The organism is Enterococcus columbae DSM 7374 = ATCC 51263 (genome assembly GCF_000406925.1).
GTDB lineage: Bacteria > Bacillota > Bacilli > Lactobacillales > Enterococcaceae > Enterococcus_E > Enterococcus_E columbae.
The window spans coordinates 115,343-161,734 of record NZ_KE136347.1; the positions used below are offsets into that span (position 1 = coordinate 115,343).

Consider the following 46,392-nt stretch of genomic DNA (forward strand, 5'->3'; position numbering starts at 1 on the left):
TATTAGCGATTTTGTGTAGCGAAGCAGTAGTGCAGCTTTTTTCTGTACAGTCGATTATCGTTCGCTTAGCAATTTTTATCATAGTTGGCTATATCGTTTTGACGATTCCGCTAACTGTGTTAACCTTGTTGAAAAATAAGAAATAATCAGTAAGCCTATTAGTTTTAAGGAACATAGTCTTTAGAACTAATCGATTTGTTTTTATTAATAAAGAAAGTGGGGATACTATTGTTATTAAAAAAAATACATGAAAATTTAACTGTATGTAAGTTGGCGGATTTTTCACAAATTGAATTAGATAAGGAATTATATTTTCTAAGCAAAACAGACGAAGAAATCTCATTGGTATGTAAAACAGAAGATACACCTAGTCAAACAATTGAAAGAGAAGATGATTGGCGTGCTTTTCGGATTCAAGGAGTATTGGATTTTTCTTTAATAGGTATTTTGTCTAAACTTTCTAGTATTTTGGCAGAAAATAAGATTGGCATTTTTGCTATATCTACTTTCAATACAGACTATATTCTGGTTAAAGCTAAGGATTATGAACGTGCATTAATTATCTTGGCAGAGGCTGGCTATACGATTATTGATTAAAACAGCTAAAAAACAGCAAGTGATTATAGAGCGATAGCCTTTAATCACTTGCTGTTTTTTTATTTTGAAATGCGATCGAATGTTTCTTTTTTAGTATAGTATTTATAGGCAATATGAAAAACACCAAACAGCATTAAGCCAAAACCAAAATAGATATTGCCCTGCCAAATAAGTGTCATATTGCATAAGGTAATGATTAATAAAACGGCAAAGAAAAAGCCGATTTGCAGCCGAAGAATCATTTTTTGAGAAATCTTACTTAAAAAAATAGTCGGATTCTTTTGCATTCTTGCCCAAATATTGACTGTAAGGATGACTAAACCAATACTAACGAATAATCCAAAGTAAACGGACAGCCAGAAAGTAAATGCTAGATTCAAAATACTAAGAATCATGAGTGTTTAAAACCAACTTTCCATTTTCAGCTTCATAGGCCTTAATATATTCTTTGGCTTCTTCATTGACTTCTTTTAAATTGACCCCTTGTTGTTTAGCAGCAAAAATACAGCCACAATAGCATTGGCGAAAAACATCATACTCTCGACACATTTCAATCGAACGTTGATAGCCTTGATTTTTCTTAAAGTCACTTGGTAGGTAATTGGTATTATAGATTTTTTGGATATCCATACCAATTTGATTAATTAATTGACTATTTTTTTTCGGTGAGATGGTTAAAGCACTACCGAAATAGTCATAGCCTAATTCTTGTGCTTTTTCAGCAACTAAATCTAAACGCAGATTGAAACAAGCTTCACAACGCTTGCCGCCTTCAGGTTCTTTATGTAAATCTTGCTTGACCATTAATTGGATAAATTCATTTGGTTTATATTCATCAACAATTAAATCCACGTGATTGCCTGTATTGGCATTAAAGTCTTCGATGAATTTCTTTTGGACTAGCATTCGACGAATATATTCACTTTCTGGATGAATGTTAGAATTTGCAAAGAAAATGGTCACATCAGCGTGCTGACATAAAAATTCTAAAGTATAAGTTGAACACGGTGCACAACAAGAATGAAGTAAAATTCGTGGGCGCTCATCGTTTTTTTGCCATTCAATAATCATTTTTTGAAGTACACGATCATAGTTGATTTTTTGATTTTTCATCTTTTCTAAGATGACATCAGCATTTAACATTCGGTTTTCCCCCTTCGTTCTTTCATTATACTAATAAAATGGCAAAGTAAAAGTAGTTTGCAAAGAAAACATCAAAAATTTTATGAAAATGATAAAAAAAGTAGTTGACAGTTAGAAAGACTACTTGTATACTGTGCTTAAATTAAAAATAAATGAGTACTTTGATGAGAAGAGTAGCTTGATGAAATAGTTAAAGAGAATCCGGTTGGTGAGAAAGGATGCTAGGCAGTTAAGTGAAGATGAGCTCTGAGTTTCCAAATTGTTCACGCAGTTTGGACGGGAATGACCGTTATATCATCGGGTTTCAATAGGAACCTTTTGAGGTATAGTCTGTGAAGGCTATATAAATTAGGGTGGTAACACGATTTTTCAGTCGTCCCTTTACTAATCTTTAGGTTAGTAAAGGGCGGCTTTTTTATTTACTTAAACAAAAGGAGAAAATCATGATTGAATTAAAAAATGTAACCAAAACATTTATTCCTCAGTCTTCAGGTAAAGAAGTCACAGCCGTAAAAAATGTTTCTCTAAAGATTGAAAAAGGAGAAATTTTTGGCATTGTCGGTGCATCTGGGGCAGGTAAATCGACCTTGGTTAGATGTATGAATCTATTAGAAGTGCCTACCTCAGGAGAAGTGTTGTTTGAAGGCACTGATTTGATCAAGCTTAGTCAAAAAGAGCTACTAAAAAAACGTCAATCTATTTCAATGATTTTTCAAGGCTTTAACTTATTTAGCCAGCGTAGTGTCTTAAAAAATATTTGCTATCCATTAGAAATTGCCGGTGTGAAAAAAGCTGAGGCGATTCAAAAGGCTGAAACCTTACTTGAATTAGTTGGCTTGGCAGATAAAGCGCAGGCCTATCCTTCACAGCTATCTGGTGGACAAAAGCAAAGAGTGGCCATTGCTAGAGCTTTAGCAACAGATCCGAAAGTGCTATTATGTGATGAAGCAACTAGTGCGTTGGATCCAAATACGACCTTGTCCATCTTGAAATTATTACAAGAAGTTCGCGAAAAATTGGGTGTAACGGTGATTATTATCACGCATGAAATGGAAGTTGTTCAAAGAATCTGTGATAAAGTTGCGGTAATGAATCATGGGGAAGTTGTAGAAACAGGAACAACTGAACAGATTTTCTTAAATCCGCAATCACCGATTACACGTAAGATGCTATTAACTGAGGAAGCAACCGAACTCATTCCAAGCGATGGACCAATTTTGAGAATCAGCTTTGATGGCCAAGCCGCCTCATTACCATTAATTTCTAAATTGATTTTAGAATCGCAAGCGCCAATCAATATTTTAAAAGCTAATACAGAAGAAATTAAAGGCAAGGCATTTGGTCAAATGATTGTTCAATTGCCGGATAAAGAAGCGTTGGTTGAAAAAATCAAAGAAATTCTAGTTCGCGAAGGATTAGATTTTGAGGAAGGAAGTGCTTATCTTGGACGCAACGATGCTTAATACGATTTGGACTGGGATTTGGGAAACAATTTATATGGTATTTTTCTCAATGTTAGTCACTTATATATTTGGTCTACCACTTGGCGTGATATTATTTGTCACAGATAAAGGTTCGCTCTATCCGAATCGTGTGATTAATCTCATTCTTGGCTTTTTAGTGAATGTATTTCGCTCAATTCCATTTTTGATTTTGTTGGTTTTACTTTTACCATTTACGCGTTTGGTCGTAGGAACTACACTTGGTTCTACTGCAACTATTGTACCGTTAGTGGTTTCGGCTATTCCTTTTGTAGCAAGAATGGTTGAGTCTTCATTAAAAGAAGTGGATGAAGGAGTAATTGAAGCTGCGCTATCTATGGGGTCAAACTGGTGGCAATTAATTACTAAAGTATTGTTACCAGAAGCTAAACCGTCACTTTCAGTTGGAGCGGTGATTACCTCAGTAACTGTTTTAGGTTACTCAGCGATGGCTGGTTTTGTTGGTGGTGGCGGTCTTGGTACGATCGCAATTAATTATGGTTATTATCGTTATGATAACAATATAATGCTAATAACGGTGGCAGTCATTGTCATCATTGTCCAATTGATTCAAGTCGTTGGGATGAAACTTGTTGAAAAAATTGATAAAAGATAAGGGGAGAATAAAATGAAAAAAAGTTTCAAAAAAATTACACAAATTGTAACACTTGGTTTAGTAGTTGTTGGTTTGGCTGCTTGTGGAGCTGGAAAGAGCGATGATGCAGCAAGTAAAGGTGCAGATAGCAAAACAATCACGGTGGGGGCCAATCCAACTCCTCACGCTGAGATTTTAGAGCAAGCCAAAGCTGCCTTGAAAAAAGAAGGCTATACTTTAAAAGTGAAGGTCTTTAATGACTATATTATGCCAAATACAGCTTTAGAAGATAAGCAATTAGATGCCAACTATTTCCAAACACAACCATATTTAGATAAGTTTAATGAAGAAAAGGGCACACATATTGTTGGTGTAGGGAATGTTCACTTCGAACCACTAGGTATTTATCCTGGTAAAACTAAAACGTTAGAAGCCTTAAAAGATGGTGCAACAGTGGCTATCCCAAATGATCCATCAAATGAAGCGCGGGCTTTATTATTATTAGAAGATGCTGGCTTGATTCAATTAAAAGATGGCGCTGGTATTACGGCAACAGTGAAAGATGTTAAAGAAAATCCTAAGAATTTAAATATTAAAGAAGTTGAAGCTGCGCAAACCGCTCGTTCTTTACAAGACGTGGATATTGCAGTTGTTAATGGTAACTATGCCGTAGAAGCAAAATTAGATGTAAATAAAGATGCTTTACACGTTGAGTCTGCTGATTCAGATGCCGCTAAAACCTATGCTAATATGATTTGTGTACGTGAAGGCGATGAAAACAATAAAGCAGTTAAAGCTTTAGTGAAGGTTTTACAAAGCGATGAAATTAAGCAATTCATTGATAAAAAATATAACGGGGCAGTTGTAGCTGTTAAATAATCAAATAATTTAAGACCTAGCCAAGGCCACTTAAAAAATTTTTTAAGCGGTCGGCTAAGTCTTTTTTTATTTTCTAGTATTTTTAGCTAATTTGAAGCTAGGCAGGGTGGATTTTTTCTTTGCTTGTATTTTTGTGTTAAAATAATCGAAGGGAACTATTTTACATTTACAAGTTTTCTATTATAATAGGAAGCGAATTTGTAAACGTCGATGTTGATTGTCACTCGATTGTTTTTAGGGGGAACTGATGTTAATGTCTGATCAAAAGACAAGATATAAAGCTACAATTGATGGTCAAAACTATACGATTATTGGCCATGAATCAAAGATACATATGGATTTGGTTGTTCGTCTAGTCAATGAGCAGCTAAATGAAATCAAGGCACTCTCACCACAGATTGATAGTGAACAAGCGGCAATTTTAGCTTGTGTGAATGCAATTTCTGATCAGGTGAAAAAACAAGAACGCCTTTTAGACCTTGAAGCTGAAAATCGCGAATTACACCAAAAAACAATAAAACTAGTTGAATTGGAAAATCGGATCAAACGTATTGAAGCAATCGAAAAAGAGGCTAAGGATATTTTAGAACGTACGGGACGTAGCGATGTAAAAATTGCCAATCATGTTGAAGCACAGCAAATCTTAAATGAAGAAAGAAAGCGAACCATTCAGGAAAAGGCCAACCAACAGGTGCAGGAAGGATAAGTAATGATTAATGTCTTATTATTTTTCATGTTGATTTTTTCTTTTTATACGGGAGGAAGAAGAGGCTTAGCCTACCAATTGATTTATAGTGTGGGGTTTTTATGCTCCTTTTTATTAGCGATTGCTTTTTACCAACCTTTAGGAAAAAAGCTTGAATTATTTATTCCTTATATGTCGGTGACAGCGGATAGTAAATTAGCTTTTTACAGTCAAGAGACAGCCTTGGATTTAGATAAGGCCTATTATGCGGCTGTTTCATTTCTCATCGTTTTATTTATTGGTTGGTTATTAACCAAATTTATTGCTATTTTTTTCGTTCGTTTACGAATTGTTCGTTTAATTCAAGATTTGGATTGGCTACCAGCAGGATTGTTAAATATGGGCATTAGCTATACTTTTATTTGTTTAGTTTTGTTTATTCTAAGTATGATTCCTTTGGCAACAATTCAAAACTTGTTTTTTGAGCCCGATTTTGTTCGGCTAGTCGTTAAACACTCACCAATCCTATCATCGTTATTTCATTATTTATTGTTAAAACCATTAGGATAGGACTAGGACAAAGCTGTGCTGGATTTTGTCGTTACGTTAGAGGACAAATTCAAGTGTAGCTTTTTTTGTGCAAGGCAAGTAATCTAAAGAGAGAAAGTAGGAGAAGCGTTTGAATAAAAGAATATTACAGACTTTAGAATATGAACAAGTCAAAGCACAATTAGCTGCTTTTATCGTGACTGCACAGGGCAATGATATTTTAGCGAATTTAAGGCCGATTGATAAGGTAGAAAAATTAAAAAATTGGTTAGCTGAAACGCAAGATGCCATCAAAGTATTACGGTTACGCGGGGGCATTCCGATTCCTCAGTTGGCTAATATTGCCCCACATATGAAACGTATCGAAATTGGGGCCGATTTAAACGGCATAGAATTAGCCCAAGTAACTAAGGTTTTGACGACCACTCAAGAATTGGTGCGTTTTTTTGCTGATTTAGCGGATGCCGATATTGAATTTGAACGTCTGTATCATTGGTCTGAACAATTGCAACATCTTCCGGAAGTTACGAAAGAATTGAAACGTTCGATCGATGAAGACGGTTCTATTTTAGATGAGGCTTCAGAAGCCTTGAAAAGCATTCGTCTACAAATTCGTAAGAGTGAGCAAGCTATTCGTGAAACATTAGATAGCTTAATTCGTGGCAATAATGCGCGCTACCTAAGTGATACACTAGTAACCATGCGTAATGATCGCTATGTTATCCCAGTAAAACAAGAGTATCGGACGATTTTCGGTGGGGTAGTCCACGATCAGAGTGCTTCTGGTCAAACCCTTTTTATTGAACCAAGGCAGGTAGTGGAGTTAAATAATCGATTACGTCAACAGCAAATTGCCGAACGAACGGAAATAGAACGTATTTTAGCCGCTTTATCTGCTAGTTTGGCTCCCTTTAGACGTGAAATTAGTCATAATGCAACCGTTATTGGCTTTTTTGATTTTATGAATGCGAAGGCTAGCTATGCTAAGCAAATGAAAGCAACGGTTCCAATAATTAATGCGCAGCAGTATGTAGCCTTAAAAGCTGCCCGTCATCCATTGATTTCTCAAGAAAAAGTGGTGGCCAATGATATTATGATTGGAGAAAATTATCAAACGGTAGTAATTACCGGCCCAAATACTGGGGGAAAAACCATCACCTTAAAAACCTTGGGAATTTTACAATTAATGGCGCAATCCGGCTTACCAATTTTAGCCGATGATGAAAGTCAAGTCGGTGTATTTAAGGAAATTTTTGCTGATATTGGTGACGAGCAGTCGATTGAGCAAAATCTATCAACTTTTTCTTCACATATGACCAATATTGTCGATATTTTAAGAAGAGCCGATCATCAAAGCTTAGTATTATTTGATGAATTAGGTGCTGGAACAGATCCTCAAGAAGGTGCCGCTTTGGCGATTGCTATTTTAGATGAGATGCATCAACGCCAGTGCTATGTGATGGCGACTACCCATTATCCAGAATTAAAGGCTTATGGTTATAATCGTAAAGGAACGATTAATGCTTCAATGGAATTTGATGTGGATACATTAAGTCCGACTTATCGCCTATTAATTGGTGTCCCTGGTCGTAGTAATGCCTTTGAAATTTCTAAACGTTTAGGCTTAGCTGCACCGATTATTCAACAAGCGCGTCAAATTATGGATGGTGAGAGTCAGGACTTAAATGAAATGATTGCTGATTTAGAAAATCGTCGTAAAATGACGGAGACAGAGTACCTGGAATTACGCCATCATGTAGCTGAAGCTGAAAAATTACATCATGATTTAAAAGAAGCGTACAGCTATTTCTTTGAAGAAAGAGAAAACGAGTTGGCCAAAGCGAGAAAGCAAGCCAATGAATTGGTTGAAAAGGCGCAAGAAGAAGCAGAGGGCATTATTGCGGATATTCGTAAGCTCCAATTGTTGCAAGGACAAGGAAACGTCAAAGAGCATCAATTAATTGAAGCCAAGAGTAAATTAGCTGACTTGCAGCATCCAGAGGAACATTTAAAGAAAAATAAGGTCTTACAAAAGGCTAAACGTGCCAAAACGTTAAAAGCAGGCGATGAAGTGTTAGTTGAATCATATGGGCAAAGAGGGACCTTATTACAAAAGGTGGGCAATCATCAATGGCAAGTTCAAATGGGCATTTTAAAAATGACCATTGCAGAAGATGAATTACAGGTAGTCACACCGATTGAAGAACCAGCCAAACGAGTCATTCATACGGTTCGTTCTGCTCAAGTTTCACATGTTGCCACTCAATTAGACTTACGTGGAAAACGTTATGAAGAAGCATTAAATGAAGTAGATCAGTACATTGATGCAGCGATATTGGCTGGTTATCCACAAGTGACGATTGTCCATGGTAAAGGAACCGGTGCATTGCGTCAAGGAATTACTCAGTATCTACAAAATCATCGCAGTGTGGCCTCCTTTGCCTTTGCACCAGCTAATCAAGGTGGCAATGGCGCAACAATTGTCAAATTTAAATAAGCAATCAGCTAGTTTGAGCGATTGTTTTTGAAAAAAGTCTGATTCGTGCTATAATGCATTACAGAATTATCGGAGGTGAGAAAATGGCAAAAGAAATTACAGATGCTACATTTTCAGAAGAAATTAGTGAAGGTTTAGTTTTAGTAGATTTTTGGGCACCTTGGTGTGGACCATGTCGGATGCAAGCACCAATTTTAGATCAATTATCACAAAAATACGATGAAACTGAACTAAAAATTACTAAGCTAAATGTTGATGATAATCCAAAAACAGCGCAAGCCTTCCAAGTTATGAGTATTCCAACTTTACTATTCTTTAAAGATGGAGAACTAGTTGAAAAACGTGTTGGTGTTCAACCAAAACCAGCTTTGGAAGCAATCGTTGAACAATTTGCTTAATTTAATAAAATGAGGGGTCGACTGTTTAGCCGGCCTCTTTTTTGGTGAGATAAATGAATGAACATATTAAAGAAAAATTAGCCTTACTCCCTGATCAACCTGGTTGCTATTTAATGAAAAATAGTCAAAATCAGATTATTTATGTAGGCAAGGCAAAAGTTTTAAAAAATCGTGTTCGAAGCTATTTTACAGGTAGCCATAATACGAAAACAGAATTGTTGGTTTCAGAAATTGCTGATTTTGAGTATATTGTGACTGAATCCAATATCGAAGCCTTATTATTGGAAATTAATCTGATTAAGAAAAATCAACCGAAGTATAATATTTTATTAAAAGATGATAAAACCTATCCGTTTATCAAAATTACCAATGAAAAATATCCTAGATTATTAATCACCCGTAAAGTATTAAAAGACAAGGCGTATTATTTTGGCCCTTATCCAAATGTTGGCGCAGCGAATGAAACGAAAAAATTACTGGATCGTCTTTTTCCGTTACGCAAGTGTCAGGTTTTGCCTAAAGAGGTTTGTTTATACTATCATATGCATCAATGTTTAGCACCTTGTGTTTTTAACGTAGATCCAGCTGAATATCAAAAGATGGTCCAAGAGATTCGTCGTTTTTTAAATGGCGATTATCAAGAAATTCGCCAGCAAATCGTGGAAAAAATGCAGGCAGCCTCTGAAGAGCTATTATTTGAAAAAGCAGCAGAATATCGAGACCAAATCAAGGCGATTGATACGATTATGACGCGCCAAAAAATGACCCAAACCGATTTTGTCAATCGCGATGTCTTTGGTTATTATGTCGAACGAGGTTGGCTATGTGTGCAGGTCTTTTTTGTTAGACAAGGCAAACTCATTCAGCGTGATGTGACGAGTTTTCCTATTTATGATGAACCTGAGGAGAGTTTTTTAACCTTTATGGGTCAGTTTTATCAAAAGGATGAGCATTTACTTCCTAATGAAATCTTGGTTCCACCATCGATTGATTTGGAAAGTGCACAAGCCTTAGTTGATTGCAAAGTATTACAACCCCAACGAGGCGAGAAAAAGAAATTAGTCTTTCTAGCCAATAAAAATGCGCAGGTTGCCTTGCAAGAAAAGTTTGCATTAATTGATAAAAAACAAGAAAAAACGCTAGGTGCGATTCAAGCGCTAGGTGATGCGATGGGGATTGTACCACCTACTCGCATTGAGGCTTTTGATAATTCGAATATTTCTGGAACCAATCCAGTTTCGGCGATGGTGGTCTTTATAGATGGTAAACCAGCTAAAAAAGAATATCGCAAATATAAGATTAAAACTGTTCAAGGTCCAGATGATTATGCTTCAATGCGTGAGGTAATCTATCGGCGGTATTCAAGAGTATTAAAAGAAGGCCTGCCGCTACCTGATTTGATTATTATCGATGGAGGAAAAGGGCAGGTCGATGCAGCAAAAGAGGTATTAGAAAATCAACTAGGTTTGGATTTGCCGATTGCGGGACTTGCTAAAAACGATAAGCATAAAACGAGTGAGTTATTATTTGGTCGTGAATTATCTGTTGTTGGTTTACAACATAATTCGCAAGCGTTCTTTTTATTACAAAGAATCCAAGATGAGGTCCATCGATTTGCGATAACCTTTCATCGCAAGCTACGTAGTAAAAATAGTTTCGCTTCTCAATTAGATCAGATCGCTGGCCTTGGACCAAAGCGTAAACAGCAATTACTCAAAGAATTTAAATCATTAAAGAATATTCAACAAGCAACCGTTGAAGAACTGAACCAACATCTACCGAAAAATGTTGCTCAAAGTGTTTGGCAATATTTTCATGAAGAAAATAAAGAATAAAAAAGCCGACTTACATCAGCTAATCTATCTTTGAATAGATCATTCTAATGTAAGTCGGTTTCATTATTATTTTTCACGAATCACTTCGATTTTGTAGCCATCTGGATCAATGATGAAGTAATAAGAAGGTTGTGTGCCAGGTAGGCCTTTAAGATCAGTTACTTCAAAACCAGCTTCTACATGCTTTTTATGTAAGTCTTCTAAGTTATCAACTGCAATAGCAATATGTCCATAGCCGTCACCTAGGTTATAGGCACCGTGGTCATAGTTATACGTTAATTCTAACTCATAGTCATCACCAGGTAAGGTCATATAAACAAGAGTGAATTTGTGATCTGGAAAATCACGACGACGGCTTTCTTCAAAACCGAATGCTTCTTGATAAAATTTTACTGATTCTTCTAAATTTTTTACACGAACACAAGTATGTGCCATTTTCATAGAAAATCATCCTTTCAAGCTATAGTAATTGTATTTTAACATAAAGCCTAATTTGAAAACAATTATTCTGTTTTTGTTTGCTGCTTGGCAAGAAAAGCTATTGCTCAAAGTCTAAATTTACAGTACAATCAAAAAAAGAATAGTAAAAAAGACGAGAAAGTGAATCGTATCGTTGTCTGCATCGCATTTTTTCGTTATTGTTGGTACCCTGGTGAAAAGTAGGGGTTAGTAAGTAGAGGGCATGTGAGTGAGCTGATACTCGGTAAATAAGCCAAGTTGCTGAAAAAATCTTAAAATGTGATGGATTTTTCCATCCACTTGGAACTTATTTACTCGTATCAAAACGCTCGCTTGATAGCCTCTAAAAACGGCATCAATCGAGCTGCTATTCGGTAAATAAGCAACTATCCCCAAAAAGTGTTAACATACACGCACTTTTTGTGGCTAGTTCGACTTATTTACTCATAGCAAACCGCTCGCTTGATAGCCTCTAAAAAGGAGTGGTAAGATGGAAGAGGCAATTTTTGGTGTGAAATTAGCGGGTAAGGATTATCAAGATCGTTTTGGGGCTTATGGAATTGTTAGTAATGAGGAAGGAAAAATCATTCTCGTACAGGCGCCAAACGGAGCTTATTTTTTACCGGGTGGTGGGATTGAAGCTGGGGAAGATCAAAAGCAGGCCATCGCTCGTGAAATGATGGAAGAACTAGGCTATCAGGTGGAAATTGGTACATATTTAGGTGAAGCGACTGAATATTTTTATTCAAGCCATCGAGATATTTATTTTAGACATCCGGGCTATTTTTATGTCATTAGTGCTTGGCAAAGTGTTTGTCAGCCGTTGGAAAAAAACAATCAACTATTTTGGGTAACTGGCGATGATGCGATGCTTTTGTTAAAACGTGGCAGTCATCGTTGGGCTGTACAGAAATGGATGAAATTCAATCAAGTATAGAAAAAAGGGACTGGCTTAAAAAGCTGGTCCCATTTTTTTAAAATTGAAGCAAGGTTATGATATTCAAAGTACGAATGATTATTTTAAGACATACTTTTTCACTGCTTGGGCCACGCCATGTTCTTCATTAGAGGCAGTAATCACATCCGCATGTTTTTTTACATTATCCGTTGCATTTCCCATCGCTACACCGATACCTGCATAGTTAATCATTGGTAAGTCGTTTTCGTTGTCGCCAATCGCCATGACTTCATCTGCAGAGAGGTTTAAAAATTGCGCTAGACTTTCTAGTGCGATTCCCTTATTTACATTTTTATTTAAAATTTCTAGAAAATAAGGAGAACTTTTGACGATGGTAAAGCGTTCAAAATATTCTTGTGGAATTTGTTTAATCCCAGCATCTAAAATTTCTTCATCATCAATCATCATGATTTTAATGATGTTTAATTCTTCTCCCATCTCTGCAGGTGTACGATATTTAACCGGCATGTTGACTAAATAAGCTTCACGAACAGTATGTGGACTAATATCACGATTAGCCGTAAACATCGTGTCTTCAGTTGTAGCATGTAGGTGGACACCGATTTTTCTCGATAGATATTCCAAATCATTGTAATCTGCTAAGGTTAAACCGTGTTGTGAAACAATTTCTTTCGTACTAGTGTTTTGGACTAAAGAACCGTTGTAGCTAATTACATAGTCTTCGCCACTAAAAAGATCCAATTCATTTAAATAATTTAATACACCAGGTAACGGTCTGCCTGTGCATAAGACAACTTTTACACCCTGAGCTTTTGCAGCTTGCAAAGCTTCTTTTACCTCAGGAGTAATTTGGTGTTGATTATTAATGAGTGTTCCATCAATATCAATAGCAATTAGTTTAATCGACATAAGCTCCCCCTTAAATCTGTTTTATTCAACCAATGCGCCATTATGAATATGACGTTTAAATTGATTGTAAGTCTCATAAAATAAATCATAATTGTCTTGTAGCGATTGGTCAACCATTTCTTTAGGAAAATAAAAACGATCGTCCCCCTGACCTTGACCAGCCAAAGCAGCCACTAATGGACTAATGGTGGATAGTTCGACCAAACTACCATCTAACTGTTGTAATTCAATTTGAGTTCTTGGCTTACGTACATCTGGTCGATACAAATCATAGGGTAAATCAAAGCTTGAATGAATCGCTGTATAGTATTTAGCAAAAAAGCCTGCTTTTTCCACGTAATTTTGCATCATAGGAATTTGTGCTTGTTGCTTGTCTGCTTGGAATTTAATTGATTTAAATGGTTTACGATTTAAAAAGCGTTTGGCCAAATCACTTAAAATTTGATCGGGATGGTTGCGCCAATAATGAAAACAAGTGGTTAACACCCCATCATCTAGTTCCAAATAATCCTCTAAATGAAAGTTTTCAGCCAAAAATGGTAATAGTAAGCCAACTTCACGGCTGAAGATGGTTTGATTGTTTTTATATAGTTCACTCGCTCGATTTAATAAATGCTCTAATACGACTTCCATCCCTCGAGAGGTTGGGTGGAAGTAAATTTGCATATACATTTGATAGCGACTAATAATATAGTCCTCAATGGCGTGCATCCCACTAATCGAAAAAATAATGCCTTTTTTATGTGGACGAATATCGCGTAAAATCCTAGTTAAATCAAAGGTACCATATTCAGTTCCGGTATAATAAGCATCGCGTAGCAGATAATCCATCCGATCGGCATCGATTTGGCTAGAGATAATTTGAACGACTTGTGGATTAGGATAAGTTTTTTGAATTACGCTAGCTACCTTTTCTGGAAAGCCTGCTGCCACCCGATTTAAAATTTGATAAATTTCTGTTTTAGGTGAAGTAATTATTTGAACCGTTAATGCTTCGTGATCGGTATGAAAAATATGTTCAAAGGTATGAGAATAAGGACCATGACCAACATCGTGCAATAGTGCAGCACACAAAGTCACTAAGCGCTCTTCATCATTCCAACCATCCTCACCAAATTGTTCGACTGAATAGTTTTTTTGAAAAATATCACAGATTTGTCGAGCAATTTCATAGACACCGAGTGAATGTGAAAAGCGACTATGCTCAGCTCCGTGAAAGGTAAAAGAGGCGGTCCCAAGTTGTTTAATTCGACGTAATCGTTGGAACTCACTTGAATTAATTAGATCCCAAATAACCCGAGATTGGACGTGGATATAAGTATGGATTGGATCACGAAAGACTTTTTCTCTAGGTAAGACTTGATCTTTGTATGGTATAGGCATCACAACCCCTCCTTTAAGGCTATATTTCGCTTCAGCATGGATTGGAAGCGTTGATTTAATAAGCTTTCTAGTTGGTTGCTTTGAATCCATTGGCTCGTTTTGAATTGTTGACTGATAGTTAATTGTTTGGCTAATTGATCAATCGTTTGTTTCAAGGTCCATTCTTGCTGGAGCAGTTCGCTGATTGTAATCATTGATTTGGGATTAACTTTAGGAAAGCTAAAGCTTTGATTTTTTTCACTTTCAGCTAATTGATAGAAAGTTTGAATTAGTTTACCGCGCAACTCTTGATTACCATTGATTGACAGATACATCATCACAGCTACCCCATTTGCGACACGTCGTTGGGCAAGACCAGCGATTTTTTGATGGTTGACACTTAAATCGTAGCTGCCAGGACAATAAGAATCCGCTATTTCACCAGCTTGGATGGTTAATTGCGGGAAGCTTGCTTGTAATAAGTCTAATAGCTTTTGATAACCTTCTTCAATTGAAGTAATCATCTGCTTAGGAAAGGCTAGCGTAAGATTTAATATACCTGGATCACTAACAACTGCTAACCCACCAGCATTACGAATAATCGTTTCGAAACCTTGTTCATGTAAAAAATCCACACCTTTTTTAAATTGGGCTAGTTGTTGATCACGCATACCTAAAATAACTAAAGGATCTGTCGACCAAGTATGGATAAAGCATTGATTCAATTCCCCAGCACATTGTGTAAACGTATCGGTTACGGCAAAAGGTAAGTAGATATTTTCAAATGTATAATGATCATGAGCAAATTGCGTATATTGCATCATGGAACTCACTCCTCATAAAATAAAAAATTAACGCTTATCTATTATTATATACGAGGAATTTGTAAACGAGTATGAAAAATCGCTTTTTCATGGAAAAAAAGTGCGAAATGTGTTACATATATATTGAAAAGAAAATGCAAGGTTGAAAGGAAGCGATCGTTTGCAATTAGTTTCAAATGGAATTCCGATTAATATAAAGCTAGAGACATCCATTGTCCAAAATGAACATCAACAAAATTTTATCTATGAAAGTGTTGGGCAGGCTGTTCAAGTAGGCAATAATTGGTATATTCGATATGAAGAAAAGGCTGAAAATGGCGAGCAGTTTCAAGTGATGGTTAAGTTCTGTCAAGATGGTTCGATTCATTTGACTAGACAAGGTGCATTTAGAACGAAACTTCGCTTTGTGCCAGGGGAGTTAACAGAAACAGCCTATCAAACCCCTTATGGGACGATGTTGTTGGTCACTAAAACAAAGCAACTACAATTGGAATTTTCAGAAACACCATTCAGAGGCCAATTAAAATTGGTATATGAGTTATCAACTGGTGAAGAAATAGTCGGAAATTATCAATTATTTTTAGATTTTAAGGCTTAAGTCAAACAAAAACAGGCTTTTTTTCTAAGAACAATTGCTTTTTTTGTTAGTTTTTTGTATGATTAAGCGTAGACTTTGAAAGGACGTGTCTTGAGTGGAATTGAACGTATTTGATGGAATGAATCGAAATGAGCTTTCAATGATCGAAGTTGCTCATGCTATTTTAGAACAACGCGAAGATGTGATGGACTTTACCGATCTTGTCAACCAGATTCAAGTATTTTTGAATAAATCTGATGTTGAAATTCGTGAGTCTTTAGCACAATTTTATACTGACTTAAATATTGATGGTAGTTTTATTTCTTTAGGAGAAAATCGTTGGGGCTTGCGTTCATGGTATGCAATTGATTCAATCGATGAAGAGTTGAACCATGGCTTAGATGATGAGGATGAAGAAAATCAACCACGTCGTAAACGTAAGAAAGTTAATGCCTTTATTAATGATGATGAAGATGCAATTGACTATAACGATGATGATCCAGAAGATACTGATTTAAGTGATGACGATGATGATGACGATTTATTCGATGATGAAGATGAAGATGAAGAAATCGCTGAATATGACTCTGATCTAAAAGAAATCGGTGCAACTGATGATGACGATGAGGAAGATATTCCTTCTGGGATTGAAGATGATTTAACCATTATCGATGACGAGGAAGAAGAAGACGATTTATACGATGATGAAGAAGAGTTATAATTAAAAAAGTAGCCTCCAATTTTGGAGGCTACTTTTTAATTGTCGTTATGAAAGAATTGATTAGCGATGCGTTTCCCTTGTTCGATTTTGGCCCATTGCTGTTCAGAAGAAAGTTCATTTCCACAGTCACATGAGGCAAATCCACATTGATGAGATAGATATAATCTTTCTTTAGGAATGATGTTGCTTGCTTTAGTTAAAAGCTCAAAAACGCGTTTTTCATCATCCAAATGGGCAGTTTTACTAGATAGTAAGCCTAATACAATCTCGACATTTGCCTTATCCTTTAATACCGCTAAGGCTTCGATATCACCTGCGCGCTCATCATCCCATTCTAAGAAGAAGCGATCGTAGTGTTGGTCTCTTAAGAATTTTTCAGCAATTGCTTGATAACTGCCACCTGCAGCGTGACGACTTTGATAATTTCCACGGCAGTTGTGTGTCCACACTTTTAAGCCTAGCTGATGTGCATAATCGATAATCTCGTTATTAATGGCGATGAATTCATCTGCTAGTGCCTCTAGTCCATCGTTTCCTTGAGCAAAAAAGCTTTTTTTATTGTCTTCAGCAAATAACTCCCATAAGCAATCATCAAATTGTACAATCTCGCCACCAATTTGTTGGTACTCATCTAAAAATTCTTTATAAGCATTGAGTAACCCTTCTTTTAATGCTTCCTTGGTAGCATAAACTTGATTTTCTCCGTATAGTCCTTTAAAGACAGCAAGTTCTGTAAAAGCATGGGCAGCCCCCCAAACCGTAATTTTTACCGGTGTATCTCCAGCTAAGGCTTTAGTTTTTTTATAAAGCGTCAAATAATGATGGTTTTTACCAGAAAGTGGTGCGAAAATTTCAATGCCGATATCTTTACGTGTTTCAAAATGGCCACCATCTAAATCTTCAAATATATAGCCTTGATCTGCAATAAACCTTTTCACACCAGCAAAGCCCCAGATGAAATCAAGATGCCACATTGAACGACCATGTTCGCCATCAGTAATGATTGATAATTCGTGTTCCTTTTGTTTAGCAACGATATCTTCAATTGATTTGGCTTCGGTTTCTTGATAGCCGGGTAATTGGTCATAAAACGGGTATTGAATATCTTCACGATGTTCGATTTCGTTTTTGTAAGTTAGTAAATCAGCTGGTCTTAATAGTGAACCAACAAGTTGAAATTTATCTGTATAAGTCATAGTAGTCCCTCCAAATGCTTGTTGGAGTCATTTTAACAAAAAAATCATTATATAGATAATACTAAAAAGTTTTATCATCATATAGCTAAAAACTATAACGAGAGGAGAATCGCCTGGATTACTAAAAGTCTGTTTGACAATTTGGCTTCTCTAGGCTAAGCTTATTGAAGAAAACGATTACGATAGTTAATAAAAAGAAAAACCTCCTCTAATAACAATTAGAGAAGGCTGAACGAACAATTGATTACGCACCTTAAGGGAATCGAACCCCTGTCTCAAGAACCGGAATCTTGCGTGATATCCACTACACTAAAGGTGCTCAACGTTTATATTTTACATAAAATTCAGTGTTATGACAAGAGGTATCCTATGAAATTTGAACAACATGTTTCACAAAGCCAAAAACAAACGCAATCGCAAAAGCTTGTTTTGACCCAGCAATTACAGCAGTCTTTACAAGTTTTACATTTTTCTATAGAAGAACTCAATCAATTTATTCAAGCAAAATCAATGGAAAATCCCTTAATCGAATTAAAGGAAGCTAGTTATAGTACAGGCTATTCTAAACCTAAAAACGCTAGTGGAAAAGAGCTAGATACATTGATTCAAGTGCCAGATCGCAAAGAATCCTTATTTGAACATCTATTACAACAGATTCATTTAAATTATCGCGATACTTATCTACGCACGCTTGTATTGTTTTTGGTTGAATATATTGATTTAAATGGTTATTTAAAGATTTCTTTAGAGGAAGCACAACAAAAAACCGGTGCTGAGTATATTCAATTATTAGATGCTTTAACCTTGATTCAACGTTTGGATCCTGCAGGTGTAGGAGCGAGAAATCTACAAGAATGTTTGATGCTACAAACTGAGCGCGATCAGTTAGCACCAAATCTTGCTTACCTTGTTTTAGAAGAGTATTTCGAAGCTTTTGCTGAACGAAAATGGGAACAAATTGCTAAAGATATCGACTGTACGCTTGCAGAGATTCAGCAAATTTTTGATTATGTCCAAACCTTAACGCCTACACCTGGGGCTAGCTATGGTTCGACAGAGGGGTTATATATCATCCCGGATTTAACGGTCAGAATTGCTGATGACAAATTAATCGTGACAAATAATCGACAAGGCGTTCCTGAACTGAAATTTCATCAGCAATACTTCGATCGCCTAAAACAAAACAAAGATAGTGAAGTGGAGCATTATTTAAATCAAAAAATGCAAGAATTCGAGACACTGCAAAAAGCGCTTATCCAGCGTGGAGATACAGTCTTAGAGGTTGGAAAATATCTTATTGAGCATCAACAAGCCTTTTTCTTTGATGAAAAGAGACCTCTGCAGCCTCTGACGATGCGTGAAGTAGCTGATGCTTTACAAATTCATGAATCGACTGTCTCGCGCGCAGTGAATGGAAAGTATTTAGAGTGTGACTTTGGAATCTTTGAATTAAAGCAATTTTTTGTGCAGAAATTAGCGATGCAAAGTGGCGGTGAGATTGCCAATACTGCTATTAAAGAGCAATTAAGACAATTGATTAACGAAGAAGATAAGCGTAAACCATTATCTGATCAAAAAATTGTCGATTTATTCCAAAAATCAGGAATTGAAATTTCGCGAAGAACGGTAGCTAAATATCGAGACGAGTTGCATATTCCTAGCTCATCTAAGCGTAAGCGTTACGATGATTAAGGCGATGAAGTCGTAGCTATGAAAGAAGATATAGGGACTTTTTTTGTCCCAATATCTTCTTTTTGTGTTAACTAGGCAATAGGTAGCTAAATATTTTTGAAAATAAAAAAGAATATTGTATTGATTATTTTCTGAAAAGATGATATGATTATATCTGTGATGAGGAAGTAATCCAAAAAGCACAAATTTTTTTATCCGACATGGGTCAATATTTGTCTCGATAGGACGATAATTGTCCAACGGAGGAAAAAGCAATGTTAAATGATTTGAAATTGATTGGTTCAGTTGTTCCTGAAGTCATTCCGATGCTTCAACAGCGTTATCGAATTTTGCAGGCGATATACTGGATGCAACCAATTGGCCGCAGGGCTTTAGCAGAACATCTTTCGTTAACTGAAAGGACTTTGCGTTCAGAAACTGATTTTTTGCGCAAGATAGAGTTTATTTCAACTTCGAAAAGTGGGATGCGTTTGACTGCAGTTGGTGAAGATATTTATAATCAATTGGGTAGCTTGATGGATCAAGTCCTAGGTATGCAGCAGATTGAATTACGCTTGGCTGAATATTTGGGCATTGCTCGTTGTGTGATTGCAACTGGGGATAGTGATAAACAGAATCAAGTGATTAGCCGATTAGGAAAATTATTGTACCAATTGTTAGCCGATCAATTGCCTGATGGTGAAAATATTATTGCAGTAATGGGTGGGACAACCATGGCCCAGGCTGCTGAACAATTTGAAAATTTAGAAACAGCGAAGCGACATAATTTATTTGTTCCTGCTAGAGGCGGTATCGGTGAGCTGATGAATGTACAGGCGAATACAGTAAGTGCTGTAATGGCGATGCGTACAAATGGTGCTTATCGAGCAATTTATGTACCAGAGCAGTTGAGTTTAAATACTTACGAGAGTCTGCTACAAGAGCCGGCCATTGCTGAGGTGCTAGCGCTAATGCAAGGAGCCAACTGTGTAATTCACAGTATTGGTCGGGCATTACCGATGGCGGCACGACGAAAAATGAGCGAGACAGATATTTTATTGTTGAAACGTAAAGGTGCTGTTGCTGAATCTTTTGGTTATTTTTTCAATGAAAAGGGACAAATTGTTTACAAATCACCTAGAATCGGGTTAAAATTAAGTCAATTGCAGGATGTACCTTATGTCTATGCAATTGCAGGTGGAAGAAGTAAGGCAAAGGCGATTGCCGCGTATATGAAAAATGCGCCAAAGCAAACGTGTTTGATTACTGATGAAGCCGTTGCAAGTGAGATTTTAAAAGGGGCAACCCTTTAAAATAAAAATTTTTTTGATTTTCATAAGGAGGAAATCTTAAATGACAGTTAAAGTAGGTATTAATGGATTCGGACGTATCGGACGTTTAGCTTTCCGTCGTATCCAAGAAGTAGAAGGAATCGAAGTAGTTGCTATCAACGACTTAACAGATGCTAAAATGTTAGCTCACTTATTAAAATATGATACAACTCAAGGACGTTTCAACGGTTCTGTTGAAGTTCACGATGGTTCATTCAACGTAAACGGTAAAGAAGTTAAAGTTTTAGCTAACCGTAACCCAGAAGAATTACCATGGGGTGAACTAGGTGTTGATATCGTTCTAGAATGTACTGGATTCTTCACTTCAAAAGAAAAAGCTGAATTACACTTAAAAGCTGGTGCAAAACGTGTAGTTATCTCAGCTCCTGGTGGTAACGATGTACCAACTATCGTTTACAACGTTAACCATGAAACATTAACTGGTAAAGAAACAGTTATTTCAGGTGCTTCATGTACAACTAACTGTTTAGCTCCTATGGCTAAAGCATTAAACGACAAATTTGGTGTTGTTGAAGGATTAATGACAACTATCCACGCTTACACAGGTGACCAAATGACTCTAGATGGACCACACCCTAAAGGTGACTTCCGTCGTGCTCGCGCTGCTGCAGCTAACATCGTTCCTAACTCAACTGGTGCTGCTAAAGCTATCGGTTTAGTAATTCCTGAATTAAACGGTAAATTAGACGGAGCTGCTCAACGTGTTCCTGTTCCAACTGGTTCATTAACTGAATTAGTATCAGTATTATCTAAGAAAGTAACTGTTGACGAAGTGAACGCTGCTATGAAAGAAGCTGCAACTGAATCATTTGGTTACACTGAAGAACAATTAGTATCTTCTGATATCGTAGGTATTACTTACGGATCATTATTTGATGCTACTCAAACTAAAGTAATGACTGTTGGTGACCAACAATTAGTTAAGACTGTTTCTTGGTACGACAACGAAATGTCATACACTGCACAATTAGTACGTACTTTAGAATACTTCGCTAAATTATAAGATTCACACTAATCTGAATCATATATGCAGTACAAAAGCGGGGAAGCGACGCGCTTCTTCGCTTTTTTTAGTAAGAAATATTAGGAGGCTAAATCATGGCTAAAAAAACAGTTCGTGATATCGATTTAAAAGGTAAAAAAGTTTTAGTTCGTGTTGACTTTAACGTTCCTTTGAAAGATGGCGTTATCACTGATGACACTCGTATCAAAGCAGCATTACCAACTATTAAATATGTACTTGAAAATGGCGGAAAAGCGATTCTTTTCTCTCATTTAGGACGTGTAAAAACTGAAGAAGATAAAGCTGGTAAATCTTTAGCACCTGTTGCTAAACGTTTAGGCGAATTATTAGGACAAGAAGTTACATTTGTTCCTGAAACACGTGGTGAAAAATTAGAAGCTGCAATCAACAACTTAAAAGACGGCGAAGTAGTTGTATTTGAAAACACTCGTTTTGAAGATGTTGATGGTAAAAAAGAAAGCAAAAACGATGCTGAATTAGGTAAATACTGGGCTTCTTTAGGTGAAGTATTTGTTAACGATGCATTCGGTACTGCTCACCGTGCACATGCTTCTAACGTAGGAATTGCTTCAACTGGTATTCCAACAGTTGCTGGCTTCTTAATGGAAAAAGAAATCAAATTTATCGGAGAAGCTGTTGAAGAACCAAAACGCCCAATGGTTGCTATCCTTGGTGGTGCTAAAGTATCTGATAAAATTGGTGTTATTGAAAACTTAATTCCAAAAGCTGACAAAATCTTAATCGGTGGTGGAATGACTTATACATTCTACAAAGCTAAAGGAATGGAAATTGGTAACTCATTAGTAGAAGCGGATAAAGTTGATTTAGCTAAATCATTAATTGAAAAAGCTGGCGACAAATTAGTTTTACCGATTGATTCTGTAACTGCTGCTGAATTTTCAAATGACGTACCAACTGAAGTTCATGAAGGTGACGTTCCAGACGGACAAATGGGCTTAGATATCGGTCCTGCTACTATCGCATTATTTGCTGAAACTTTAGCTGGTGCAAAAACTGTTGTATGGAACGGACCTATGGGTGTGTTTGAAATGTCAAATTTTGCTAAAGGTACAATCGGTGTTTGTGAAGCTATTGCTAACCTTAGCGATGCTACAACTATCATCGGTGGTGGTGACTCAGCAGCAGCTGCTGAACAACTTGGCTTTGCTGATAAATTCACTCATATTTCAACTGGTGGTGGCGCAAGCTTAGAATTATTAGAAGGTAAAGTATTACCTGGACTTGCTGCTATCAACGATAAATAATTCATTTCGTCAAGGAAAGTAGTTGCTACTTTCCTTGTCAAAATATTTTTAAAGGAGTGTCCTTCATGCGTAAACCAATTATCGCAGGAAACTGGAAGATGAACAAAACTGCTGCTGAAGCAAAAGCTTTTGCTCAAGCAGTAAAAAATAACTTACCAAGCAATGATAAAGTAGATTCAGTAGTTGGCTCACCAGCTTTGTTCTTAGAAACATTAGTTGCTGAAGCGAAAGGTACTGATTTACAAATCGCAGCTCAAAACTGCTACTGGGAAAATGCTGGTGCTTTCACTGGTGAAACTTCTCCAGCTGCATTAGCTGACTTAGGTGTACAATATGTTATTATTGGTCACTCAGAACGTCGCGATTACTTCCATGAAACAGATGAAGAAATCAATAAAAAAGCAAAAGCAATCTTTGCTAATGGTATGACACCAATTCTTTGCTGTGGTGAAAGCTTAGAAACTTATGAAGCTGGCCAAACAGCTGCTTGGATTGAAGGCCAAATTACTAAAGGTTTAGCAGATCTTTCTGCTGAACAAGTAGCAAGCATGGTTATTGCTTACGAACCAATCTGGGCTATCGGTACTGGTAAATCAGCTGATGCCAACATTGCAGATGAAATTTGTGGTGTTGTACGTAAGACAGTTGAAAAATTATACGGTGGCGAAGTAGCTCAAAAAGTTCGTATTCAATACGGTGGTTCTGTTAAACCAGAAAATATCGCTGAATACATGGCTAAAGAAAATGTTGATGGTGCTTTAGTAGGTGGCGCAAGCTTACAACCAGATTCATTCTTAGCTTTATTGGAAGCTGTTAAATAATTACGCTTTCATTGAAAATTTTATTTGCAGTTTTCACAATTTTTAACTAAAATAATAAATGTAACTAAGGGATATTTTACCCTTAAGATAAAAACTCAAAGGAGAGACACAAACATGTCAATTATTACTGATGTTTACGCTCGCGAAGTCCTAGACTCACGTGGTAACCCAACAATCGAAGTAGAAGTTTATACTGAATCAGGTGCTTTCGGCCGTGGTATGGTTCCTTCAGGAGCTTCAACTGGTGAACACGAAGCTGTAGAATTACGCGATGGAGACAAAGGTCGTTACGGTGGTAAAGGTGTTCTTAAAGCTGTCGATAACGTAAACAACATCATTGCAGAAGCTATTATCGGTTATGATGTACGTGACCAAATGGCTATCGATAAAGCTATGATCGCTTTAGATGGCACACCAACTAAGAGCAAATTAGGTGCTAACGCTATTTTAGGTGTTTCTATTGCTGTTGCACGTGCTGCTGCAGATTACTTAGAAGTTCCTTTATACCACTACTTAGGTGGATTTAACACTAAAGTTTTACCAACTCCAATGATGAACATCATCAACGGTGGTTCTCACTCAGATGCGCCTATCGCATTCCAAGAATTCATGATCGTGCCTGCTGGTGCACCAACATTCAAAGAAGCTTTACGTTGGGGTGCTGAAGTATTCCACGCTTTGAAGAAAATCTTAGCAGATCGTGGTTTAGAAACATCTGTAGGTGACGAAGGTGGTTTCGCTCCTCGTTTCGAAGGTACAGAAGATGCTGTTGAAACTATTTTAGCTGCAATTAAAGCTGCTGGTTTAGAACCAGGTAAAGATGTATTCTTAGGTTTCGACTGTGCTTCATCAGAATTCTATTCAGATGGTATCTATGACTACACTAAATTTGAAGGCGAAGGTGCTGCAAAACGTACTGCTGCTGAACAAATTGACTACTTAGAAGAATTAGTTAACAAATACCCAATCATCACAATCGAAGACGGTATGGATGAAAACGACTGGGATGGTTGGAAAGAATTAACTAAACGTCTTGGTGGAAAAGTACAATTAGTAGGTGACGACTTCTTCGTAACTAACACTTCTTACTTAGAACGTGGTATTAAAGAAGGCGCTGCTAACTCAATCTTAATCAAAGTTAACCAAATCGGTACTTTAACTGAAACATTTGAAGCTATCGAAATGGCTAAAGAAGCTGGCTACACTGCAGTTGTATCACACCGTTCTGGTGAAACAGAAGATTCAACAATCTCTGATATCGCTGTTGCTACAAACGCTGGCCAAATCAAGACTGGTTCATTATCACGTACTGACCGTATTGCTAAATACAACCAATTATTACGTATTGAAGACCAACTTGGTGAAGTTGCAGAATACAAAGGATTAAAATCTTTCTACAACTTAAAAAAATAATCTAGTCAAAAAATACTGATATTTCAATAATATCCAGGGTTTTATAGATTAAAGTGTATCTTTAAGGGGCGATATGGAGCAAACTCTTACAATTTTTGGAGTTTGCTAACCATATCGTCCTTTTTTTGGCTATTTAACTTGAGTATACGGATCTTTTTGGATGGACTGAGACTACTCAATTGCATCCTGAATACATTGTTTGATGATAATCATTATGAGCCAATTATAAATTATTCGACGACAGTAAAATCTAATCTGAATAATAAAAAATCTTGGACTAAGCAAAAAAGAAAAACTGTTAGGAATAGTGAACAAAGAGAAAAGTAACTACAAATATTATTTATAAGTAAGGAAAAAGTAACGCGTGTTGTTCCAATATATGATTATGGAGGATAATCATGAATCTGAAAGAGTACGTTAATAAAAAGGTTAGAATAATCGATATTGATGATAAGGAGTGGAAGGGCAAGGTAACGTCTGTTGATTTAGCTATTAATTACGATGATATCGATTATGATGAATTAGATTTAAAAATAGATGGGCGAGATGGTGTAGTTGCTTTTCCGGAAAATGAAATCAAATCAATAGAAATCATATAGCATTTAATCAAAGTTAAGTTGATTGAGTGCTAATTTTATGTTATTAGTTACAGTATTTGTCATAGAGGTATCAATTATTATTGATTTTGTAGTGTATTAATACAGGCTAATGAAAAGTGATAGTAGTAAATGAAGTTGAATGGTAAAGGCTAACAATAAATACGGCAAATATTCGGTCAGATTAAGTTTATTTCATTTACAACGTGATATAATTTTTATAGAAAAAATGAATAGACAGATAACTTAGTCGTTGGAGTGAATAAATTTCTTAGTGCTTCAGTTTCTTCAAATGGTGTTTTATGAGGTAAGCCAAATGTAGTTATTCTAGTACCTAGTGGAACTTGTGTATTTAAGGATTTTAGCAAATGAGAGATATAAAAAATAGCGAGAATTTCTAATCAATCGTAAATCAGAATACAAATTGCTGTTGAAACACGGAGATTTATACGTATTTGAATTGAGGTGAATAAATTGGATGAAGAATTGGAAAAAAACTATCGAGAAAGAATAGATTCAGAGTCTTATAGAGGACCGTATACAGAAGAGGAAAAAAAACTTCAAAATGAAAGAGAAAAAATTTACCAAGAGTACAAAATGAAACGGCAAGCAGAGCGCGTAAAAAAAACAAAATAAGGAGCCGAAGAATATGTGGTTAGGGATATTTTTGTTTGTTTTACTTATGATGCCAATTACAGTATTTGTAATAGGAATATCCATCATTATCCTCTTGCAATGCGCTAAATATAGGCTAAATAAAGGTGGGGATCAAGATGGATGAGGATGAATTAGATGAATTAGAAGAGTTGGAAGATACAGGATTTATCTAAAAGCTTGCAAAAGGCGATGAAAGCACCATAAATAAACATGATTATTGTCCCAAGCGTTTCATTGTCCAATAATAGAAGACATTCAATAAATTTAGTAGTATGACTAGTATTTCTTGTTTATCTATGGTAAAGTAAAGTAGTCTAGTTACGTGAATAAAGGAGGTTGGATGATGTATAATATTATTCTTGGCATCGTCATTGTTATATCAGTCATTTTAATTTTTACGATTATGATGCAACCAAGTAAACAAAATAGTGCAGCAAGTGCTTTTTCTGGGGGCGCTGATCAATTATTTGGTAAGCAGAAGGCTCGTGGTTTTGAAGCGGTTATGCAGCGTACAACAGCTATTTTAGGTGCTGTATGGATTATTTTGTTGTTCGTATTATCTTATCTTTCATCAAAATAAGATTTAACAGTAAGGTGACAATCACTTTACTGTTTTTTTGTCTCATTTTGGCGTATAACTGACATTTGTTTGCGTAAATTAAGTGATGGAAAGGTAAATTTATGGATAAAATATGATAGAATGGACTTTGAGGTGATTGCTATGGTAAAAAAAATAACCTTACCTGAACCGCTTTTTGAATATCATGGAAAAAAAGGGGTCATTTTATTACATGCGTATACTGGTAGTTCAGCAGATGTTCGTCTAGTGGGACGAGCAATTGAGCAAGCAGGCTATTCGATATATTTACCAATGTTTTCTGGTCATGGAACGTTAAATCCTTGTGATATTTTACAACAGACACCTAATCAATGGCAAACAGATGTGTTACAAGCGATGCAATATGCTAAAAGTCAAGGTGTGACACAACTTGCTATATTCGGCTTATCCTTAGGGGGTATTTACGCACTAGATGCACTTACGCTCAACGAACCGGCTATTGTTGGTGGGGGCGCCTTTTGTTCACCAGTTTTTTTAAATGAAAGTCAAATCGTGCCTAATTTTAAACTTTATACAGAAAAAGTTTTGACTTATTTAACGGAAAGTGATGAAAAGAAGGCACAAATAATTGAGACAGTGGATCAATTGTTACCAGAACAGCTTCAAGCGATTCAACGTTTCGGTAGAGAAGTTGGCACAAAATTAACTGATGTAAAGGTGCCAGTCTTTTTAGCGCAAGGGGCCAAGGATGAGATGATCCCTGCTAAGAGTGTTTATGAAACAGCTAAGTGTATAACCAATGCGACGCTTACTTTGCGTTGGTATGAACAAAGCGGGCATGTCATTACGATAGATAAACAAAGAAAAGAATTAATCAATGATCTTTTGTATTTTTTAGACAAATTATCATGGAATGAGGACTAAATGAGAGAAACAATCCAAACAAAAATATTAGATGAATTAACGGCTAGTAAGAAGCAGAGTTTTTCAGTGGATGAATTAGCGCAACGGCTTTCACTAGCAAAAAGTCAAGATTTTAAATTGTTAGTTCAGGCGCTGGCCCAATTAGAGCGAGATAAAAAAATCAGTTTTAATCGTAAAGGGAAAATTCGCTTGGCTAATCAACCAGTATTAATAGAAGGCGTTTTTCGAGCCAATGATCGTGGTTTTGGTTTTGTCACAATTGATGCGCAAGAAGAGGATATTTATATTGCCAAGGAAGACACCAATTATGCAATGGATGGCGATACTGTTTTAATTGATATCTTACGTCCAGCTGATTATTTTTTAGAAAAAACAGCTGAAGGTAGAGTCGTTGAAATTAAAAAACGTGCGATTAAGCAGGTGGTCGGCGAGTTTATCGCTTTTAGTGATGAAGAAGTTGCCGCCAGTGATTTATATGGGAAGGTAGTCGTAAAAGATAAAAAATTATCTCAATATACTGTATTGATTGCCTCTCAAGGAATTCAACCTGTAGATGGACAAATTGTTTTAGTGGAATTAACGCATTATCCTGAGAAAGGTTACGCTTATAGTTTAGAAGGGCTGGTTGTCAAAACCTTAGGACACAAAAATGATCCAGGTGTGGATATTTTATCGATAGTGATTGCCAATGGGATTCCAACTGCTTTTCCTGATGAGGTATTGCAACAAGCTGAAAAGGTACCAAGTGAAATTAATCCAGCTGATTTTCCTAATCGTCGTGATTTAAGAAATGAATTAATTGTTACAATCGATGGTGAAGATGCAAAGGATTTGGATGATGCTGTTATGGTAAAGCGCCTAGCTAATGGAAATTTTAAGCTAGGTGTACACATTGCTGATGTTTCCTATTATGTGACAGAGGACAGTTTTCTTGATCAAGAGGCTTTTGAACGGGGAACGAGTGTTTATTTAACCGATCGAGTGATTCCTATGTTACCGCATCGACTATCAAACGGGATTTGTTCTTTAAATCCAAAGGTGCCTCGGCTTACAATGAGTTGTGAAATGGAAATTGATCGTCAAGGTCAGGTAGTTGATTACGAAATTTTTGAAGGCATTATTCAAACGACCGAACGAATGACTTATACTGCGGTCAATCAGATTTTAATGGAAAATGATGCGCAGACTAAACAGCGGTATGCCGCATTAGTGCCAATGTTTGAAGATATGGCTGAGCTTCATGAAATTTTAGAACGCATGCGAATAAAACGTGGGGCAGTCAGTTTTGAAGACCATGAGGCACGAGTGATTGTTGATGAAAAAGGTCATCCGGTTGACGTTATTTTAAGAACGAGAGGAATCGGTGAACGCTTAATTGAATCATTTATGTTAGCGGCAAATGAAACGGTAGCTACCCATTTTAGTCGATTGCAGCTACCATTTATTTATCGAATTCATGAAGATCCAAAAGAAGAAAAGCTAGATCGATTTTATGACTTTGTTGCAGCGTTAGGGATTTTACCTAAAGTGACAAATGGTTCAATGTTACCAAAAGATTTACAACAGTTAATGGATGAAGTCGCTGATTTACCAGAGGCATTAGTTATCAATATGATGCTTTTAAGAAGTATGCAGCAAGCGAAATATTCACCAGAAAACACGGGACATTATGGCTTAGCAGCCCCTTTTTATACCCACTTTACTTCACCGATTAGACGTTATCCTGACTTGATTGTTCATCGCTTGATTCGGAGTTATTTAAAAGATGCTTCAACAAGTAATCAAGAACAGTGGGCTGAAAAATTACCTGAAATTGCTCAGCATAGTTCACAAATGGAACGTAGAGCCGTAGAGGCAGAACGACAAGTAGATGCTATGAAAAAAGCCGAATATATGCAGCAGCATCTAGAAGAAGAGTTTGAAGGGGTAATCAGCTCGGTCGTGAAGTTTGGTTTCTTTGTAGAATTACCGAATACGGTTGAAGGATTAATCCATATCCAAGCTTTAGAAGATGACTATTATCATTTTATCGAATCACATTTAGCTTTGGTCGGAGAATGGACGGGTCGTGTCTTAAAAATCGGTCAAAGAGTACGTGTGCGAGTGGTGCAGGCCAATCCAGAGACTAGAGAGATTGATTTTGCTTTGGTATCAGCTGAAGAGGTAGAAGGCTTGACAAATGTTAAGGTGAAGAAACCGTCAAAAAATCGGCAGCCAAAACGTAATGCTAAGCCAGAAAAAAAGGCTGAAAGTAAAAAACAATCAAAAGGTAAGTCAGATAAAAAATCAACGAAGAAAAAAGGTCGGAAGCAGCCTTTTTATCGAGAAGTAGTTAAGAAAAAGAAGAAAAAGAAGAAATAGAGGTGAAGGAATATGCCAAAAGGTGAGGGAAAATTAATTGCCCAAAATAAAAAGGCTCGGCATGATTATCATATTTTAGATACTTTTGAAGCAGGCATTGTTTTGCAAGGGACAGAGATTAAGTCCATTCGCAATAGTCGGATTAATCTAAAGGATGGCTTTGTACGGGTAAGAAAAGGAGAAGCCTATCTGCATAATGTACACATTAGCCCGTACGAACAAGGCAATATTTTTAACCATGATCCATTAAGAACAAGGAAATTGTTATTGCACAAACGACAAATCCTACAATTGGATCAAGAAAGCAAAAATCCAGGAATTACGATTGTGCCTTTGAAAGTTTATATTAAAGATGGCTATGCCAAGGTTTTAATCGGTCTGGCTAAAGGTAAAAAAGACTATGATAAACGGGAGACTTTGAAACAAAAAGATCAAGAACGACAAATTCGCCGAATTGTCAAAAACATAAGATAATAAAAAATGCTTCATTCTTATAATTAAACGAAAAAGGTTCCGCTTCCATTGTTGCTATAAAGCTATTTACTAATTTCCATTATTTTTGTAAGATAGTAATTGATAGAAAAAAATTATGGAAAGAGTATTTTCAATTTAAATATTCAATGAATAAACCGATATTTTTTATGAAAATACTTTGAAATTTCTTTTTGGTGGTGGTACGATACAAATTGTCATTACTATTACTTTTGTAAGCAAACATGACATCTTTTATTAAGAAGTGAGGTGAGCACATGGAAGAACAATCACTTCTGTTTCATATCGGACCAATTTGGTTTGATGGGACGGTTGCATTGATGACGATTTTGACTTGCGTTATCATTTTCGCACTTGTTTTTATCTGTACACGCAATCTACAAATGAAACCAACCGGGAAACAGAATTTTATCGAATGGGTAATTGATTTCGTTCGTGGCGTAGTAGCTGATCAACTCCCAAGTAAAGAAGTTGGCAATTTTCATCTTCTTGGTTTTACATTGTTCTTGTTTGTTTTCATAGCTAATGAAATCGGGCTTGTTACCAAGATTGTTTTGTCTGAAAATGAACTGACATTATGGAAAAGTCCGACAGCCAGTCCTTTAGTTACATTGAGTTTGGCGTTAATGGCCATTTTGTTAACCCATTACTTTGGTGTAAAACGTTTGGGCTTTGGTGGATATTTTGTTAATTCTTATTTACAACCGGTATGGTTCTTATTACCGATTAAAATCATTGAAGAATTTACAAATGTGATTACTTTAGGTTTACGTCTTTACGGAAACATCTTCGCAGGTGAAGTATTATTAACTTTAATTGCTTCAATCTTGAAGAACTTCGGTTGGATAACTTTACCATTGGTTATTCCAATTGAAATGACTTGGATCGCGTTTTCATTATTTATCGGTGCAATTCAAGCCTATGTATTTGTTACATTAACAATGGTATTCTTAAATCATAAAATTGAAGCCGAACATTAATCGGTAAGCTTAGGAGGAAATTAATTATGAATTTTATCGCAGCAGGTTTAGCAATCGTCGGAGCAGCAATTGGTGCAGGTTTAGGTAACGGACAAGTTATTTCTAAAACAATCGAATCTATGGCACGCCAACCTGAAATGGCAGGTCAATTACGTTCAACAATGTTTATTGGGGTAGCCTTAATCGAAGCTGTGCCTATCTTAGGGGTAGTTATCGCTTTATTATTAGTTCTTCAATAAGCTTTTCTCGTAAATCCACTTCAATGGAAGCAGATGATACCGTCTGCTTTTCTATTTGAACGAATGATTTAGATGGCAAAAACGAGAGCAAAGGAGATTGAAGAATATGCCAGGAATTATACTTTTAGCTGCTGAACAACATAATAGTACATTAGGAGACTTAATTGTTGTTACGCTATCTTTCTTAATTTTGCTATTCTTATTGAAAAAATTTGCTTGGTCATCAGTTGCTGATATCATGAATAAACGGGCAAGTAAGATTGCTAATGATTTAGACAGTGCTGAACAATCACGCGTAAAAGCTGCAGCCCTTGAGAAAGAACGTCAAGAAAAATTGATGAATTCTCGTGCGGAAGCAGCAGATATTATCAAGAATGCAAAAGACAGTGGAGAACAAAGCCGTCAAAATATTTTACGCGAAACACAAGCAGAGGTTTCTCGTTTGAAAGAAAAAGCGCAAGCAGATATTTCTCTAGAACGTGAAAATACGATGAATGCCATCAAAGATGAAGTTGCTTTGTTGTCAGTTCAAATCGCGGAAAAAATTCTTTCGAAAGAAGTTTCTCCAGAAGTTCATGAAGCGTTAATCAATCAATATATTGAAGGTTTGAGCGCAAATCATGAAACTAAATAAATATGAAGTTGGCAAACGCTATGGTAAAGCCATTTTTGAATTGGCGGTCGAAAATGATTGCTTAGCGCAAACCCATCAAGAGTTATTACAACTAAAAGAAATCTATGCTGAATTACCAGAACTTGGACAATTATTAAACGATGTTCGTTTAGAACCTCAACAAAAACAAGCAATTGTCTCATTACTTGCTCAAAATTGTTCAAAGCTTGTTAAGGATGCAATTTATGTAATCTATGAAAATTCACGAATGGCAGAATTAGCATATATTGTAGAAGCTTTTTGTAGCTTATATAATGAAAAATTGGCTATTTTGGATGGAACGATTACTACTGCTATTGCCTTAACGCCTGAACAAAAGGCTAGATTGGAAGAAAAAATACTCAAAAAATTTGGTTATCAGACTGCTAAGTTTGTCGAAAAAATTGATCCATCAATTATTGGTGGCATCATCGTAGAGGCTAACCATCAGATTATTGATGGAAGTCTTAAAACAAAATTAGCAACATTGAAAGCAAGTTTATTATAAGTGTATTGTTAAAGAGGTGAATCGAATGGCCATCAAAGCAGAAGAAATTAGTACTTTGATTAAAGAACAAATTAAAAATTATCAAAATGAAATCTCTGTTGAAGAGGTGGGAACTGTTACCTATGTTGGTGATGGAATCGCTCGTGCGCATGGTTTAGAAAATGCGATGAGTGGTGAGTTATTACAATTTTCAAATGGCTCTTTCGGTATGGCGCAAAATTTAGAATCTAACGATGTAGGGATTATTATCTTAGGTGATTTTGAAACCATTCGTGAAGGAGATAAAGTAAAACGTACTGGTCGTATCATGGAAGTACCGGTAGGGGAAGCATTAATTGGTCGGGTAGTAAATCCATTAGGTCAACCAATTGATGGCTTAGGACCTATCGAAACAACTAAAACCCGTCCAGTAGAAGCGATGGCACCAGGGGTTATGCAACGTAAGTCAGTGCATGAACCAATGCAAACTGGTCTAAAAGCGATTGATGCATTAGTACCAATCGGTCGTGGTCAACGTGAATTAGTTATCGGTGACCGTAAAACTGGTAAAACATCAATTGCCATTGATACAATCATCAACCAAAAAGGTCAAGATATGATTTGTATCTATGTAGCGATTGGGCAAAAAGACTCAACAGTTCGTGCACAGGTAGAAACCTTACGTAAATATGGTGCATTAGATTATACCATCGTAGTTTCAGCAGGTTCTTCACAACCGGCACCATTATTATATATTGCACCTTATGCTGGAACGGCTATGGGTGAAGAATTTATGTATAACGGTAAACATGTATTAATTGTTTTTGATGATTTATCTAAACAAGCTGTTGCTTACCGTGAATTATCATTATTACTTCGTCGTCCACCAGGTCGTGAAGCTTATCCAGGGGATGTCTTTTATCTACACTCACGTTTATTAGAACGTGCGGCTAAGCTTAGTGATGAATTAGGTGGCGGTTCAATGACTGCTTTACCATTTGTTGAAACACAAGCAGGGGATATTTCAGCCTATATTCCAACAAACGTTATTTCTATCACAGATGGTCAAATTTTCTTAGAATCAGATTTATTCTATTCAGGTATTCGTCCAGCCGTTGCTGCCGGACTTTCAGTATCTCGGGTTGGTGGATCTGCTCAAATTAAAGCGATGAAAAAAGTTGCCGGAACTTTACGTTTAGACCTTGCTAGCTACCGTGAATTAGAAGCCTTCACTCAATTTGGTTCTGATTTAGATGCAGCAACACAAGCGAAATTAAATCGTGGTCGTCGTACCGTAGAAATCTTAAAACAAAAATTGCATGCCCCATTACCTGTTGAAAAACAAGTAGTGATCTTGTATGCATTAACGAGAGGTTTCTTAGATGCGATTCCAGTTGAGCATATTTTACGCTTTGAAAGTGAATTGTTTGAATATCTAGAAGCAAATCATAATGATTTATTTGAAACAATTCGTACGACGAAAGATTTACCAGATGAAGAAAAATTAAAAGCTGCAATTGGTGAATTTAGAGATAGTTATAAAGCTACTTTAGATGCCCAAAAATCTAAAAAAGATCGTATTGCTGAAGTAGTGAATTCTTAATAAAGAGGTGAAGTAGATGGGTGCGTCTTTAAATGAGATTAAGCAAAGAATTACATCTACCAAAAAAACTAGTCAAATCACCAAAGCCATGCACATGGTCTCTGCTTCTAAGCTAACCAAATCAGAAGCTCACGCTAAGAAGTTTCAAGTATATGCTGAAAAGGTTCGAGAAGTCGTAACCCATTTAGCTGCTCAGCAGTTATTAGCAATTGAAGATACTAAAACAAGTGGAGCAACTGATTATAATAGTATGTTAATTACTCGTCCAGTTAAAAAAACTGGTTATATTGTAATTACTTCTGATGGTGGATTAGTTGGCGGATATAATAGTTCAATTTTAAAGCAAATGATGTCTATTTTTGAACAAGATCATCAAAGTCCTGATGATTATGTAGTCATTTCCATTGGTGCGACGGGGGCTGAATTTTTCAAAGCTCGTGGTATCCAACTCGCTTATGAATTACGCAACTTATCTGATCAACCAAGTTTTGAGGAAGTTCGCAAGATTGTGCATATGGCGACTTCAATGTACCAAAATGAAGTGTTCGATGAATTGTATGTGTGTTATAACCACCATGTTAATTCATTGACTAGTCAATTCCGTGTAGAAAAAATGTTACCAATCTCAGATTTAGATCCTGGTGAAAAGAAAGAATATGAACAGGAGTATATTTTTGAGCCGTCTAAAGATGAAATTTTAAATCAACTTTTACCACAATATGCTGAGAGTTTAATCTATGGAGCAATTGTGGATGCAAAGACTGCCGAGCATGCAGCTGGTATGACTGCGATGAAGACAGCTACAGATAATGCGAAAAAGATTATTGACGATTTAACAATTTCATATAACCGTGCACGGCAAGGGGCTATTACCCAAGAAATTACCGAAATTGTTGGTGGCGCAGCTGCTTTAGAATAATTTCGTGAATGAGTGGAGGAAAATAAATGAGTTCAGGCAAAATTGTTCAAGTCATTGGGCCCGTTGTTGACGTCGATTTTTCTTTAGATCAATCTTTACCAGATATCAATAATGCGCTTATTGTCTATAAAAATGATGAACAAAAAAGTAAAATCGTGCTTGAAGCTGCTTTAGAGCTAGGAGATGGCATTATTCGTACGATTGCAATGGAATCAACTGATGGATTGCAACGTGGAATGGAAGTTTTCGATACAGGTAAGCCAATTTCAGTACCAGTAGGTCGTGAAACATTAGGTCGTGTATTTAATGTTTTAGGTGATACCATTGATACGCAAGAAGCTTTTCCTGCTGATGCGAATCGTGATGCGATTCATAAATCAGCTCCAGCTTTTGAAGAATTAAGTACAAGTACTGAAATCCTAGAAACAGGGATTAAAGTTATCGACTTACTAGCACCATACTTAAAAGGTGGGAAAGTTGGTCTATTCGGTGGTGCCGGTGTAGGTAAAACCGTATTAATTCAAGAATTAATTCATAATATCGCCCAAGAACATGGGGGTATTTCAGTATTTACCGGTGTTGGTGAACGTACACGTGAAGGAAATGACTTGTATCACGAAATGCGTGATTCAGGCGTTATCGAAAAAACTGCTATGGTGTTTGGGCAAATGAACGAACCACCTGGAGCACGTATGCGTGTTGCGCTAACTGGACTAACTATTGCGGAATACTTCCGTGATGTTGAAGGCCAAGACGTATTGCTATTTATTGATAATATCTTCCGTTTTACTCAAGCAGGTTCTGAAGTTTCTGCCTTACTTGGTCGTATGCCTTCTGCGGTAGGTTATCAACCTACTTTGGCTACTGAAATGGGTCAATTGCAAGAACGGATTACATCAACGAAGAAAGGTTCGATTACTTCAATTCAAGCCATTTACGTGCCAGCCGATGACTATACTGACCCAGCGCCAGCTACTGCATTTGCGCACTTGGATGCAACAACTAACTTAGAGCGTAAGTTAACTGAACAAGGGATTTATCCAGCGGTGGATCCTTTAGCATCTAGTTCAAGTGCTTTATCTCCTGAAATCGTTGGAGAAGAGCATTATGAAGTAGCTAGTGAGGTTCAACATGTTTTACAACGTTACCGTGAATTGCAAGATATTATTGCCATCTTAGGTATGGATGAATTATCAGACGATGAAAAAGTGTTAGTTGCACGTGCTCGTCGTATTCAATTCTTCTTATCTCAAAACTTCCACGTGGCTGAACAATTTACTGGTCAACCTGGTTCATATGTGCCGGTTGCTGAAACAATTAAAGGTTTCAAAGAAATTCTAGAAGGTAAATACGATCATCTACCTGAAGAAGCATTCCGAAGTGTGGGACGTATCGAGGATGTTGTAGAAAAAGCTAAGACTTTAGGATACTAGAAAGAGGTGTCCTATGGAAAATCATTTAACAGTTAATGTTGTAACACCTGATGGTATCGTCTATGATCATCATGCAGTGATTGTGGTGGCCAAAACGCCAGCCGGTGAAATTGGTATTTTAGCTAATCACGCACCTATCATCGTTCCATTAGTGATTGATGAAGTTCGTGTAAAACGAACGGATTCAGATACGCATGTTGATTGGATTGCGGTCAATGGTGGAATAATGGAAGTGCGTGATAATCTAGTGACGATTTTAGCTGACAGTGCTGAACGTGAACGTGATATTGACGTACCAAGAGCGCAACGTGCAAAACAACGTGCAGAAAAAATGATTCAAGAAGCCAAAGAGATGAAAGATATTGATGGTTTGAAACGTGCAGAGGTTATGCTTCACCGCGCGTTGAATCGTATCAAGGTTTCTCAACATCGTTAGCTTGCATAATCATAAAGAAAAAGCTTAAGTCACTCTTAGTGAATGACTTAAGCTTTTTTTTAGTCAAATTGAATTGATGAGCGTTAATGCTTCATATTATCTAATGCCTAGTGCAATTCGCGCATAACGACTCATGCGATCAGTTGTCCAAGCAGGATACCAGACTAATTTAACGTCAACCTTTTGTACTTCAGGGACTTCCTCAAGCGCATCATGAATATTGTCGGTCAATACGTCGGCTAATGGACAGCCCATGGTTGTTAACGTCATTTTGATAGTCGTTTCACCGGTTGAACCGTTAAATTCAATTTCATAAACAAGACCTAAGTTTACAATATCAATCCCTAATTCAGGGTCGATAACGGTTTCTAGGGCTGTTAAGATACGCTCCTTGATTGCTTCGATTTCTTCTGCAGTATAGTTACTTGATGTATTTGCCATTGTATTATCTAAACCTTCATTTTGAGGTGTATCAGTCATACAAAACAACTCCTTTTAAACATTGTCTATGGTAAATGATACCTAATTTTTTATTTTTTGTAAATAATCTGATTTTCGGTTCAAGCATCTACCAATAAAAAGAGTGAATGATTAAGTCGATAAAATGAATCAAAATCCCTTAATCATCAATTTATTCTATATGAAAAATAAAAAATTCTTTCTTTTCATAAAAAATATGGTATTATAGGAATGTTAAGGAAAAGAGGAGAAGAACTAGATGCAAGGATTTAATATTGATCAATTGGTACGCTTTTTAAGCCATTTACTTTGGATATATTTAGCTTTTTGGTCTTTAAATGCGTTAAATCTATCCAATTTGTTTAAGAAGAATCATGAGCGTCAGGTCAAAATTGCTTTAATCCTTTTTTCGATTGGTTTAGGCTACTTAGTAAGTAGTTTCTTTTACGAAATTTTACAACTGTCACGTAGTCTCTTTATTTCACGTTTATAAATAAAAAAAGGGTAGTTTACTAGCGATTTTTATTTATAGTGAAGAGACAATTATATGGAGGGAACAGAGATAATGGAAGAAATTATCGTCCAAGGGGGCAACCCTTTAAAAGGCACAGTCAAGATTGAAGGAGCAAAAAATGCGGTCTTACCAATTCTTGCTGCGACTTTATTAGCAGACGAAGGGACAACTACATTAAACAATGTACCAATTCTTTCTGATGTCTTTACGATGAATGAAGTCATTCGTCATTTGAATGTAAATTTGAGATTTAATGAAGATGAAAATAGAGTATTTATCGATGCACGTAAACCATTAGCAATTGAGGCACCTTATGAATATGTGAGTAAAATGCGGGCTTCAATCGTGGTGATGGGGCCTTTGTTAGCCCGTAATGGTCATGCGAAGGTGGCGATGCCAGGCGGATGTGCAATCGGCAAGCGGCCAATTGATTTACACTTAAAGGGATTTCAAGCCCTAGGAGCAACGATTAATCAAGAGCAAGGTTATATTGAGGCAATTGCTGATGAATTACATGGGGCGCATATTTATCTAGATTTTCCTAGTGTGGGAGCAACGCAAAATATCATGATGGCGGCTGTTAAAGCTAAAGGGACAACAATTATTGAAAATGTTGCTCGTGAACCTGAAATTGTCGATTTAGCCAACATTTTAAATAAGATGGGTGCTAAAATTTACGGTGCAGGAACAGAAACTATGCGAATTGAAGGCGTTAGTCATTTACATGGGGTGACCCATTCAATCGTACAAGACCGTATTGAAGCCGGGACTTTCATGGTTGCTGCAGCGATGACCCAAGGAGATGTATTGATTAAAGATGCTATTTTAGAGCATAATCGTCCATTAATTTCTAAGTTAATGGAAATGGGTGCAAAGATTTCTGAAACGTCTGAGGGAATTCGTGTTGTCGGTCCAGATAAATTAAAGCCAACCGACGTGAAAACATTACCTCATCCAGGTTTTCCAACTGATATGCAGGCGCAAATGACGGCAATTCAATTAATTGCGCAAGGAAATAGCTTTGTGACGGAGACTGTCTTTGAAAATCGTTTCCAACACTTAGAGGAAATGCGAAGAATGAATGCACACGTGAAAATTGATGGTTCAGTAGCTTGCATTGAAGGTGGTCATGAATTACAAGGAGCCACGGTATATGCAACTGATTTAAGAGCAGCTGCAGCATTAATCTTAGCTGGCTTAAAAGCAAAAGGTTTGACCCGTGTTCGTAATTTGAAATACTTAGATCGTGGTTACTATAAGTTCCATGAGAAATTACAAAAGCTAGGTGCGGATATCGAACGAGTGCATGATGTTGAAAATGCCGCTCAAAAACAAGAGGTACGCGCTTAATAAAGATATAAGGTGGATGCAATGAAGCTAACTTATACAGTACAAGTTGTTTTAAAATTACTATTAGTCATTGCTTTAGCGATTATTTTGTTTATCGTTGGCTTAATGATTGGCTACGGTGTAATTGGTAATGGTCAAGCGAGCGATGTTTTCCGTCCATCCATTTGGCAACATATTTTTGCCTTTTTCCAGTAATAAGCGTTAGGCGTAAGGTATAGATTTATTTTTCTCTATGCTTTACGCTTTTCTTTCACAATCATTTAGGTTATAAAAGACTAGTTGTAACTAGCTTAAGGAGGTTGAAAATGAAGCAGGCATTTATTTTTATCATAAGGGGATATCAAAGATTTCTCTCTCCACTTTTTCCCCCGAGCTGTCGCTATCATCCAACCTGTTCAAACTATATGATTCAGGCTATTGAAGTACACGGTGCATTGAAGGGAAGCCTCATGGGAATTGCGCGTATTTTACGCTGCCATCCACTGGTTAAAGGTGGCGTGGATTATGTCCCAAAGAAATTTTCATTAAGACGAAATACAAAGGATCAGCATCGACCGGATTACAGTCAAAAGTAATTAGTGAGGGCATTTGACTTCACTAATTCTTTTGCAATTTTAAGAAAACGATTACAAATTGTGTGAGTTATTCGGAAAAGTGGCAAATTTTCCAATATAATAAATTTTCTGAAAATTCTGTTGACAATCGGTTCTTTTTTTTGTATATTGTTGACATATCCTAATAGGACATTAAGGGAGGACAACGAGGATGAAGATGAAAAAGTTTGCTTATTTGCTAGCTGGACTAGTATTGTTGTCTGCATGTAGTGCAGCACCTGGAGGTAAGGGAGCTGCGGCAGGCGGCGGAAATAAACAAGAAGGTGACACAATTAAAATTGGTGTGAACTTAGAGCTATCAGGTGGTGTAGCAGCGTATGGTAACGCCGAGAAAAATGGTGTTGAATTAGCTGTTGAACAAATTAATGCGGATGGCGGTATTTTAGGTAAAAAGGTGAAGTTAGTTGTTAAAGACAACAAATCTGATAATAACGAAGCAGCAACGGTTGCAGCGAATCTAGTGACTAATGATAAAGTTGTGGCAGTAGTTGGACCAGCGACATCTGGTGCGATGAAGACAGTGATACCGAATATGACTAAGGCAAAAGTACCGGTAATTACTCCTTCTGCTACAGATGATACAGTAACTTTACAAGGTAAAAAAGTGCAAGATTATGTGTTCCGTTCATGTTTCCAAGATAGCTTCCAAGGAATTATCTTAGCAAAATATGCAACTGAAAATCTTAAAGCAGATAAAGTTGCTATTTTAGCGGATAATTCAAGTGACTATGCGATTGGCTTAACCAAAGCCTTTAAGTCAGAATATAAAGGTGATATTGTTTTTGAAGAAAACTTCACCCAAGACGATAAAGATTTCCAAGCAATTTTAACCAAATTAAAGGGCAAAGATTTTGATGCTATTTATGTGCCTGGTTACTATACACAAGCTGGTTTAATCATTAAACAAGCACGTGAATTAGGAATCGATAAACCAATCATCGGAGCAGATGGTTTTGGTGATGAAAAAATGGTTCAAACTGCAGGCGCAGCGAATGTAAACAATGTATTTTATAGTGCACACTTCTCAACTCAAGCACCAGCAAACGATAAAGTACAACCATTTATCGATGCATACAAGAAAAAATACAATGAAGAACCTTCTGCATTTAATGCTTTAGCCTATGATTCAGTTTACATGATTAAACAAGCAATCGAAGATCAAAAATCAGCGGATTCAGCAGCAATTACTAAAGGTTTAGCTAATTTGAAAGATTTTGAAGGGGTAACAGGTTCAATTACAATGGATAAAAACCATAACCCTGAAAAATCACTAGTTGTTTTAGGATTAACTGGCGGTAAAGAAACATCTGCTGATACAATTAATCCTTAATTGAGGTAAGTGTAAGTAGGCTGAGACGAAATCTCCATTTGATTTTGTCCAGCCTCTTTTAATGAAATAAAAAAATGGAAGTGAGAAAAGATATGGAAGCAATCATTCAACAATTAATTAATGGGTTGTTCCTTGGTAGTATCTACGCCCTTTTAGCCTTGGGGTATACGATGGTGTATGGTATTATCAAGTTGATTAACTTCGCTCATGGTGAAATCTACATGATTGGTAGTTTCATCGGCTATTTTATTCTAAATAATACGGGGATTGGTTTTTTCCCAGCGATGATTATTTCGATGCTAAGCTGTGCGATTTTAGGAGTAGTTATTGAATTCTTAGCCTATCGTCCACTTAGAAAGTCTACACGTATTTCCGCTTTGATTACTGCAATTGGGGTATCCTTCTTTTTACAAAATATAATGATTTACTTTTTCTCGCCAGATGTTCGTCCGTTTCCTCAAGAGATTACACGTAAAACGTATCATTTAGGCTTTATTGAAGTAAGTAATATTCAATTATTGATTTTAGTTGTCTCAATTGTTTTGATGGTATTATTACAACTAATTATCCAAAAAACACGTATGGGTAAAGCGATGCGTGCGGTAAGTGTCGATGCTGATGCAGCGCAATTAATGGGGATTAACGTGAATCGGACCATCTCATTTACTTTTGCGTTAGGTTCAGCATTAGCTGCAGCAGGTGGGATGTTAATTGGTTTATATTATAATTCAATCGATCCGATGATGGGGGTTGCCCCAGGTCTTAAAGCCTTTGTTGCTGCTGTATTAGGCGGTATCGGTATTATTCCAGGGGCTGCACTAGGTGGCTTTGTAATTGGGTTAATCGAGACAATTGCGACTGCGCTAGGCTTTTCTGATTATAAGGATGCTTTAGTGTATATTATTTTAATAATTATACTGTTTGTTCGCCCAGCTGGTATTTTGGGCAAAAATGTAAAAGAGAAAGTGTAGGTGGCCAGGATGAAGAAAAATTTAAAATACAATATCGCTTGGGTGGCCATTGCAGCTGTTGTTTATGGAATTTTATTAGCGTTGTATAATGGTGGTATGATTACCATCTTTACTGATGCCATCATCGTAAATATCGGGATTAATATTATTTCTGCTGTAGGCTTGAATTTGATTATTGGTTTTTCTGGTCAATTTTCTTTAGGTCACGCTGGTTTTATGGCAATTGGGGCATATGCCTGTGCGATTGTGACTTCACAAAATCCGACTTATGGTGGGTTTGTAATTGGTCTTATTTTAGGGATGGTTTTATCTGGTATCGTGGCTTTTGTCGTTGGGATGCCGACGTTACGTTTAAAAGGAGATTATCTAGCCATTGCTACCTTAGGAATTTCTGAAATTATTCGTATTTTGATTGTCAATTTCAGAGATATTACGAATGGACCTTCAGGAATCTTTGGCTTACCTCAAGTAACAACTTGGGAAGTGGTCTTTATTTTTGCAGTTATTGCCATCTTAGTTGTTTCAAACTTAATTAATAGTGCCCCAGGACGGGCTATTTTATCTGTTCGTGAAGATGAAATTGCGGCTGAAGCAATGGGGATTAACACAACCAAGTATAAAGTTTTGGCTTTTGTAATTGGTGCTGTTTTAGCAAGTATTGCCGGAACTTTATTTGCTAGTTACCAACAATCTGTTTTCCCAAAAGATTATCAATTTATGAAAACTATTGATATTTTGATTATCGTTGTATTTGGTGGCATTGGTAGTACGACAGGTGCGGTGTTATCAGCCGTTGTACTAGGTGTTTTGAATATGTATTTGCAAGATTTCGGTTATATCCGGATGATTTTATATGCGTTAACTTTAATTATCATCATGATTTTCAAACCAAGTGGCCTATTAGGAACCTGGGAATTTTCTGTGAAACGTATTATTGATAAGTTTACAAAGAAAGGGGACGATGCAAATGCCTCTGTTGGACGTTAAAAATCTAACGAAACATTTTGGCGGGCTGACTGCCGTTTCTCATGTGAATATCACGTTGGATGAAAATGAATTGGTGGGACTAATTGGTCCAAATGGTGCCGGTAAAACAACCTTGTTTAATTTATTAACAGGTGTGTATGTTCCTTCAGAAGGGGACGTATTATTTACCGTAGAGGGTAAGGAGCATCGTTTAAATGGAATGAAGCCCTATAAAATTGCTGATATGGGACTTTCTCGTACCTTCCAAAATATTCGTTTATTTAAAGATTTAACCGTAATGGATAATGTATTGATTGCGATGAATAGTAAGGTGCATAATGGTTTATTCTCTAGTGTTTTACGTTTACCGAAGTTTTATAAAAACGATGAAAAAATGCGTGAAAAAGCTAGAGAGCTATTAGCAATTTTTGACTTAGATAAAAAGGTCAATACTTTAGCGAAAAACCTGCCATATGGTGAGCAAAGAAGACTAGAAATCGTTCGCGCATTGGCAACCGAACCGAAGCTGTTATTTTTAGACGAACCAGCAGCCGGGATGAATCCTCAGGAAACGGCGGAATTAACGCAATTAATTCGTAAAATTCAACGTGAATTTGGTTTAACGATCATTTTGATTGAACATGATATGAGTTTAGTGATGGAGGTCTGTGAGCGAATCTATGTATTAGAATATGGTCAGGTCATCGCACATGGAACACCAACTGAAATTAAAAATAATCCTCGAGTGATTCAGGCTTATCTAGGAGGGGAGATTTAATGTTACAAGTACAAGATATCTCGGTACACTATGGCATGATTCAAGCTGTTCATGGTGTGAGCTTTGAAGTGAAACAAGGTGAGATCGTTTCGTTAATTGGTGCAAATGGCGCCGGTAAAACAACCATCCTACGAACGATTTCTGGTCTTGTTCGACCTTCTAGTGGTCATATTCTTTTTGAAGGTAAAAATATTGAAAAAGAAGCGCCACAAAAAATTGTAGCGAGTGGTCTATCACAAGTACCAGAAGGGCGTCATGTCTTTAGTGGCTTAACGGTGCAAGAAAATTTGGAAATGGGTGCTTTTTTAAGAAAAGATAGTGGAGTTAAAGAAGATTATGAACAAATCTTCAAAAAATTTCCTATTTTAAAAGAACGCCGTAGTCAAGATGCTTCGACACTTTCAGGTGGGGAGCAACAAATGTTGGCGATGGGGCGTGCATTAATGTCTAAGCCCAAATTACTATTACTTGATGAGCCATCAATGGGATTAGCGCCAATTTTTATCAAAGAGATTTTTTCAATCATTCAAGAAATTCAAGCGCAAGGTACAACGGTATTATTGATTGAACAAAATGCTAAAATGGCTTTATCTATCGCTAATCGAGGCTATGTTTTAGAGACAGGTAAAATTGTATTAGAAGGTACTGGTCAAGAATTGTTATCAAGCGAGGCTGTGAAGAAAGCCTATTTAGGAGGATAAAAAATGAGCGTACGTGATTTTATGTCAACAAATCTAATTACTGTAACTGGCGAAACTCCCATTTTTGATGCCATTGATTTAATGAAAAAACATGATATTCACCGCTTGCCGGTATTAGAAGATGGCAAAATGGTCGGCTTAATCACTGAAGGGGTCATTCAAGAATCAATGCCTTCAAAAGCGACGAGCTTAAGTGTTTATGAGATGAATTATTTAATCAACAAGACCAAAGTCGGCGATGTCATGCTAAAACAGGTTGAAACCATTGATGCAGATGCTTTATTAGAAGATGCCATTAAGGTCATGCGAACCAAATCAGTCGGTGTTTTACCGGTTTTATCAGCTAATCAACTAGTTGGGATTATTACTAATAATGATATTTTTGATGCCTTTTTAAAGATTACCGGTTATGAAAACGGTGGTAGTCGTGTAACTTTAAAAATCAAAGAAGAACATCAAGGAATTTTAGCTAAAATTGCGAATGTATTAGCCCAAGCGCAGATGAACATTGAAACAATTGTGGTCAATCGTTTAGCTAAAGGAATTTTTGTCGAAATTCAATTAGATTGTAAGGATGTTGAAAAGGTTAAAGCCGTTTTAAATGGTGAGGAATACGAAATTGTTGATGTTGTTTTAACGAATACAGCCAACTAATCTATCTAACTAATTGATTAAAACTATGCAAAGATGTTGAATGATTTTTGCATAGTTTTTATTTTTTCATTGACTTTAGCGGACATTTTTTTATAGAATAATGAAGAACAAGCGATTGAGGTGAAGAAGTTGAAAAAAAATAAAGATATTCAAGTCAAGATTGTAGAAAGCACTAAACAATTAGATGGTCAGCAATATGATATAACCGAACTATGGATTGCCAAAAAAAAGATTGGTGAAGTTTTACATTATCAGGCAAAGGAATTTGTTAGTTTCATGAATGAGGAACAAATTCAAACGGATCGGACCTTAGATTTAGCGATTGAAACGATTTTATTGCGTTGGAATTTGCAAGAATAATTATTTATTTCAAAAAAATTTGAGCATTTCTATTGAAATAATTATTATTTTATAGTAAGATTTAGTGGTTGAGTTAATTAACACTCAATTTGGAGGAGTAGCGAAGTGGCTAAACGCGGCGGACTGTAAATCCGTTCCTTTTGGTTCAGTGGTTCGAATCCACTCTCCTCCATCTGTCATTGGGG

52 protein-coding genes, 2 tRNA genes and 1 other annotated feature (1 of these 55 running past the window's edge) are annotated in these 46,392 nt (G+C 36.5%); of the genes, 45 read left to right on the forward strand and 9 right to left on the reverse strand.

Annotation, left to right across the window (positions count from 1 at the left end; all coding sequences use genetic code 11):
- Positions 1–146, forward strand: partial view of a hypothetical protein gene (locus RK02_RS00565; RefSeq protein ID WP_016182285.1) — the 3' portion only. 40 nt of this gene lie to the left of the window's left edge; 146 of the gene's 186 nt are visible here — the last part of the coding sequence; its start codon lies beyond the left edge, outside the window; the stop codon is at positions 144–146.
- Between the two features lie 82 nt (positions 147–228).
- Positions 229–597, forward strand: coding sequence for an ACT domain-containing protein (locus RK02_RS00570; protein ID WP_016182286.1), 369 nt, complete (start codon positions 229–231; stop codon positions 595–597).
- Positions 598–656: 59 nt separating this feature from the next.
- Here RK02_RS00570 and RK02_RS00575 read toward each other — a convergent pair whose 3' ends face one another.
- Complete coding sequence (locus tag RK02_RS00575) at positions 657–992, reverse strand: hypothetical protein (RefSeq protein ID WP_016182287.1); 336 nt, start codon at positions 990–992, stop codon at positions 657–659.
- Positions 982–1,740: an epoxyqueuosine reductase QueH gene (locus RK02_RS00580; protein ID WP_016182288.1), complete on the reverse strand. Its 759-nt coding sequence runs from the start codon at positions 1,738–1,740 to the stop codon at positions 982–984. The genes RK02_RS00575 and RK02_RS00580 overlap by 11 nt, the downstream gene beginning before the upstream one ends.
- A 152-nt stretch (positions 1,741–1,892) precedes the next feature.
- Positions 1,893–2,124, forward strand: a binding site (T-box leader).
- Positions 2,125–2,183: 59 nt separating this feature from the next.
- Here RK02_RS00580 and RK02_RS00585 point away from each other — a divergent pair.
- The 8 genes from RK02_RS00585 to uvrC all read left to right on the forward strand — a co-directional run bounded on the left by RK02_RS00585 (position 2,184) and on the right by uvrC (position 10,659).
- On the forward strand, positions 2,184–3,203 hold the full coding sequence (locus RK02_RS00585; RefSeq protein ID WP_016182289.1) for a methionine ABC transporter ATP-binding protein: 1,020 nt from the start codon (positions 2,184–2,186) through the stop codon (positions 3,201–3,203).
- Positions 3,175–3,837, forward strand: a complete 663-nt coding sequence (locus RK02_RS00590; protein WP_016182290.1) for a methionine ABC transporter permease — start codon at positions 3,175–3,177, stop codon at positions 3,835–3,837. The genes RK02_RS00585 and RK02_RS00590 overlap by 29 nt, the downstream gene beginning before the upstream one ends.
- A gap of 12 nt (positions 3,838–3,849) precedes the next feature.
- Positions 3,850–4,695, forward strand: coding sequence for a MetQ/NlpA family ABC transporter substrate-binding protein (locus RK02_RS00595; RefSeq protein ID WP_016182291.1), 846 nt, complete (start codon positions 3,850–3,852; stop codon positions 4,693–4,695).
- Between the two features lie 253 nt (positions 4,696–4,948).
- Entirely contained in the window at positions 4,949–5,401 is a 453-nt protein-coding gene (gene zapA / locus RK02_RS00600; protein WP_026231415.1) for a cell division protein ZapA, read from the forward strand.
- Between the two features lie 3 nt (positions 5,402–5,404).
- A complete protein-coding gene (locus tag RK02_RS00605; protein WP_016182293.1) occupies positions 5,405–5,950 on the forward strand; it encodes a CvpA family protein in 546 nt (181 codons plus the stop codon).
- A gap of 109 nt (positions 5,951–6,059) precedes the next feature.
- Positions 6,060–8,426, forward strand: coding sequence for an endonuclease MutS2 (locus RK02_RS00610; protein WP_016182294.1), 2,367 nt, complete (start codon positions 6,060–6,062; stop codon positions 8,424–8,426).
- Between the two features lie 83 nt (positions 8,427–8,509).
- Positions 8,510–8,824 (forward strand): thioredoxin, encoded by a 315-nt coding sequence (trxA, locus tag RK02_RS00615; RefSeq protein ID WP_016182295.1) that lies wholly within the window; start codon positions 8,510–8,512, stop codon positions 8,822–8,824.
- Between the two features lie 53 nt (positions 8,825–8,877).
- Positions 8,878–10,659, forward strand: coding sequence for an excinuclease ABC subunit UvrC (gene uvrC / locus RK02_RS00620; RefSeq protein ID WP_016182296.1), 1,782 nt, complete (start codon positions 8,878–8,880; stop codon positions 10,657–10,659).
- Between the two features lie 66 nt (positions 10,660–10,725).
- On the opposite strand, the gene gloA is transcribed toward uvrC, so the two are convergent.
- Entirely contained in the window at positions 10,726–11,100 is a 375-nt protein-coding gene (gene gloA / locus RK02_RS00625) for a lactoylglutathione lyase (RefSeq protein ID WP_016182297.1), read from the reverse strand.
- Positions 11,101–11,608: 508 nt separating this feature from the next.
- Here gloA and RK02_RS00630 point away from each other — a divergent pair.
- Positions 11,609–12,055: an NUDIX hydrolase gene (locus RK02_RS00630; RefSeq protein ID WP_016182298.1), complete on the forward strand. Its 447-nt coding sequence runs from the start codon at positions 11,609–11,611 to the stop codon at positions 12,053–12,055.
- A 78-nt stretch (positions 12,056–12,133) separates the two neighbouring features.
- Here the strand turns inward: RK02_RS00630 and yidA are convergent, their stop codons facing one another.
- Genes yidA through RK02_RS00645 form a run of 3 tightly spaced genes read right to left on the reverse strand, consistent with a single transcriptional unit; the run spans position 12,134 to position 15,132 of the window.
- On the reverse strand, positions 12,134–12,946 hold the full coding sequence (gene yidA, locus RK02_RS00635; RefSeq protein WP_016182299.1) for a sugar-phosphatase: 813 nt from the start codon (positions 12,944–12,946) through the stop codon (positions 12,134–12,136).
- Positions 12,947–12,967: 21 nt separating this feature from the next.
- A complete protein-coding gene (locus RK02_RS00640) occupies positions 12,968–14,329 on the reverse strand; it encodes an HD domain-containing protein (RefSeq protein WP_016182300.1) in 1,362 nt (453 codons plus the stop codon).
- On the reverse strand, positions 14,329–15,132 hold the full coding sequence (locus RK02_RS00645) for a lipoate--protein ligase family protein (protein ID WP_016182301.1): 804 nt from the start codon (positions 15,130–15,132) through the stop codon (positions 14,329–14,331). Before RK02_RS00645 ends, RK02_RS00640 begins: the two co-directional genes overlap by 1 nt.
- A 160-nt stretch (positions 15,133–15,292) precedes the next feature.
- Between RK02_RS00645 and RK02_RS00650 the strand changes: the two genes are divergently transcribed.
- Together RK02_RS00650 and rpoE are read left to right on the forward strand one after the other, a co-directional pair.
- On the forward strand, positions 15,293–15,730 hold the full coding sequence (locus tag RK02_RS00650; RefSeq protein WP_016182302.1) for a YwiB family protein: 438 nt from the start codon (positions 15,293–15,295) through the stop codon (positions 15,728–15,730).
- A 94-nt stretch (positions 15,731–15,824) separates the two neighbouring features.
- Positions 15,825–16,430: a DNA-directed RNA polymerase subunit delta gene (rpoE, locus tag RK02_RS00655; RefSeq protein ID WP_016182303.1), complete on the forward strand. Its 606-nt coding sequence runs from the start codon at positions 15,825–15,827 to the stop codon at positions 16,428–16,430.
- Between the two features lie 35 nt (positions 16,431–16,465).
- Here the strand turns inward: rpoE and RK02_RS00660 are convergent, their stop codons facing one another.
- The gene (locus RK02_RS00660; protein ID WP_016182304.1) at positions 16,466–17,626 is read right to left on the reverse strand and encodes a cobalamin-independent methionine synthase II family protein; all 1,161 of its coding nucleotides are present in this window, start codon (positions 17,624–17,626) and stop codon (positions 16,466–16,468) included.
- Positions 17,627–17,873: 247 nt separating this feature from the next.
- Positions 17,874–17,945, reverse strand: a tRNA-Arg gene (locus RK02_RS00665).
- Between the two features lie 50 nt (positions 17,946–17,995).
- Between RK02_RS00665 and rpoN the strand changes: the two genes are divergently transcribed.
- From rpoN to RK02_RS00760, 20 genes are all read left to right on the forward strand, one after another.
- Positions 17,996–19,318 (forward strand): RNA polymerase factor sigma-54, encoded by a 1,323-nt coding sequence (gene rpoN / locus RK02_RS00670; RefSeq protein ID WP_016182305.1) that lies wholly within the window; start codon positions 17,996–17,998, stop codon positions 19,316–19,318.
- A gap of 254 nt (positions 19,319–19,572) precedes the next feature.
- Positions 19,573–20,610 (forward strand): sugar-binding transcriptional regulator, encoded by a 1,038-nt coding sequence (locus RK02_RS00675; protein WP_016182306.1) that lies wholly within the window; start codon positions 19,573–19,575, stop codon positions 20,608–20,610.
- A gap of 40 nt (positions 20,611–20,650) precedes the next feature.
- Positions 20,651–21,652: a type I glyceraldehyde-3-phosphate dehydrogenase gene (gene gap, locus RK02_RS00680; protein WP_016182307.1), complete on the forward strand. Its 1,002-nt coding sequence runs from the start codon at positions 20,651–20,653 to the stop codon at positions 21,650–21,652.
- Positions 21,653–21,747: 95 nt separating this feature from the next.
- The gene (locus tag RK02_RS00685) at positions 21,748–22,938 is read left to right on the forward strand and encodes a phosphoglycerate kinase (protein WP_016182308.1); all 1,191 of its coding nucleotides are present in this window, start codon (positions 21,748–21,750) and stop codon (positions 22,936–22,938) included.
- A 65-nt stretch (positions 22,939–23,003) separates the two neighbouring features.
- Entirely contained in the window at positions 23,004–23,759 is a 756-nt protein-coding gene (gene tpiA / locus RK02_RS00690) for a triose-phosphate isomerase (protein WP_016182309.1), read from the forward strand.
- A gap of 114 nt (positions 23,760–23,873) precedes the next feature.
- Positions 23,874–25,172: a surface-displayed alpha-enolase gene (gene eno, locus RK02_RS00695; RefSeq protein ID WP_016182310.1), complete on the forward strand. Its 1,299-nt coding sequence runs from the start codon at positions 23,874–23,876 to the stop codon at positions 25,170–25,172.
- A gap of 398 nt (positions 25,173–25,570) precedes the next feature.
- Positions 25,571–25,771: a hypothetical protein gene (locus RK02_RS00700; protein ID WP_016182311.1), complete on the forward strand. Its 201-nt coding sequence runs from the start codon at positions 25,571–25,573 to the stop codon at positions 25,769–25,771.
- Between the two features lie 471 nt (positions 25,772–26,242).
- The gene (locus RK02_RS12295) at positions 26,243–26,404 is read left to right on the forward strand and encodes a hypothetical protein (protein ID WP_016182312.1); all 162 of its coding nucleotides are present in this window, start codon (positions 26,243–26,245) and stop codon (positions 26,402–26,404) included.
- Positions 26,405–26,768: 364 nt separating this feature from the next.
- Complete coding sequence (secG, locus tag RK02_RS00705; protein ID WP_016182314.1) at positions 26,769–27,005, forward strand: preprotein translocase subunit SecG; 237 nt, start codon at positions 26,769–26,771, stop codon at positions 27,003–27,005.
- A gap of 141 nt (positions 27,006–27,146) precedes the next feature.
- A complete protein-coding gene (locus RK02_RS00710) occupies positions 27,147–27,908 on the forward strand; it encodes an alpha/beta hydrolase (RefSeq protein ID WP_016182315.1) in 762 nt (253 codons plus the stop codon).
- A complete protein-coding gene (rnr, locus tag RK02_RS00715; protein ID WP_016182316.1) occupies positions 27,909–30,269 on the forward strand; it encodes a ribonuclease R in 2,361 nt (786 codons plus the stop codon).
- A 12-nt stretch (positions 30,270–30,281) separates the two neighbouring features.
- On the forward strand, positions 30,282–30,743 hold the full coding sequence (smpB, locus tag RK02_RS00720) for an SsrA-binding protein SmpB (protein ID WP_016182317.1): 462 nt from the start codon (positions 30,282–30,284) through the stop codon (positions 30,741–30,743).
- 275 nt (positions 30,744–31,018) lie between these two features.
- On the forward strand, positions 31,019–31,741 hold the full coding sequence (gene atpB / locus RK02_RS00725) for a F0F1 ATP synthase subunit A (RefSeq protein ID WP_016182318.1): 723 nt from the start codon (positions 31,019–31,021) through the stop codon (positions 31,739–31,741).
- A 26-nt stretch (positions 31,742–31,767) separates the two neighbouring features.
- Positions 31,768–31,980 carry an ATP synthase F0 subunit C gene (atpE, locus tag RK02_RS00730; RefSeq protein WP_016182319.1) on the forward strand — a complete coding sequence of 71 codons (213 nt, stop codon included), beginning with the start codon at positions 31,768–31,770 and terminating at the stop codon, positions 31,978–31,980.
- Between the two features lie 106 nt (positions 31,981–32,086).
- Positions 32,087–32,614 (forward strand): F0F1 ATP synthase subunit B, encoded by a 528-nt coding sequence (atpF, locus tag RK02_RS00735; protein WP_016182320.1) that lies wholly within the window; start codon positions 32,087–32,089, stop codon positions 32,612–32,614.
- A complete protein-coding gene (locus RK02_RS00740; RefSeq protein WP_016182321.1) occupies positions 32,601–33,140 on the forward strand; it encodes a F0F1 ATP synthase subunit delta in 540 nt (179 codons plus the stop codon). Before atpF ends, RK02_RS00740 begins: the two co-directional genes overlap by 14 nt.
- Positions 33,141–33,165: 25 nt before the next feature.
- Positions 33,166–34,722: a F0F1 ATP synthase subunit alpha gene (gene atpA / locus RK02_RS00745; protein WP_016182322.1), complete on the forward strand. Its 1,557-nt coding sequence runs from the start codon at positions 33,166–33,168 to the stop codon at positions 34,720–34,722.
- Between the two features lie 16 nt (positions 34,723–34,738).
- The gene (locus tag RK02_RS00750) at positions 34,739–35,641 is read left to right on the forward strand and encodes a F0F1 ATP synthase subunit gamma (RefSeq protein WP_016182323.1); all 903 of its coding nucleotides are present in this window, start codon (positions 34,739–34,741) and stop codon (positions 35,639–35,641) included.
- Positions 35,642–35,667: 26 nt separating this feature from the next.
- Entirely contained in the window at positions 35,668–37,074 is a 1,407-nt protein-coding gene (gene atpD, locus RK02_RS00755) for a F0F1 ATP synthase subunit beta (protein WP_016182324.1), read from the forward strand.
- 13 nt (positions 37,075–37,087) lie between these two features.
- The gene (locus RK02_RS00760) at positions 37,088–37,510 is read left to right on the forward strand and encodes a F0F1 ATP synthase subunit epsilon (protein ID WP_016182325.1); all 423 of its coding nucleotides are present in this window, start codon (positions 37,088–37,090) and stop codon (positions 37,508–37,510) included.
- A gap of 96 nt (positions 37,511–37,606) precedes the next feature.
- Here the strand turns inward: RK02_RS00760 and RK02_RS00765 are convergent, their stop codons facing one another.
- A complete protein-coding gene (locus RK02_RS00765; RefSeq protein WP_026231416.1) occupies positions 37,607–37,951 on the reverse strand; it encodes a metal-sulfur cluster assembly factor in 345 nt (114 codons plus the stop codon).
- Between the two features lie 277 nt (positions 37,952–38,228).
- Here RK02_RS00765 and RK02_RS00770 point away from each other — a divergent pair, with 277 nt between their 5' ends.
- From RK02_RS00770 to RK02_RS00820, 12 genes are all read left to right on the forward strand, one after another.
- Complete coding sequence (locus RK02_RS00770; RefSeq protein ID WP_016182327.1) at positions 38,229–38,462, forward strand: DUF1146 family protein; 234 nt, start codon at positions 38,229–38,231, stop codon at positions 38,460–38,462.
- A 72-nt stretch (positions 38,463–38,534) separates the two neighbouring features.
- A complete protein-coding gene (gene murA, locus RK02_RS00775; protein WP_016182328.1) occupies positions 38,535–39,833 on the forward strand; it encodes a UDP-N-acetylglucosamine 1-carboxyvinyltransferase in 1,299 nt (432 codons plus the stop codon).
- Positions 39,834–39,854: 21 nt separating this feature from the next.
- Complete coding sequence (locus RK02_RS12020; protein WP_016182329.1) at positions 39,855–40,028, forward strand: DNA-directed RNA polymerase subunit beta; 174 nt, start codon at positions 39,855–39,857, stop codon at positions 40,026–40,028.
- 110 nt (positions 40,029–40,138) lie between these two features.
- Complete coding sequence (gene yidD, locus RK02_RS00780) at positions 40,139–40,408, forward strand: membrane protein insertion efficiency factor YidD (protein ID WP_016182330.1); 270 nt, start codon at positions 40,139–40,141, stop codon at positions 40,406–40,408.
- A 190-nt stretch (positions 40,409–40,598) separates the two neighbouring features.
- On the forward strand, positions 40,599–41,777 hold the full coding sequence (locus RK02_RS00785; protein WP_016182331.1) for an ABC transporter substrate-binding protein: 1,179 nt from the start codon (positions 40,599–40,601) through the stop codon (positions 41,775–41,777).
- Between the two features lie 92 nt (positions 41,778–41,869).
- Positions 41,870–42,748: a branched-chain amino acid ABC transporter permease gene (locus RK02_RS00790; RefSeq protein WP_016182332.1), complete on the forward strand. Its 879-nt coding sequence runs from the start codon at positions 41,870–41,872 to the stop codon at positions 42,746–42,748.
- 9 nt (positions 42,749–42,757) lie between these two features.
- On the forward strand, positions 42,758–43,735 hold the full coding sequence (locus tag RK02_RS00795) for a branched-chain amino acid ABC transporter permease (RefSeq protein WP_016182333.1): 978 nt from the start codon (positions 42,758–42,760) through the stop codon (positions 43,733–43,735).
- Entirely contained in the window at positions 43,716–44,492 is a 777-nt protein-coding gene (locus RK02_RS00800) for an ABC transporter ATP-binding protein (RefSeq protein ID WP_016182334.1), read from the forward strand. Before RK02_RS00795 ends, RK02_RS00800 begins: the two co-directional genes overlap by 20 nt.
- The gene (locus tag RK02_RS00805; RefSeq protein WP_016182335.1) at positions 44,492–45,193 is read left to right on the forward strand and encodes an ABC transporter ATP-binding protein; all 702 of its coding nucleotides are present in this window, start codon (positions 44,492–44,494) and stop codon (positions 45,191–45,193) included. Before RK02_RS00800 ends, RK02_RS00805 begins: the two co-directional genes overlap by 1 nt.
- A 3-nt stretch (positions 45,194–45,196) precedes the next feature.
- The gene (locus tag RK02_RS00810; protein WP_016182336.1) at positions 45,197–45,847 is read left to right on the forward strand and encodes a CBS domain-containing protein; all 651 of its coding nucleotides are present in this window, start codon (positions 45,197–45,199) and stop codon (positions 45,845–45,847) included.
- A gap of 129 nt (positions 45,848–45,976) precedes the next feature.
- Positions 45,977–46,207, forward strand: coding sequence for a DUF2969 family protein (locus RK02_RS00815; protein WP_016182337.1), 231 nt, complete (start codon positions 45,977–45,979; stop codon positions 46,205–46,207).
- A 91-nt stretch (positions 46,208–46,298) separates the two neighbouring features.
- Positions 46,299–46,379: transfer RNA gene (locus tag RK02_RS00820), tRNA-Tyr, on the forward strand.
- The last annotated feature ends 13 nt before the right edge of the window (positions 46,380–46,392 follow it).

Coding starts and splice junctions, on each gene's coding strand:
- RK02_RS00575 (WP_016182287.1), bottom strand. CDS start 992: ATGATTCTTAGTATTTTGAATCTAGCATTTACTTTCTGGCTGTCCGTT.
- RK02_RS00580 (WP_016182288.1), bottom strand. CDS start 1,740: ATGTTAAATGCTGATGTCATCTTAGAAAAGATGAAAAATCAAAAAATC.
- RK02_RS00585 (WP_016182289.1), top strand. CDS start 2,184: ATGATTGAATTAAAAAATGTAACCAAAACATTTATTCCTCAGTCTTCA.
- RK02_RS00595 (WP_016182291.1), top strand. CDS start 3,850: ATGAAAAAAAGTTTCAAAAAAATTACACAAATTGTAACACTTGGTTTA.
- zapA (WP_026231415.1), top strand. CDS start 4,949: ATGTCTGATCAAAAGACAAGATATAAAGCTACAATTGATGGTCAAAAC.
- RK02_RS00605 (WP_016182293.1), top strand. CDS start 5,405: ATGATTAATGTCTTATTATTTTTCATGTTGATTTTTTCTTTTTATACG.
- trxA (WP_016182295.1), top strand. CDS start 8,510: ATGGCAAAAGAAATTACAGATGCTACATTTTCAGAAGAAATTAGTGAA.
- uvrC (WP_016182296.1), top strand. CDS start 8,878: ATGAATGAACATATTAAAGAAAAATTAGCCTTACTCCCTGATCAACCT.
- gloA (WP_016182297.1), bottom strand. CDS start 11,100: ATGAAAATGGCACATACTTGTGTTCGTGTAAAAAATTTAGAAGAATCA.
- RK02_RS00630 (WP_016182298.1), top strand. CDS start 11,609: ATGGAAGAGGCAATTTTTGGTGTGAAATTAGCGGGTAAGGATTATCAA.
- yidA (WP_016182299.1), bottom strand. CDS start 12,946: ATGTCGATTAAACTAATTGCTATTGATATTGATGGAACACTCATTAAT.
- RK02_RS00640 (WP_016182300.1), bottom strand. CDS start 14,329: ATGCCTATACCATACAAAGATCAAGTCTTACCTAGAGAAAAAGTCTTT.
- RK02_RS00645 (WP_016182301.1), bottom strand. CDS start 15,132: ATGATGCAATATACGCAATTTGCTCATGATCATTATACATTTGAAAAT.
- RK02_RS00660 (WP_016182304.1), bottom strand. CDS start 17,626: ATGACTTATACAGATAAATTTCAACTTGTTGGTTCACTATTAAGACCA.
- rpoN (WP_016182305.1), top strand. CDS start 17,996: ATGAAATTTGAACAACATGTTTCACAAAGCCAAAAACAAACGCAATCG.
- RK02_RS00675 (WP_016182306.1), top strand. CDS start 19,573: ATGTTAAATGATTTGAAATTGATTGGTTCAGTTGTTCCTGAAGTCATT.
- gap (WP_016182307.1), top strand. CDS start 20,651: ATGACAGTTAAAGTAGGTATTAATGGATTCGGACGTATCGGACGTTTA.
- RK02_RS00685 (WP_016182308.1), top strand. CDS start 21,748: ATGGCTAAAAAAACAGTTCGTGATATCGATTTAAAAGGTAAAAAAGTT.
- tpiA (WP_016182309.1), top strand. CDS start 23,004: ATGCGTAAACCAATTATCGCAGGAAACTGGAAGATGAACAAAACTGCT.
- eno (WP_016182310.1), top strand. CDS start 23,874: ATGTCAATTATTACTGATGTTTACGCTCGCGAAGTCCTAGACTCACGT.
- RK02_RS00700 (WP_016182311.1), top strand. CDS start 25,571: ATGAATCTGAAAGAGTACGTTAATAAAAAGGTTAGAATAATCGATATT.
- secG (WP_016182314.1), top strand. CDS start 26,769: ATGTATAATATTATTCTTGGCATCGTCATTGTTATATCAGTCATTTTA.
- RK02_RS00710 (WP_016182315.1), top strand. CDS start 27,147: ATGGTAAAAAAAATAACCTTACCTGAACCGCTTTTTGAATATCATGGA.
- rnr (WP_016182316.1), top strand. CDS start 27,909: ATGAGAGAAACAATCCAAACAAAAATATTAGATGAATTAACGGCTAGT.
- smpB (WP_016182317.1), top strand. CDS start 30,282: ATGCCAAAAGGTGAGGGAAAATTAATTGCCCAAAATAAAAAGGCTCGG.
- atpB (WP_016182318.1), top strand. CDS start 31,019: ATGGAAGAACAATCACTTCTGTTTCATATCGGACCAATTTGGTTTGAT.
- atpE (WP_016182319.1), top strand. CDS start 31,768: ATGAATTTTATCGCAGCAGGTTTAGCAATCGTCGGAGCAGCAATTGGT.
- atpF (WP_016182320.1), top strand. CDS start 32,087: ATGCCAGGAATTATACTTTTAGCTGCTGAACAACATAATAGTACATTA.
- RK02_RS00740 (WP_016182321.1), top strand. CDS start 32,601: ATGAAACTAAATAAATATGAAGTTGGCAAACGCTATGGTAAAGCCATT.
- atpA (WP_016182322.1), top strand. CDS start 33,166: ATGGCCATCAAAGCAGAAGAAATTAGTACTTTGATTAAAGAACAAATT.
- RK02_RS00750 (WP_016182323.1), top strand. CDS start 34,739: ATGGGTGCGTCTTTAAATGAGATTAAGCAAAGAATTACATCTACCAAA.
- atpD (WP_016182324.1), top strand. CDS start 35,668: ATGAGTTCAGGCAAAATTGTTCAAGTCATTGGGCCCGTTGTTGACGTC.
- RK02_RS00760 (WP_016182325.1), top strand. CDS start 37,088: ATGGAAAATCATTTAACAGTTAATGTTGTAACACCTGATGGTATCGTC.
- RK02_RS00765 (WP_026231416.1), bottom strand. CDS start 37,951: ATGGCAAATACATCAAGTAACTATACTGCAGAAGAAATCGAAGCAATC.
- RK02_RS00770 (WP_016182327.1), top strand. CDS start 38,229: ATGCAAGGATTTAATATTGATCAATTGGTACGCTTTTTAAGCCATTTA.
- murA (WP_016182328.1), top strand. CDS start 38,535: ATGGAAGAAATTATCGTCCAAGGGGGCAACCCTTTAAAAGGCACAGTC.
- RK02_RS12020 (WP_016182329.1), top strand. CDS start 39,855: ATGAAGCTAACTTATACAGTACAAGTTGTTTTAAAATTACTATTAGTC.
- yidD (WP_016182330.1), top strand. CDS start 40,139: ATGAAGCAGGCATTTATTTTTATCATAAGGGGATATCAAAGATTTCTC.
- RK02_RS00785 (WP_016182331.1), top strand. CDS start 40,599: ATGAAGATGAAAAAGTTTGCTTATTTGCTAGCTGGACTAGTATTGTTG.
- RK02_RS00790 (WP_016182332.1), top strand. CDS start 41,870: ATGGAAGCAATCATTCAACAATTAATTAATGGGTTGTTCCTTGGTAGT.
- RK02_RS00795 (WP_016182333.1), top strand. CDS start 42,758: ATGAAGAAAAATTTAAAATACAATATCGCTTGGGTGGCCATTGCAGCT.
- RK02_RS00800 (WP_016182334.1), top strand. CDS start 43,716: ATGCCTCTGTTGGACGTTAAAAATCTAACGAAACATTTTGGCGGGCTG.
- RK02_RS00805 (WP_016182335.1), top strand. CDS start 44,492: ATGTTACAAGTACAAGATATCTCGGTACACTATGGCATGATTCAAGCT.
- RK02_RS00810 (WP_016182336.1), top strand. CDS start 45,197: ATGAGCGTACGTGATTTTATGTCAACAAATCTAATTACTGTAACTGGC.